The sequence below is a fragment of the Thermus caldifontis genome, assembly GCF_003336745.1.
Lineage (GTDB): Bacteria > Deinococcota > Deinococci > Deinococcales > Thermaceae > Thermus > Thermus caldifontis.
Genome location: NZ_KZ851834.1, coordinates 24,182 through 65,748, shown reverse-complemented (window position 1 = coordinate 65,748; position 41,567 = coordinate 24,182). Strand labels below are relative to the sequence as shown.

General features: G+C 65.0%; 39 protein-coding genes and 3 riboswitches. Of the genes, 23 read left to right on the top strand and 16 right to left on the bottom strand.

Annotated features, from left to right (window positions below; translation table 11 throughout):
• Positions 1-124: 124 nt before the first annotated feature.
• The 6 genes from DK874_RS00840 to DK874_RS00810 all read left to right on the top strand — a co-directional run bounded on the left by DK874_RS00840 (position 125) and on the right by DK874_RS00810 (position 7,244).
• Positions 125-1,111: a lipocalin-like domain-containing protein gene (locus DK874_RS00840; protein WP_114311840.1), complete on the top strand. Its 987-nt coding sequence runs from the start codon at positions 125-127 to the stop codon at positions 1,109-1,111.
• Positions 1,112-1,157: 46 nt separating this feature from the next.
• Positions 1,158-1,811: a flavodoxin family protein gene (locus DK874_RS00835; RefSeq protein ID WP_114311837.1), complete on the top strand. Its 654-nt coding sequence runs from the start codon at positions 1,158-1,160 to the stop codon at positions 1,809-1,811.
• A gap of 124 nt (positions 1,812-1,935) precedes the next feature.
• Positions 1,936-2,019: riboswitch (cyclic di-GMP riboswitch) on the top strand.
• Positions 2,020-2,081: 62 nt separating this feature from the next.
• Positions 2,082-2,167: riboswitch (cyclic di-GMP riboswitch) on the top strand.
• 476 nt (positions 2,168-2,643) lie between these two features.
• Positions 2,644-2,731, top strand: a riboswitch (cyclic di-GMP riboswitch).
• Positions 2,732-2,749: 18 nt separating this feature from the next.
• Positions 2,750-3,352 carry a hypothetical protein gene (locus tag DK874_RS00825; RefSeq protein WP_114311832.1) on the top strand — a complete coding sequence of 201 codons (603 nt, stop codon included), beginning with the start codon at positions 2,750-2,752 and terminating at the stop codon, positions 3,350-3,352.
• A 70-nt stretch (positions 3,353-3,422) separates the two neighbouring features.
• A complete protein-coding gene (locus DK874_RS00820) occupies positions 3,423-4,163 on the top strand; it encodes a COG1470 family protein (protein ID WP_114311829.1) in 741 nt (246 codons plus the stop codon).
• Positions 4,148-4,732 (top strand): hypothetical protein, encoded by a 585-nt coding sequence (locus DK874_RS00815; protein ID WP_114311826.1) that lies wholly within the window; start codon positions 4,148-4,150, stop codon positions 4,730-4,732. The genes DK874_RS00820 and DK874_RS00815 overlap by 16 nt, the downstream gene beginning before the upstream one ends.
• A 4-nt stretch (positions 4,733-4,736) precedes the next feature.
• On the top strand, positions 4,737-7,244 hold the full coding sequence (locus tag DK874_RS00810) for a hypothetical protein (protein WP_114311824.1): 2,508 nt from the start codon (positions 4,737-4,739) through the stop codon (positions 7,242-7,244).
• A gap of 130 nt (positions 7,245-7,374) precedes the next feature.
• Here the strand turns inward: DK874_RS00810 and tsaB are convergent, their stop codons facing one another.
• Positions 7,375-7,914: a tRNA (adenosine(37)-N6)-threonylcarbamoyltransferase complex dimerization subunit type 1 TsaB gene (gene tsaB, locus DK874_RS00805; protein WP_114311821.1), complete on the bottom strand. Its 540-nt coding sequence runs from the start codon at positions 7,912-7,914 to the stop codon at positions 7,375-7,377.
• Between the two features lie 28 nt (positions 7,915-7,942).
• Here tsaB and DK874_RS00800 point away from each other — a divergent pair, with 28 nt between their 5' ends.
• From DK874_RS00800 to DK874_RS00785, 4 genes are read left to right on the top strand one after another with little or no spacing between them, the layout of a single operon-like run.
• The gene (locus DK874_RS00800; protein WP_114311818.1) at positions 7,943-9,136 is read left to right on the top strand and encodes a carbohydrate ABC transporter permease; all 1,194 of its coding nucleotides are present in this window, start codon (positions 7,943-7,945) and stop codon (positions 9,134-9,136) included.
• Positions 9,126-10,319, top strand: a complete 1,194-nt coding sequence (locus tag DK874_RS00795; protein WP_162798683.1) for a carbohydrate ABC transporter permease — start codon at positions 9,126-9,128, stop codon at positions 10,317-10,319. Before DK874_RS00800 ends, DK874_RS00795 begins: the two co-directional genes overlap by 11 nt.
• 53 nt (positions 10,320-10,372) lie before the next feature.
• Positions 10,373-11,626, top strand: a complete 1,254-nt coding sequence (locus DK874_RS00790) for an ABC transporter substrate-binding protein (protein ID WP_114311816.1) — start codon at positions 10,373-10,375, stop codon at positions 11,624-11,626.
• 48 nt (positions 11,627-11,674) lie between these two features.
• Positions 11,675-13,537 (top strand): aldehyde ferredoxin oxidoreductase family protein, encoded by a 1,863-nt coding sequence (locus DK874_RS00785; protein ID WP_114311814.1) that lies wholly within the window; start codon positions 11,675-11,677, stop codon positions 13,535-13,537.
• Positions 13,538-13,635: 98 nt separating this feature from the next.
• On the opposite strand, the gene DK874_RS00780 is transcribed toward DK874_RS00785, so the two are convergent.
• The 6 genes from DK874_RS00780 to hisF all read right to left on the bottom strand — a co-directional run bounded on the left by DK874_RS00780 (position 13,636) and on the right by hisF (position 19,162).
• A complete protein-coding gene (locus DK874_RS00780; RefSeq protein WP_114311812.1) occupies positions 13,636-14,181 on the bottom strand; it encodes a hypothetical protein in 546 nt (181 codons plus the stop codon).
• Between the two features lie 101 nt (positions 14,182-14,282).
• Complete coding sequence (locus tag DK874_RS00775; protein WP_114311810.1) at positions 14,283-14,957, bottom strand: DUF58 domain-containing protein; 675 nt, start codon at positions 14,955-14,957, stop codon at positions 14,283-14,285.
• Positions 14,954-16,714, bottom strand: a complete 1,761-nt coding sequence (locus DK874_RS00770; protein WP_114311807.1) for an adenosylcobalamin-dependent ribonucleoside-diphosphate reductase — start codon at positions 16,712-16,714, stop codon at positions 14,954-14,956. Before DK874_RS00770 ends, DK874_RS00775 begins: the two co-directional genes overlap by 4 nt.
• A gap of 9 nt (positions 16,715-16,723) precedes the next feature.
• Positions 16,724-17,692: a class II fructose-bisphosphatase gene (gene glpX / locus DK874_RS00765; protein ID WP_114311852.1), complete on the bottom strand. Its 969-nt coding sequence runs from the start codon at positions 17,690-17,692 to the stop codon at positions 16,724-16,726.
• An 80-nt stretch (positions 17,693-17,772) separates the two neighbouring features.
• Entirely contained in the window at positions 17,773-18,408 is a 636-nt protein-coding gene (gene hisIE, locus DK874_RS00760; protein WP_114311805.1) for a bifunctional phosphoribosyl-AMP cyclohydrolase/phosphoribosyl-ATP diphosphatase HisIE, read from the bottom strand.
• Complete coding sequence (gene hisF, locus DK874_RS00755; protein ID WP_114311803.1) at positions 18,383-19,162, bottom strand: imidazole glycerol phosphate synthase subunit HisF; 780 nt, start codon at positions 19,160-19,162, stop codon at positions 18,383-18,385. Before hisF ends, hisIE begins: the two co-directional genes overlap by 26 nt.
• Before the next feature lie 97 nt (positions 19,163-19,259).
• On the opposite strand from hisF, the gene trmFO reads away from it, so the two are divergent.
• On the top strand, positions 19,260-20,573 hold the full coding sequence (gene trmFO / locus DK874_RS00750) for a methylenetetrahydrofolate--tRNA-(uracil(54)-C(5))-methyltransferase (FADH(2)-oxidizing) TrmFO (protein WP_114311800.1): 1,314 nt from the start codon (positions 19,260-19,262) through the stop codon (positions 20,571-20,573).
• On the opposite strand, the gene DK874_RS00745 is transcribed toward trmFO, so the two are convergent.
• From DK874_RS00745 to DK874_RS00725, 5 genes are read right to left on the bottom strand one after another with little or no spacing between them, the layout of a single operon-like run.
• The gene (locus DK874_RS00745; RefSeq protein WP_114311798.1) at positions 20,550-22,010 is read right to left on the bottom strand and encodes a Mur ligase family protein; all 1,461 of its coding nucleotides are present in this window, start codon (positions 22,008-22,010) and stop codon (positions 20,550-20,552) included. The two genes, trmFO and DK874_RS00745, sit on opposite strands and share 24 nt — an antisense overlap.
• Positions 22,007-22,615 (bottom strand): deoxynucleoside kinase, encoded by a 609-nt coding sequence (locus DK874_RS00740; protein ID WP_114311795.1) that lies wholly within the window; start codon positions 22,613-22,615, stop codon positions 22,007-22,009. Before DK874_RS00740 ends, DK874_RS00745 begins: the two co-directional genes overlap by 4 nt.
• A 4-nt stretch (positions 22,616-22,619) precedes the next feature.
• Positions 22,620-23,228, bottom strand: a complete 609-nt coding sequence (locus tag DK874_RS00735) for a deoxynucleoside kinase (RefSeq protein WP_114311793.1) — start codon at positions 23,226-23,228, stop codon at positions 22,620-22,622.
• A 20-nt stretch (positions 23,229-23,248) separates the two neighbouring features.
• On the bottom strand, positions 23,249-24,298 hold the full coding sequence (locus DK874_RS00730) for a S1C family serine protease (RefSeq protein ID WP_114311791.1): 1,050 nt from the start codon (positions 24,296-24,298) through the stop codon (positions 23,249-23,251).
• A gap of 4 nt (positions 24,299-24,302) precedes the next feature.
• On the bottom strand, positions 24,303-26,081 hold the full coding sequence (locus DK874_RS00725) for an arginine--tRNA ligase (protein ID WP_114311788.1): 1,779 nt from the start codon (positions 26,079-26,081) through the stop codon (positions 24,303-24,305).
• Positions 26,082-26,143: 62 nt separating this feature from the next.
• Between DK874_RS00725 and DK874_RS00720 the strand changes: the two genes are divergently transcribed.
• Positions 26,144-27,217 (top strand): RCC1 domain-containing protein, encoded by a 1,074-nt coding sequence (locus DK874_RS00720; RefSeq protein WP_114311786.1) that lies wholly within the window; start codon positions 26,144-26,146, stop codon positions 27,215-27,217.
• Here the strand turns inward: DK874_RS00720 and uvrC are convergent.
• Positions 27,204-28,988 (bottom strand): excinuclease ABC subunit UvrC, encoded by a 1,785-nt coding sequence (uvrC, locus tag DK874_RS00715; RefSeq protein WP_162798682.1) that lies wholly within the window; start codon positions 28,986-28,988, stop codon positions 27,204-27,206. The two genes, DK874_RS00720 and uvrC, sit on opposite strands and share 14 nt — an antisense overlap.
• 14 nt (positions 28,989-29,002) lie before the next feature.
• On the opposite strand from uvrC, the gene DK874_RS00710 reads away from it, so the two are divergent.
• The gene (locus tag DK874_RS00710) at positions 29,003-29,965 is read left to right on the top strand and encodes a dipeptidase (RefSeq protein WP_114311783.1); all 963 of its coding nucleotides are present in this window, start codon (positions 29,003-29,005) and stop codon (positions 29,963-29,965) included.
• Here the strand turns inward: DK874_RS00710 and DK874_RS00705 are convergent.
• Entirely contained in the window at positions 29,948-30,352 is a 405-nt protein-coding gene (locus DK874_RS00705) for a PaaI family thioesterase (RefSeq protein ID WP_114311781.1), read from the bottom strand. The two genes, DK874_RS00710 and DK874_RS00705, sit on opposite strands and share 18 nt — an antisense overlap.
• 21 nt (positions 30,353-30,373) lie before the next feature.
• Between DK874_RS00705 and DK874_RS00700 the strand changes: the two genes are divergently transcribed.
• The 3 genes from DK874_RS00700 to DK874_RS00690 are packed head-to-tail and all read left to right on the top strand — an operon-like array spanning position 30,374 to position 31,829.
• Positions 30,374-31,006, top strand: coding sequence for an alpha/beta fold hydrolase (locus DK874_RS00700; protein WP_162798681.1), 633 nt, complete (start codon positions 30,374-30,376; stop codon positions 31,004-31,006).
• Positions 31,003-31,368, top strand: a complete 366-nt coding sequence (locus DK874_RS00695; protein WP_114311779.1) for an alpha/beta fold hydrolase — start codon at positions 31,003-31,005, stop codon at positions 31,366-31,368. Before DK874_RS00700 ends, DK874_RS00695 begins: the two co-directional genes overlap by 4 nt.
• A gap of 20 nt (positions 31,369-31,388) precedes the next feature.
• A complete protein-coding gene (locus DK874_RS00690; RefSeq protein WP_114311776.1) occupies positions 31,389-31,829 on the top strand; it encodes a hypothetical protein in 441 nt (146 codons plus the stop codon).
• Between the two features lie 24 nt (positions 31,830-31,853).
• On the opposite strand, the gene truD is transcribed toward DK874_RS00690, so the two are convergent.
• Both truD and DK874_RS00680 read right to left on the bottom strand, forming a co-directional pair.
• The gene (truD, locus tag DK874_RS00685) at positions 31,854-32,909 is read right to left on the bottom strand and encodes a tRNA pseudouridine(13) synthase TruD (RefSeq protein ID WP_114311773.1); all 1,056 of its coding nucleotides are present in this window, start codon (positions 32,907-32,909) and stop codon (positions 31,854-31,856) included.
• Between the two features lie 14 nt (positions 32,910-32,923).
• Complete coding sequence (locus tag DK874_RS00680; protein ID WP_114311771.1) at positions 32,924-34,636, bottom strand: M3 family oligoendopeptidase; 1,713 nt, start codon at positions 34,634-34,636, stop codon at positions 32,924-32,926.
• Between the two features lie 413 nt (positions 34,637-35,049).
• Between DK874_RS00680 and DK874_RS00675 the strand changes: the two genes are divergently transcribed.
• The 7 genes from DK874_RS00675 to DK874_RS00645 all read left to right on the top strand — a co-directional run bounded on the left by DK874_RS00675 (position 35,050) and on the right by DK874_RS00645 (position 41,505).
• Entirely contained in the window at positions 35,050-36,084 is a 1,035-nt protein-coding gene (locus DK874_RS00675; protein WP_240307571.1) for a hypothetical protein, read from the top strand.
• A gap of 22 nt (positions 36,085-36,106) precedes the next feature.
• On the top strand, positions 36,107-36,967 hold the full coding sequence (locus DK874_RS00670; RefSeq protein WP_114311767.1) for a hypothetical protein: 861 nt from the start codon (positions 36,107-36,109) through the stop codon (positions 36,965-36,967).
• A gap of 3 nt (positions 36,968-36,970) precedes the next feature.
• The gene (locus tag DK874_RS00665) at positions 36,971-37,768 is read left to right on the top strand and encodes a hypothetical protein (RefSeq protein ID WP_162798680.1); all 798 of its coding nucleotides are present in this window, start codon (positions 36,971-36,973) and stop codon (positions 37,766-37,768) included.
• A gap of 2 nt (positions 37,769-37,770) precedes the next feature.
• On the top strand, positions 37,771-38,751 hold the full coding sequence (locus tag DK874_RS00660) for a hypothetical protein (RefSeq protein WP_114311762.1): 981 nt from the start codon (positions 37,771-37,773) through the stop codon (positions 38,749-38,751).
• 22 nt (positions 38,752-38,773) lie between these two features.
• A complete protein-coding gene (locus DK874_RS00655) occupies positions 38,774-39,031 on the top strand; it encodes a hypothetical protein (RefSeq protein ID WP_114311760.1) in 258 nt (85 codons plus the stop codon).
• Between the two features lie 281 nt (positions 39,032-39,312).
• Positions 39,313-39,702, top strand: coding sequence for a YbjN domain-containing protein (locus DK874_RS00650; protein WP_240307567.1), 390 nt, complete (start codon positions 39,313-39,315; stop codon positions 39,700-39,702).
• Between the two features lie 15 nt (positions 39,703-39,717).
• Complete coding sequence (locus DK874_RS00645) at positions 39,718-41,505, top strand: RNB domain-containing ribonuclease (RefSeq protein ID WP_114311756.1); 1,788 nt, start codon at positions 39,718-39,720, stop codon at positions 41,503-41,505.
• The last annotated feature ends 62 nt before the right edge of the window (positions 41,506-41,567 follow it).

Sequence of the window (41,567 nt, the reverse complement as noted above, 5' to 3'; positions counted from 1 at the left end):
GTTTGGTCAGCCCGTAGGGCTATCTTGCAAACCGGGGGATTATAGCTCCCCCACTCCCCCTCTTTTTTCTAACATGGGAAATGGCCCACATTGGGGGCAGGGTCCGTTTGGGTAGATTAAAGCCATGCGGCGGCTTTGGCCTTTGGTCCTCCTGCTTTCGGCTTGCGCTCCTGTTCTGGTGGGGGTGGACCCAAAGCGGCTTCCCGACCCCCAGGACTGGGACCCCAAGCCCGCCCAGATGGAGTGGTGGTACGCCTCCGGTTGGGTGGAGCCCTATGCCTTCCACTTCGCCTTCTTCAAGGCCTACGCCCCGCCCGCCTACCGCATCCTGGGCCTTCCGGGAAGCCTCTTTGGCCCCTTTCACGCCGCCCACCTGGCCCTGACCGATTTGCGCACCGGAAAGAGGGTGTTCTTGGAGGTTTCCGACCAGGACCTTTTTGCCCCAAGAGGCCGGGCGGAAGCGGGCCCTTACCTGGAGGTTTCCGGCTGGCGGTTTTACCGGGAGAATGGGGGTTTCCGCCTTTTGGCGGGCCCGGTGGACCTCCGCCTGCGCCCCCTTAAGCCCCCGGTGGTCCACCCCCCCGGCTATTCGGGCACGGAGGAGACGGGGCGGCTTTACTACCAGTCCTATACCCGCCTCGAGGCCTGGGGCCAGGTCCTAGGGGAAGAGGCTCGGGGGGAGGCCTGGGCCGACCACCAGTGGGGGGAGCAGTTTTCCGGCCTAAGCGCCACTTGGGACTGGCTTAGCCTCCACCTTTCCGATGGCTCGGAGCTCATGGCCTACCAGGTGAAAGGCGCCAAGGGCGAGGTGGTCCAGGTCCTGGGTAGCCGGGTGGACCCCTTGGGAAGGGTGGAGGGGGTGGAGCTCCGCTTCCTCCCCTTGGAGGCGTGGAAGAGCCCCTCTGGCCATACCTACACCCTGGCCTGGCGCCTGGTGGGGCCGGGGTTGGACCTGGAGGTGCGCCCCCGCTTCCTGGAAGGGGAGATCCTTTCCCGCACCACCCGGGTGGCCTACTGGGAGGGGCCGGTGGTGGGGGAGGGAGCCCTTAGGGGCTACCCGGTTCGGGCCCGGGGCATGGGGGAGTTCGTGGCTGGGCCTTGGCGGCCTTAGTATGCGTCTGTTATACTAAAGGAGGTTTAGTGCGCAGGTGATATTTATGAGCTTACACGTGCTCGGCGTCAACGCATCGGCACGCACGGATGGGTTTACGGCGGAGCTATTGGATGAGGTCCTCGAGGCAGCCAGGCTCCAAGGGGCCACCACGGAGCGCTTGGACCTGGTGCGGCATCCTTTCCCCTTGTGCGCGGGGAACTATTCCCAAGACCCCACCTCCTGCGGTCCGGAATCCTGCGTGCAAGGGCCCTGGGATGGCTTTGGTAAGGTGGCGGAGAGGATTTTGGCTGCCGACGCCGTGGTCTTCGCCACCCCCGTCTACTGGTTCAGCGTTTCCGCCCGGATGAAGGCCCTTTTGGAGCGCATGACCTCCATGGAGAACCAGGGCCTTTTGAACCTGGGCAAACCCATGGCCCTTTTGGCGGTGGCCGAGGAGGAGGGGGCCAGCCAGGCCCTTTCCCAGATGCTTCTTCCCCTTTCCTACATGGGCTTTGTCCTGGCCCCTTTGGGGTTGGTCTATGCCCATCGCCGGGGAGCCATTAGCCTGAAGGAGAACACCGAGCTCATGGAGGATGCCCGCATTGCCGGAGAGAACCTGGTGCTGATGGCGGAAAGGCTTAGGGGCACCTCTTTCCGGGAACCGCTTCCCAGCTATCAGTACCGCCTCCCCCAGGTGCCAGGAGTGGCAGCGGACTGAGGGGTTACGGGGGATAGGGGTGCAAAATCCCAAAGGGGGGTTTTCTTAAGGGCAAAGGAAGCCTTCAGGGGTTTCTCCCCTTGTTTTGTGCTATCCTAAGCATAGGGAGCGTAGGCTCCTCAAAAGGTACCTCGGAGGCGAAGAAGCCTGCCCTGTAGTTGGGCGCCTGGGGCAGGTGGAGCCAGTGGCGCAACCGGCCGAGGGTTAAAAGCTTTCCTTCGTAGCCAAACCCTTGCCGGCCAGGCGCCCAAGCCTGGCCCTAAGGTTTTTAGGGCGTTCGGAGGCGACGAACCGTGGAACCCAAGATGGGCGCCAAGGGACACGGGGAGCCAGTGGCGCAACCGGCCGAACGTCGATCTTCTGTCTTCTCGCGGCTCTTTGCGCCACCTCTCCCCCGGGTTAGCGGTGGGAGGTGGCTATGGGCAAGTGGGTGATAGGGCTGGTGTTGGTGGGAGTATTAGGGGTGCTCCAGCCTGGTTTTGCAGGGGATCCAACCGCACAGACCCAACATGGGGTAGGGATTCGGATTCCCGCTATCCTCCGCTTGGAGGTGGCGGAACTGGGTCTAAGGGTGGAGGCCTTGCCCGAGGGTAGGCTTACCTTGGAACCTGGTAGCTACAAACTCCGGATAGTTTCCAACACCCGGTGGCAGCTTTGGTTGGTGCCCCTTTCAGGGAATCCGCCCTCGGAAACGGGTGGAATTATCTTTGAGGGTAGGGGTCGCCAGGAGGTTCCCTTACAGGTCCCCCCGGGGGTTCGCTGGGAGGTCTGGGTGAGGGTGAGGGGAGGATAAACCCCCTTCACAAGATTTTCACACGGGCTGATAGTATGGGCTCTGAGGGGAGGCGAAGAACCCCTGATCTCCCAGATGGGCGCCATGGAGCAGGGGGGAGCCAGTGGCGCAACCGGCCCCTAAAACCTTTTAGGAGGTTTGGGATATGCGCAAGCTGGCAGCACTTATGGTCCTTCTGGCAGGCCTGGCCTTGGCCCAGGCCACGGATAACCACACGGTTACGGTGCAGATCCCGTCTATCCTTTCCCTTCAGCTGGACGCCACCGACTACCTGTTTGACTTCACGGACGCCAGCCTTAATGGGACGGAAACCGTGACCGTGGGCAACACGACCTACACCAAGGCGTCCCTGGCGGCCTACAACACCTTCATCGACACCGCCACCAGCACCCAGGACTTCGCCCCCACCAGCCTCACGGGAACCGGCGGACAGGACTACGGCACCCTAACCATCCGCACCAACCGGGCCCAGTGGACGGTGGCCCCTTCGGTTTCGGGTACCCTCACCCTGGGCAACAACCGGGTCAAGGTCTTCGCGGAAAAGGTGAGCGGCAAGGGATCATCCGGGACAACGGTCCCCACGTCGATTACCAGTGTGAGCACCCTCATCAGCGCGGGCTCGGGCGGCCAAGGCAAGTCCGTGTACAGGCTCTACTACCTCTTCACCATGGACATCAACGACGACATCCCCTTGAGTGGCATTAATAACGAGCAAATCACCATCACCTACACCCTCTCGTCCCCTTAAGGGACACCTGGTGCCGTGAAGCCCCTGGGACCCTAACAAACTCCCAGGGGCTTTATGCTGGTAGGGAGCCATGCGAACCTTACTGACCCTCTCTTTGCTGGCAAACCTAGCCTTCGCCCAAGGCGTTTTCCTTACCCTTTCCCCGGCCCGGATGGAGCTTTCCGCTTGGCCTGGCGAGGCCTTCTCCTTTGGGGTAACCTTGAAAAACGAAGGTCCCCGGGAGGAGGCCATTGCTGTGCGCCTTGCCCCTTTCCGCCTAGGGGAAGATGGTTCTTTAGAGGAGGTTCCCCTTTCCGGTGGGCTTTGTCCCGAGCTTCGGGTAATCCCTTCCGCTTTCCTCCTTCCCCCCGGGGGGGCCCTGGAGGTGCGGGTGGAGGGGAGGGCGCCCATGGGAGAGGGGACCTTGGCCTGCCTGGTGGTCTTTGGGGCTGGGGTTCGCCCTCTGGAAAGGGGAGGCGTACGCCTTCAGGTGAGGCCCGAGATCGGCTTGGCCCTGTACGTCACCTTGCGGGGTAAGGAGAAGCCGGCCTTAAGGGCTACGGTGGGGGGGGAAGGACCGGCCTTGCCCGTGGTCCTGGAGAATCCGGGCAACGTCCTTCAGCGCCTGAGCGGCCAGGCCCGGGTGTTTACCCCGGAGGGTCAGGAAGTGGCTCTTCTTGCCCTGGAGGAACTTCCCGTATGGCCTGGTGGGGTTAGGAGGGTCTTGCTGGAGCCTCTTACGCCCCTTCCTCCGGGGGAGTACCGGGTGATCCTCCTTTTGGAAGGCCCCTACGGCCGCTACGCCTCGGAGGGAAGATGGCGCGTGCCTTAGGTTTCCTCATCCTGCTACTGGCCCTTGGCCAGGCGCAAAACGCTGTTCAGTGTGACGCTACGGAGGTGGCCTTTGATTTCTCCGCTCCGGGTCCCCTAAGCATCCAAGGGGGTTACCCGGTGGCCAACCTGGCAGGGTACCTGCATCTCTTCGATGCGGGCCCGTCCCTTTTCCTTCCCACCCGGGTGGTGGGGGGGATGGGGCCTTACCGGGTGGAGTGCCTCCTTCGCACGGGTGGGGGCGGGGGTGGGGGTACCCTTTGTGGGGCCGGTACCACCCTTTGCTTCCGTCTCACTGGGGTGGCCGGTACCTTCCCCCCTCCCCTGGACCCCAATACCCGTCTTTACCTGATGGTCCAGGTGGTATCCGGCCCAGGGGTGATCAACCATGTGCCGAGTCCCACGCCTTTAGGGGCCATACCCGATAACCGGGGTCTTGCCAGCATTCCCCGAAACACCGAGGCCGTCCTTTGGCTTTACCTCTTCCTGCGGATGGACCCGGAGGATGCCTTCCCCCTTCTTCCCGCCTCCGGGACCCTGACCCTTAGCTACCGTCTGCGCAACAACTGAAGTCATGCGCCTGGGCATCCTGTTGGCCACAGTCCTTCTCCTTTCCCTGGCCTTGGGCAGAACCCTCGTAGCCCCAGGAGAGGCCTTTACCCTGGCCTTTTCTGGGGTGCGGGGAGGGATAACCTGGCGGGTGGAGCCCTTCCAACCCCTCCTCCTGCCCGAGGAGGGGGAGGGGTTGGTGCTGGCGGTGCTGGAAGCGCCCCCTTCCCTAACGCCCGGGGTGTACCCCGTTTGCCTAAGTGCGGGGGAGACAGCCCTTTGCCAGGAGGTGGAGGTACCCAAGGTGGAGCGCCTATGGGTCCAGGTGCCTCCTCGAGCTTTGGGGGTCTTGCCCCTTCGTCTGGCGAACCGGGGGAATGTGCCCCTGGGGGTGTCCGTGGCCTCTGCCCCCGAGAGCCAGGTCTTCCTCCCTCCCCTTGCGGTGGAGGTGGGGCCAGGGGAGGAAAGGGAGGTTTCCCTGCCCTTAGAGGAGGGAGGCGTGTTGCTTCTGGTGCTTTCCTACGGGGATCGGAAGGAGCGATACCTGGTTCAGGTGGAAAGCCCTGGAGGAGCTCCCCCTCCTTACCGCCTGGGGGGGAGCCTGGCCTTGGGGTATCCAGGTCCCTATGGTGCCCTGGCTTTGGAAGGTCCTTTGGCCCGTGGGGCTAGTTTTGCCCTGCGGATGCAGGGGGAGGGGATGCGCTTGGGGGGAAACCTGGGCCTAAGCCTGGGGCCTTGGGGGGTTTTCCTCAATACGGAGCCAGGCTTTGGGCTTTCGTACCAGGAGGGCCCTTTGCGCCTTGGCCTGGCCTATCCGTGGAGGGTGGAAGGGGAGTGGAAAGGGGGCGAGGGGGTATTCCGCCTGGAGGCCACCCCCGAACTCCTCCGCCTGGGCTACGCCCTGTGGGGGTTTTCCCTCCGAGGGCAGTGCACCCTTGAGGATGCTTGCCGAAACCCCTCCCTGCGTCTGGAAAGGATGGGGGAGCCGGCCTTTTTCCTGGCCTGGGAGGGAGGGTTGCTCCTTGGGGGAAGCGTCCCAGGATTCGGTTTGGAAGCGAGCCTGTACCCGCAACTGAGGCTACGGGGGAGCCACTTTGGAACCCTGGGGGAGGCCGCTTATCGGGTGGAGGGGGTGTATGACTCCCAAGGGGGGATGCTTTGGGGAAGGTATGCCTGGCCTTTGGACTCTTCCTTTCGCCTGGCCTTGGAGGCGGGGGTGGGCCAGGAGGCGAGGATAGGGGCAGGGCTTAGCTACCGGAGGGCGCAGGCCAGTTTCTCCTTGGAGGGAAGGCTACGCTTGGATTCCCCCCAAGGGAGCCTAGGAGGGGTATGGGAATGGGAGGAGGGGCCTTACGGGCTTCGCCTGGAGGGGTTTTGGAGCCCTCAGGGAACCCGCTTTGGTCTGGAGGGAAGGTACACCTTTAGCCTCAGCGTTCCTCCCGAGGTTACCCAGGCTTTCGGGGGGTATGACCGGCTACCCCTCGAGGGGGTGGTGGTCCTCGGAGGAAAACCCTTGGGTGGTGCCAGGATTGTGGTCCAAGAGGCCCTTGCCCCCTCCGACGCTGAGGGGCGGTTCCGCATCTTTCTGCCTCGCGCAGGGGGGAGGTTGCGGGTCTTTCCCCCTCCGGATACCCTCGCCCTTCCCCTGGAGGTGGAAGTGGGACAGGCCCCCTGGAACCCCCTTCGCCTTGAGCTTCCACCGGCTTCCCACTTCCGCCTGGTCTGCGCCGGTGAAGGGGGAAAGGGTGCCTATGTGGCTGGGCAGGTGGGCGCCTTTGTGGCTTGCGGCAGTGGGGCGGTTCTTCCCCCAGGTATCTATAGGGTGTGGCCGGAGGCTCTACCTGGGCATGAGGTGCAGGGAGCCGAGGTGCCCCAGGAGGTTCGGCTGGTCCCCCTCGAGGAGACCACCTTAAGCCTTCCCTTCCGTACCACGCCCTCGGAGGTGGTGGATAGGGCCCGACCCCTCTCCGTGCGCTCCTTCCCTTCCAGGCCCGCTCCCGGGGAGGAGGTTCGCTTGGAGGTGGAAGGAGCTACGGGTAAACTCCGGCTTCTCTTGCCGGGAAATAGGGAGGTGATTGGGGCTGGGCGCGGCGGGGGCTTGGATGGGCCGAGGGTATTGACCTTCCAGGTCCCTTGGGAGGCGAGAGGGGCGCTTCCCTTACGCCTGGAAGCGCAGGTTTTGTCCGAGGGTCGGGAAGTAAGGGTTTCCCAGGAACTGGTCCTTCCTTTGGATGAGGGGCGGAAGCTCCTGCAGGCGAGCCTTCTTCCTCCCAGGGCTTCTTTGGGGGAGGAGGTTGAGGTGAGCGCTGAGGTTCGGTTTCCCGCTGAGGAGGTTTTCCTCCATTTGCCCACGGGCAAGGTTTTGACCCTGGCGCCAGCTGGCCAAGGACGGTATGTGACCCGCTTTGTTCTGGATGAGGCCCTAGCCCAGCTGGCGGAACCGGTGGGACGGGTGCGGGGACTGAGCCTCCGCCTGGTGGCCCGGCAAGGAGAAAGGCAGGTGGAAGAGCGAATACGCTTACTTTTACGCTGAACCGTGGCGCTCCATCGCCCTCCTCATGCCACCCCCTCCTGGCTTCCGCCAAGGCGGGGGCCCCGGAAAATCCCTTCCCTAGGCTACGTTCTCGGGTCCATAGGGAGCCCAATGGAGGGAGAAATGGGGATCAAAGGTACAAAGGTTCCACCCCCTCCCGGGCAAAGGGCGAAAGCGCATAAAGGGCCCTGGGGTCGGGGGGCGGATCCAGAAGGAGGCCTTTTGGGGGTAACTCCGAGGCCTTCAGCTTGCGGGGAGGCAGGATCTCCACGGGCCTACCTTTCCGCTTGGCGTAGGTGGCCCCGTAGTAGAGCCCGTTTCTGGCGGTGAAAAGAGGGGTAAGGGGAGGTCCACCTTCCTCCAAGAAGGGCCAGCAGGCGGCGAGGAGGGAATGCACCCCGTACACCTTGGCCCCCTGGGCCAAGGCGATCCCCAGCCCCGCCGCCAAGGCGATCCGCAGGCCCGTGTAGGAGCCGGGGCCTTCCCCTAGGATCAGGGCCCCGATGGCCTCCCGGGGGATGCCCACCTCGCTTAAAAGTTCATCCAGCAGGCCGAAGAGGGCTTCCTCATGCCGGCGGCCCAGCCGCACCACCCGGCCCAAGCCTTTATCGCCCCGGAAAAGGCCCAGGGAAAGGTAAGGGGTGGCGGTGTCCAGGGTGAGGGTCCACACGCCTCCATCCTATATACTCCGGCACGGGATGCGGACCTTTCCCCTCCATGCGGTCTTGTCCTGGGGAGCCCTTTTGAGTCTAGGGGTCTATGCGGCCCGGTTGGGGTTTCTCCCCCAGGCTTGGGTGGTGGTGGGGCTTGGGCTGTATGCCCTTTTGGTCCTTTGGGGGGTTCGCTTTGGCTGGCGCCACGTTCTCTTGGCCCTTGGTCTTGTGGCCTACTGGTTCCCACCGGCGGCCTTCTTGGTGCCCTTGCTCTTCGCCCTTTTCTTTGGCCGGGGCTTGAGCGAGAAGGAGCAGGGCGCCTTGTATGGCTGGGCCTTGGTGTGGCCCGCCTTAGCCCTTCTTCTCATCTGGCATGTCTTTCCCACCTTTTACGCCTTCTACCTAAGCCTTTTTGAGCGGGTCAACTTCCTGCGCCCCGCTGCGTTTTCCGGGCTGGAAAACTACCGTATCCTTCTCCAGGACCCGCTTTTCTGGAGGGCTTTGGGGAACACCTTCTGGTACGTGGTGTTTACGGTGCCGGTGGGTCTTCTCCTGGCCACCGTGGTGGCCATTCTCCTGAATACCCAGGTGGCCTTTTTGGGCCTGTATCGCACCCTGTACTTTCTTCCCTACATCACGGCCCTCACGGCAGCGGCGGCGGTGTGGCGTTGGATCTACCACCCGGAGTTTGGTTTTCTTAACTGGCTTCTCCGTACCCCGGGCCTGGATTGGTTGAACACCCCGAAGGGGGTTTTCGCCCTTCTCCTCGAGCCCCTTGGGGTCCAGGTCCAGGGCTTTTGGGCGGGACCCAGCCTGGCCTTTGTGGCCATCATGGTCATGAGCGTGTGGCACTTTCTGGGTTACCAGGTGGTGATCCTTTTGGCTGGGCTCCAGGCCATCCCCAAGGAGTACTACGAGGCAGCGGAGCTGGATGGGGCGAGCTTCTGGCAGAAGCATAGGCTCATCACCTGGCCGCTTCTTTCCCCCACCACCTTCTTTCTCTTTACCTTGGGGCTCATCGGGGCCTTTCAGGTTTTCACCCAGGTCTATGTGCTCACGCCCACGGGGGGGGTGTTGCAGGATACCCTAACCTTGGCCTTTTACCTCTACAACAAAGGTTTCCGCGACTCGGACTTCTCCTACGCCAGCGCCATCGCCATGGTGACCTTCCTTCTGATCCTGGGGCTCACCTTGATCCAGAGGCGGATTTTGGAAAGGCGGGTGAACTATGAGATTTAAACCCACCTCCCTGTTGGTGCACCTGGTCCTCCTGGGGGGAGGGCTTATCATGGCCTTCCCCTTCTACTGGATGCTGGCCACCAGCCTAAAAAGCCCCCAGGAAGCCTTGCAGGCGAAGCCCATCTGGGTTCCCGAGCGGATGAAGCCCAGCAACTGGCTTAAAGCGGCCAGGTTGGGGGATAGCCCGCTTTGGGGAGGGCTGGCGCCTGGCCGAAGTGTGGAACTGGTTTTCCCAGGAGAAAAGGGGCGGCCGCCCAAGGCCTTCATACCCCGCGCCCCTGGGGCCTTCTTTGACCCCCGGGCGGATGGTACCCGGGTGGAGGTGGGGTATGGGGAAGGGGCTTGGCGGGTACGGCTCACCAACACCACAGGGGAGGCCTTTCGCTTTTTGCCCCTGGTGGTGCTTTGGCCCAAAGAGGCGCCCCTGAACCCTCCCCTCCCTCCCGATGCCATCCGCTCCCAGGGGGAGGACTGGCGGCTGGAGTGGGTGAATGCGGTGCCTGGGGCCTTGGGCTACCTTTTCCACAACTACCTCGAGGCCTGGTATGCGGCTCCGTGGGGTCGGTATTTCTTCAATAGCTTCTTCACCGCCCTCACCCAGGTGGCCGTGGGGCTCCTCCTGGCGGCTTTAGCGGCCTTTGCCTTGGCCCGCATTCCCTTTCCTGGCAAGGAGGCGGTGTTCGTGCTGATCCTAGCCACCATGATGGTGCCGGGGGAGGTGCTCCTCATTCCCAACTACGTGCTTCTGGCCAGGCTGGGCTGGCTGGATACCTACTTTGCCCTGATCGTGCCCTGGCTGGCCTCGGTGTTTGGCATCTTTCTCCTCAGGCAGTTTTACCTTTCCTTACCCCAAGACCTGTTTGATGCCGCCCGCATAGATGGGGCAGGGTACTTAACCCAGCTTTTCCGCATCGCCTTGCCCTTGAGCCTTCCTGGGCTGGTTTCCTACGGCATCTTCACCTTCCTGGGGGCCTACAACGCCCTGCTTTGGCCCCTCATCGTCACCCAGAGCCCAGAGATGCGCACGGTGCAGCTGGGCCTGCAGGCCTTTGTTTCCGAGGCAGGGTCGGACTACGGGGCCTTGATGGCGGCCAGCACCTTTGTGATCCTCCCCGTGATCCTGGGGTACTTCTTTGCCCAGCGCCAGTTCATCCAGGGCATCGCCCGTTCGGGCCTCAAATAGCTTGACCTTGTCTTGACGCCTGGAGGGATATACTCTCTTGGGAGGTTTTGGGTATGCGAAAAGCCCTTGTTTTGACGTTGGTTTTGGGTCTCGCCCTGGCCCAGCAGGCCAAGCCCGAGGAGGTTATCAAGGAGCAGTGCGCCAAGGCCAAGGTGGTGGCGGAGCTGTGGCATGGCTTCACCGGCGGAGCCCCCAAGGCCGCCTTGGAGAACCTGGTGGTGGAGTTCAACAAGACCCAGCAGGGCCGGTGCGTGCGCCCCGTGCCCCAAGGGGGGTACCGGGACCTTTCCACCAAGATCAAGGCGGCCTTCGCTGCGGGTAAGGTGCCGGCCATGGCCCAGGCCTACGAGAACAACATCGCCTTGTACCTCGAGGCCAAGGCCCTTTTGCCCATTGAGTCCTTGGGGGTAAGGCTCCAAGGCGTCAACCTACCCTTCCTGAACGCCGTGCGCTTCGGAGGGGTGGTCTATGGGGTGCCCTTCAACAAGAGCATCCAGGTTCTCTATTACAACAAGGACCTCCTGAAGAAGCACGGGGCCAGGGTGCCGGCGACCCTCGAGGAGTTTGTGGCCCTGAGCAAGAGGCTTTCCCAGGCGGAAGGGGGGCCCGTGTACTGGTTCCAGCCGGATGCCTCCACCTTCGCCTACTTCTTCTTCAACCTTGGGGGAAGCTACCTGAAAAACGGCAAGCTGGTCCTGAACTCCAAGGAGGCGGTGGAGGCCCTGACCCTTCTGCAAAACGGGGTAAAGGAGGGGTGGGCCAAGGCCATCACCTCGGGGTACATCAACCAGAACCTGGGCTCGGGTCCTTACGCCTTTAGCGTGGATACCTCTGCCGGCTACACCTACTACCGCCAAGGGGCCAAGTTTGACCTGGGGGTGGCCACCCTGCCAGGCCGCACCCCCGGCCAGCCGGGCTTCGGCTTGGTCCAGGGCACCAACCTGGTGGTCTTCCGCCAGGCGGGCAAGGAGGAGCAGGCGGTGGCCAAGGACTTCCTGCAGTTTGTCCTTTCCCCCAGGGCCCAGGCGGTGTTCGCCACCGCCACCGGGTACGTGCCGGTGACCGAGGCGGCCTTGAAGGACCCCGTGTACCAGACCTATGTGGCCGATAACCCTGATTTTGGTACCATCGTGCGCCAAAGCCGCTACGCCAAGTTTGAGCCGGCTTTGGCGGAGTGGGAGCAGATCCGCTTTGACATCCTAGGCCAGGCCATCAAGGAGGCCATCCTCAACAAGGTGGATCCCAAGGTGGCCCTGGACAAGGCCCAGAAACTGGCCGAAGACCTCTTGGCAGGAAAGACCCGCTAAGGATTCCCTTCCCCCTGAGGCCCAGGCCTCAGGGGGTAAACTTTGGCTATGCCTAAGGGCTATCACGACCGCGTGGCCTTCGTGGACCTCTCCACGGGGCGGATCTGGTATGAGAGCTACGGCGAGGCCTTCTGGCGGCGGTTCCTGGGGGGCAGGGCCCTTTCCGCCTACCTCCTCCTAAAGCACGTGCCCCCAGGGGCGGACCCCCTGGGCCCAGGAAATGCCCTTATCTTCGCCCCCGGCATCCTCACCGGCACCCCCATCTCCGGCTCAGGCCGCAACACCGTGGCCGCCAAAAGCCCCCTCACGGGAGGGTATGGGGATGCGGAGGCTGGGGGGTTCTTCGGCGCCGAGATGAAGAACGCCGGCCTGGACGCCTTGGTGGTCCTGGGGCAGGCGGAAAAGCCCGTGTACGTGCATGTGGAAGGGGGTGAGGTGAGCCTTCAGCCTGCCTCCCACCTTTGGGGCAAGGATCCCCTGGAGGTGGAAGCCCTCCTCAAGGAAGCCCATGGACCGGGCACCCGCATCGCCCAGATCGGGATCGCCGGGGAAAACCGGGTGCTCACCGCCAACATCATCCACGACCTGGCCCACTTCGCCGGCCGCGGGGGGCTGGGGGCGGTGATGGGGGCCAAGGGCCTGAAGGCGGTTTCCGCCAAGGGAAGAAGGGACACCCGGCCTTCCTACCACGACCCCGCCCTCCTTACCGCCTTGGCCCGGCGCATGGCAGGGGAGCGCATGGAAAGGGCGGCGGGCTTGGTCACCATGGGCACGGTGGGCACGGTGAAACCCTTTAACCTAAGGGGGGTGCTTCCCAGCCATAACTTCCTGGATGGCCACCTGGAAGGGGCGGAGGCCCTGGATGGCACCAGCCTGGACGCCCTCGGCATCCGCATCGGCCGAGACACCTGCTACGCCTGCGCCATCCGTTGCAAGCAGGTGGTGAGGATTGAGGGCACTGGCAAGTACGATGTGCGCCCGGAGTACGGGGGGCCGGAGTACGAGGGGCTTGGGGCCTTGGGCTCCACCTGCGGGGTCACGGACCCTTATGCGGTCACTAAGGCCAACACCCTTTGCAACCAGTATGGCCTGGACGTGATCGGGGTGGGCGTCACCATTGCCTGTGCCATGGAGGCGGTGGAGAAGGGGTATCTGGACGACGAGGGCCTGGGGCTACGCTTCGGCAACGGGGATGCCTTGATCGCCGCCATAGAGAAGCTGGCCCGCAAGGAGGGGCGGCTTGGGGAGCTTTTGGCCCTGGGCTCGAGGCGGCTGGCCGCGGCCATCGGCCATCCGGAGCTTTCCATGGAGGTGAAGGGGCAGGAGGTGCCCATGCACGACCCCCGGTTCAAGCGGGCCCTGGGGGTGGGGTATGCGGTGAGCCCCACGGGGGCCGACCATAACCACAACCTGCACGACACCGCCTTCGCCAAGGAGGGCAAGGCCTTAAAGGAGCTTCGCTTCTACGGGGAAGACTTCGCGCCCCTTCCCGTGGAAGACCTCTCCGAGGCCAAGATCCGCATGCTCTGGACCAAGACCCGGGAGCGGGGGTTTGTCAATAGCCTGGTCATGTGCGACTTCGTCCCCTGGACCCCGGAGGAGTGGCAGGAGGCCCTTTATGCCGCCACGGGCTGGCGGCTTACCCCAGGGGAGATGCTGGCGGTGGGGGAGAGGACCTTGCAACTCACCCGGCTCTTTAACCTGCGAGAGGGCATAAAGCCGGAGGAAGACCGCCTGCCCGAGCGCTTCTTCCAGCCCTTCCGCAAGGGCAACCCCGAGGCCCATCTTGACCCTGAGGCCTTCCATGAGGGGGTGCGCACCTACTGGCGGCTTGCCGGGTGGGAGGAGGGAGGCGTGGACCCGGAAAGGTTAAGGGCCTTGGGCCTCGAGGCCTTTGCACCCCCGGCCTGAAGACCCATGGTGGGCGCCTAGCTGGGGTGGCGTATCCCACCCCACCATGGTTTTAGGCGGGGTGAAACTCTGGCGAATCCCTCCTCCAGGTCAGCCTTTTACGGCCGGAAGGAGCCCGAAAGATGAATCTGGAAAAGCTCCAGCCGGTAGCCGATGGTGGCCTCCTGGTTGCTGGTGGCATCCCCCGAGATCTGGGCTCCCAGGTAGAAGGTACCGCTTTGAATGGCGGCCAGCTGGCCACTGGTTAGGGTGCCCTGCCCTTCTAGGCATACCTGGCCTTGGTTGAGTTGGGACACATCCCCGCTGCCTTGGGCTAGGCGGTTGGCCTCGCTGAAGAGGTCGCCGGCACTGCCGCCCAGATAGGCGGCGTAGCTCAAGGTGCCGGCGAAGGTGGCCCCTGGGGTTTGGGAGGTAAAGCAGACCTTATAGGCCAGGCTGGCCCCCGTGAGGCTCACCCGGGGGTCGGGATTCCAGGTTATCGCCACCGGCCCCAGGGTCTTGGGGTTGGGGTTAATCCCCCCTTGGCCCACCTGGAAGGTGCCTTCCTGCTCCAAGTAGGGTAGGGCGTCTACCGTGTGGCTGAAGGGGATGCTGCAGGCCGTAAGGGCTAGGGCCAAAAAGGCCAGGTTCCGCATCTTTCCCATACCTACCACCTCCAGGCCAGGGGTCTTGGGTTCCCCTGCCTATTCCCATCCTCGTCAGGGGGGCTTACAAATCCCTTAAAGGGGTGGGGTGGCTCCCGTGCCTAAAGGGGCTCCAGTACCCCTTGCCGAAGGAGGGCAGGTAAAGGGGCTTCCCCCACCTTGAGGAGGGCGTAACGACCCCTAAGGAGGGCCAGGAGGCGCAGGGCCTTCAGGTGGGCTTCCAGGGCCTGCCGGTAGCCCCTCACCTCCTCAGGTCCCACGGGGAGGGTTTGTCCGGTTTCCACATCCTGGAGAAGGGCCTCCTCGAGGGGCGGGGATAGTTCCACGGGGGCCAGGACCTGGACCAGGATCACCCGACGGGGGAGAAGGCGGGGCCAGGGAAGAGGGTCTAGGCCATCGGTGACGAGGACCAAAACCCCTGGCCCCCGGCGGAAGGCCTCGGGCCGGCCCCGATCCAGCCGGGCAGAGGCGTCCTCTTGCCGCGCCAGCTTGAGGAGAAGCCTCGCCACCTCCTCCCCGTAGGCCAGCTTCCCATGGAGGCGCATGCTTTCGCTTTCGTCCAGGTGGATGCGGAACCGGCTTCGCTCAGGAGCGGTTTCCAGGCGGGTGTAGAGCCTGCCCGTCTTGGCGTAGGCCCGCCAGTGGACCCTCCTTATCTCGTCCCCGGGGGCGTAGGGGCGAAGCTCAAAAAACTCGCCCCCTAGGCCCTTCCTGCGGGCCAGGCGCTCCCCAGGGTAGGGGAGGTAGGGCCTGGTGGCGATGCGGTAGCGCATCATGCCGTCTGGCAGAAGGTGCAAACCCCCACCGGGGGCAGGGGCTCGATCACCTCTTCCCGGCTTCCCTCCCGGAAGACGGTGATCCCCTTACACCCCTCCTTCCAGGCAGTGAGGAAAAGCCTTTCCACCGCCTCCTTGGGGGTTTCCTGGGGAAGGTTCACCGTGGAGGAGATGCTTTGGTCCACATGCCGTTGCAAGAGGGCCTGGAGGTGTACCCGCTGGAAAGGATCCACAGTGTGGGCCGTGGGCCAGTCGGGTATCTCCCCTCCCTTTTGCTTGCGGTAGCGGAGGAGAAGCGGATGCTCCGCCAGAAACACCTGTCCCCCGGCATGGCGCAGGTAGGTGAGGGCGAAGATGGGCTCTATGCCGCTGGTCACCCCCGCCAGGATGGAGATGGAGCCTGTGGGCGCGATGGAAAGGAGGGCGGCGTTCCTTAGGCCTCGTTCCACCTCCCGGATGAGCTCTTCGGGCAGGGCCTGGATGAAGGGGCTTTTGAGGTGCTCCCTGGCGTTAAAGGCTGGGAAGGAGCCTCGCTTCCTGGCCAGGCGGGCGCTTTCCCGGTAGGCAGCCTCCTTGATGCGGCGCATGACCTCCTCGGAAAGGGTGAGGCTTTTCGCCGAGCCATAGGGCAGGCCCAGCATGGCCAGCATGTCGGCAAGGCCCATCACCCCAAGGCCGATCCGCCGGCTCCTTAGGGAGGCTTCCCTTTGGGCCCTTAGGGGATGGCGGTTTTTCCCCAGGTCCACCACCGCATCCAAAAAGCGCACCGCCAAACGGGTGGCCTCCTCGAGGCCAGCCCAGTCCAGCCGGGCCCTTTCCCTGAAGGGTTCCTGCACGAAAGCGGCAAGGTTCAGGCTTCCCAGGTTGCAGGCCCCGTAGGGTTCCATGGGCACCTCCCCGCAGACGTTGACCCCCTCCACCTCCATTCCCCCGTACTGGGCCGTGGCCCAGGTGCGCACCCGGTCCCAGAAGAGGAGGCCGGGCTCGGCGCTTTGCCAGGCGGCTTCCACCAGGGTGTCCCAGGCTTCCTTGGCCCGGATGGTACGGGTGATCCGCTCCCGGGGGGTGGTGAAGGAAAGGGGCCAGGGTTCATCGGCCAAGGCCGCCTGCAAAAAGGCGTCCGTGGCCCTTAGGGAGATGTTGGCGTGGCGCACCCGGCTGCGCTCGGGATCGGTTTTGGCCTGGAGGAACTCCAGGAGATCGGGATGCCGGTCGGAGAAGGTGAGCATCAAGGCTCCCCGCCGGCCTCCGCTGGCCCCCATGACCCCGGCCAGGGTGGAGAAGAGCTCCATGAAGCTCACCGCTCCCGAGCTTTCTACCCCGGCGTTTCCCACCTTGGCCCCTTTGGGCCTTAGGACATCGGCGTTGGTGCCCACCCCACCCCCGTAGGCGAAGGTGCGGGCGGCCTCGTCCAGAAAGCGGGTAATGCCCTTTACCGAGTCTTCCCGGATGGGGATGTAGTAGCAGTTGAAGAGGGTGGAGCGGCGCCAGTTCCCCAGGCCAAAGAGGATCCGCCCCCCCGGGACGAAGCGAAAATCGGAAAAAAGCCAGAAAAACTCCCGCTTGGCTCCCTTTTCCACCCGGGTAGCCCCCCGGACGAGCCTCTGCCACATCTCCTCTGGGGTGGCTTCCAGGAGGCTACCTTCCGGGTCCCTTAGGGCATAGCGGTTCAGGAAAACCGAGGCCCTTAGCTCATCCCCCTGGAAGAAATCCAGGGCAAGCCTTAGGGCCTCCTCTTGGGTATACCTCCGGGGCACGCCCTTAGTCTAAACCCGAATGGTGACCCGGGCTCCGGTTTCAAAGAGGTGGATGGAGTCTATGAAGCGCACGGTGCGGGTGGTGTGCCCTAGGACGATGGAGTGGGTCCTGGCCCCGCCCCCGAAGAAGCGGACCCCCTGGAGGATGTCCCCATCGGTGATACCGGTGGCGGCGAAGACGATCTCCCTCCCCGGGGCCAGGTCCTCGGTGCGGTAGATGCGGTTTTCGTCCCCGCCCATGGCCCTTAGCCGGGCGCGCTCCTCCTCGTTTTGCGGGGTGAAGCGGGCCTGGATCTCCCCGCCCAGGCATTTAAGGGCGGCGGCGGCCAAGACCCCTTCTGGGGCCCCACCGATCCCCATCACCGCATGCACCCCCGTGCCCCGGATGGCGGCGGCCAGGGCGGCGATGACATCGCCATCGGAGATCAGCTTCACCCGGGCCCCTGCCTCGCGGATCTCGCGGATGAGGCGTTCGTGGCGGGGGCGGTCCAGGACCACCACCACCAGGTCCTCCACGGAGCGCTGGAGGGCCAGGGCCAAGGCCTTCAAGTTGGCGGAAACCGGCCAGGAGAGGTCCACCAGCCCGGCGGCGGGTGGGGGGACGATAAGCTTTTCCATGTACATATCGGGGGCGTGGAAGAGGCCGCCTTTTTCGCTGATGGCGATCACGGTCACGGCGTTGGGCAGGCCCTTGGCGGCGGTGGTGGTGCCCTCCACGGGGTCCACGGCGATGTCCACCTCCACACCGCCCTGCCCCAAAACCTCCCCGATGTAGAGCATGGGGGCCTCGTCCATCTCCCCTTCGCCGATGACCACCGTGCCCTTGATGGGAAGCTCGTTCAGGACCCGGCGCATGGCCTGGGTGCCCGCCTCGTCCACGGCGTCCTTGTCCCCCTTGCCCGCTAGGCGGCTTGCCGCCAGAGCGGCCTGCTCCGTAACCCGCACCACCTCGAGGACCAGCCGGCGTTCTATTTCCATGCTTCCATCATACTGGAAGGAAGGCTCTGGCTTAGCCCTAAAGCCCAAGGAAGGCGCTAGGGCCCGGGGGAAGGGGGCGCTCAACTGGGGGCAGGGCTCCCTTGGGGCCGGTGCCGCTCCCAGAGGGTCTGGGCCAGGTCCTCGAGGCTGACCCCCGTTTCCGCCAGCACCAGGAGGAGGTGGAAGAGGAGATCCGTAGCCTCCCAGCGCACCTCCTCAGGGTTTTGGTTCTTGGCGGCGAGGATCACTTCCCCAGCCTCCTCCCCAATCTTCTTCAGGATGCGGTCCAGGCCTGCCTGGTGGAGCTTGGCCACGTAGCTTCCCTCGGGGAGGGTTCTTAGGCGCTCCTGGATGGTGGCGTAGACCTGGGCCAGGACAAAGCCCAGGCTGGGCTTTCCCGGAAGGAGGGGGCGGTGGAAGCAACTCCTTTCCCCCGTGTGGCAGGCAGGGCCATGGGGGAGAACCCTATAGACCACCGCATCCCCGTCGCAGTCCAGGAGAACCTCCACCACCTCCTGGATGTTCCCCGAGGTCTCCCCCTTGCGCCAAAGGGCCTTGCGGCTACGGCTATAGAAGGTGCTTCGCCCGGTCCTCAGGGTCTCCTCCAAGGCCTCCCGGTTGGCGTAGGCCAGGGTCAGGACCTCCCCTGTTTTGGCGTCCTGCACCACCACGGGCACCAGGCCCTCTGGGTCAAACTTCACTTGGGATAGATCCATCTAAACGCACCTCCAAGCCCCGTTGGGCCAGGAACTCCTTAAGCTTGGGGATGGGGATTTCCCCGAAGTGGAAGACGCTGGCCGCCAAGGCGGCATCGGCCCCGGCCAGGAAGGCCTCCAGGAAATGCTCCATGTGTCCCGCCCCGCCGCTGGCGATCACCGGCACGTTCACCGCTTCGGCCACCAGGCGGGTAAGGGTTAGGTCGTAGCCCGCCTTGGTGCCGTCCTTGTCCATGCTGGTGAGGAGGATCTCCCCAGCGCCAAGCTCTGCTCCCCTTCCTGCCCATTCCACCGCATGAAGCCCCGTGGGGACCCGTCCCCCGGCGATGTGGACCTCGGGGAAGTCCCCGTTCCAGCGAGCGTCTATGGCCAGGACCACCGCTTGGGAGCCGAAGTGGTCGGCAAGCTCTTGGATGAGCTCAGGGCGCTTCACCGCGGCGGAGTTCACGCTCACCTTGTCGGCCCCGGCCAAAAGGAGCCTCCGGGCATCCTCCAAGGAGCGGACCCCTCCCCCCACGGTAAGGGGGATAAAGACCCTTTCCGCCACCTGGGCCACCACCTCCAGGAGGATGGCCCGTTCCTCGTGGGTGGCGGAGATGTCAAGAAAGACCAGCTCGTCGGCCCCGGCCTCATCGTAGGCCTGGGCGGCCTCTATGGGGTCACCGGCGTCCCGGAGGTTCACAAAGTTTACCCCCTTCACCACGCGTCCCGCGTGGACGTCCAGGCAGGGGATGATGCGCTTGGCTAGGCTCATAGGGGATGCACCTTGAACCGGTGCCGCACCGCCATAGGGCTATTCTACCCGCTAGCGGCCCTTTTCCCAAGGGCAGCTGGATGGTAGCATCTAAAGGATGGAACGGGTAACGGTGGTGGGCGGGGGCTTGGCGGGAAGCGAGGCCGCCTGGACCCTGGCGCGGCTTGGGGTGCCGGTGCGCCTCTATGAGATGCGCCCGAAAAAGATGACCCCAGCCCACGCCACGGGACACCTGGCGGAGATCGTCTGCTCCAACTCCCTGGGGGGCGAGGGGGCCACCAACGCCAAGGGTCTCCTCCAGGCGGAGATGCGCCAGGCGGGGAGCCTGGTGATGGAGGCGGCCTATAGGGCCCGGGTGCCGGCAGGTGGGGCCTTGGCCGTGGACCGGGAGGAGTTTAGCCAGTACATTACGGAAAAGCTTTCCCGGCACCCCTTGGTAGAGGTGGTGCGGGAGGAGGTGGCGGAAATCCCCAAGGGCCCGGCCATCCTGGCCACGGGACCCCTCACCTCCGATGCCCTTTCCCAGGCCATACGGCGCCGCTTCGGCGACCACTTCCTAAGCTACTTTGATGCGGCAAGCCCCATCGTCCTCTACGAGAGCATTGACCTGGAAAGGTGCTTTCGCGCCGGGCGCTACGGACAGGAGGCGGACTACCTCAACTGCCCCCTGACCGAGGAGGAGTACCGGCGGTTTTACCAAGCCCTCCTCGAGGCGGAGGCCCACACCCCTCATGAATGGGAAAAGCGGGAGTTCTTTGAGGCCTGCGTGCCCGTGGAGGAACTGGCCCGAAGGGGCTACCAGACCCTCCTCTTTGGCCCCATGAAGCCCGTGGGCCTTAAAGACCCAAGGACGGGCAAGGAGCCCTTTGCCGTGGTGCAGCTTCGCCAGGAGGACAAGGCGGGGCGGATGTGGAGCCTGGTGGGATTCCAGACGGGGCTTAAGTGGCCCGAGCAGAAGCGGCTCATCCAGATGATCCCGGGCTTGGAAAATGCCGAGATCGTGCGCTACGGGGTGATGCACCGCAACACCTATCTAAACGCCCCTCTTCTCTTGCGGGAGACCCTGGAGTTCAAGGAGGAGGAAGGCCTCTTCGCCGCCGGGGTGCTGGCGGGGGTGGAGGGTTACCTGGAAAGCGCCGCCACGGGGTTTCTGGCGGGGCTGAACGCCGCCAGGCGGGCGCTGGGGCTGAAGCCCGTGGTTCCGCCGGAGGAGAGCATGCTGGGAGGGCTGGTCCGTTTCCTGGCCACCGCCAACCCCCAGGGCTTCCAGCCCATGTACGCCAACTGGGGCCTGGTACCCCCGGTGGAGGGGAGGATGGGGAAGAGGGAGAAGCGGGAGGCCATGTACCGTCGGGGCCTTAGGGCTTTTGCGGAATGGCTGGCCTCCCTAGGGGTGGTGGCCTCCACCTAGGCCCAGGGCCCTAAGCCCTTCCAGGACCACCTCCTTCTCGTTCCAGGGGAGGGCCAGGGTGCCCCTTTCCAGGGTGCGCTCGTGCCCCTTGCCGGCGAGGAGCACGGTATCCCCCTCCCGGGCCTCGGAGAGGGCGCGGAAGATGGCCTCCTTGCGGTCGGGTATCACCTCAAAAAGGCCCCCTTCCTCCCGGGCGGCCTGGGCCATGGCCTCGAGGATGGCCAAGAGGTCCTCCGTGCGGTGGTCCTCCTCGGTGAAAAAGGTCTTGTGGGCCAGCCTCGCCGCCACCCGGCCGATGTCCTCCCGCCTCTTGGGATCCCGCTCCCCGGCAGCCCCCACCACCAAGAGAAGCCTTCCCCGGGTGGTCCGGGAGAGGGTGCTTAGGGCTTCCTCCAGGCTTTTGCCGGTGTGGGCAAAGTCTATGACCACCCGGAAGGGCTCCTTCTGCACCACCTCCATGCGTCCCGGCACCCCGGGGAAGGTGGCCAAGCCCTGAAGCACCCCCTCCAGGGGAAGCCCATAGGCCAAAGCGGCGGCGCTTGCCGCCAGGGCGTTATCCAGGTTGTAAGCGCCCAGCAGGGGGACGAAGGCCTCCCCAGAGCCCCAGGGGGTGCGAAGGGTGAAGCGCAGGCCCTCTTCTCCCTCCTTTAGAGCCTCCCCCCACACCTCCCCGCCGGGACCGAAAAGCAGGCGAGAGCGAAGGGGGAGGCGGTCTAGGTGGGGCAGGCGGGTGTTGAGGATGGCCAGGCGGGAGCGCTCCACCAACAGGGCCTTGGCGGCAAAGTAGGCCTCGGCGGTGCCGTGGAGGTCCAGGTGGTCGTCGGGGTAGAAGTTCACGAAGATCCCGATCCGGTAGGCAAGCCCCTCCACCCGCTTTAGGGCCAGGGCGTGGCTGGAAACCTCTAAAACCGCCGCCTGTAGTCCCTTGTCCGCGGCCTCCTGGAGAAACCCGTAGACCCCCGGGGCCTCAGGGGTGGTGAAGTGGCCGATGGGAGGCCTTTTGTCCTCCCCCAGCCTAAGCCCCACCGTGGAGAGGAGGGCGGCCGGTTCCCCGCCGGCTTGCAGGAGGTGGTGAAGGAGGCTTGCCGTGGTGCTCTTGCCCTTGGAGCCCGTAACCCCCAAAAGGGAAAGCCTCCGGTCGGGCTCCCCGTGGAAGCGCCGGGAGAGGTGGGCCAGGGCCAGGCGGGCGTCCTTCACCCTCAGGTAGGGGACGGGAAGGCTGAGCTCCCTTTCCCCCACCACGGCGATGGCCCCCCTTTCCAGGGCCTCGAGGATAAAGTCATGCCCGTCCAAGGGCCTGCGGTGGGGAAGGGGCACCCCGGGGATGGCCACGAAGACGAAGCCGGGGGCAACCCGCCTGGAATCCTGGGTCAGGCCCAGGACCTTCAGGGGCGGGGCCTTCAGGCCATAGGGGGCGAAGAGTTCCTCCAGGGTCATGGTTGGATCCAAGGGCGCAAAGCGGCCAGCAAAGCGGCGCGGTCCTCCTCCCTTTCCACAAAGTCTATCCGGTCCGCCTCCACCACGTAGACGGGGGAGAGGTTCCAGGAGGCGATGAGCTCCTCGTAAAGCTCGTTAAGCCGCAAGAGGTAGCGGTCAGGAAGGCCTTGCTCAAAGGGCCTGCCCCGCTTTCCTATCCGCCTTCTCAGGGTGGGGAGGCTGGCCCGGAGGTAGATGAGAAGGTCGGGCGTACGAAGGGCTGGGGCTACGCTCTGGAAAAGATCCATATAAGTCCGCCAGTCCCGCTCCCTTAAATAGCCTTCCCGGTGGAGATTCTTGGCGAAGACCCAAGCGTCCTCGTAGACGGTGCGGTCCTGGACCACCGCCTTGGCCCCGTTGATCTCCAAAAGGTGCTGGCGCACCCTCCTTGAGAGGAAGAAGATCTGGGAGTGAAAGGCGTAGGTCCCCATCTCCCGATAGAAGTCCTCCAGATAGGGGTTTTCGCTTACCGCCTCATAGACGGGCTTTAGGCCGAAGGCCTCCGCCAGAAGGGCGGTGAGGGTACTCTTGCCGCTACCGATGTTGCCGGCGATGGCCAGGTACATGGCTTTAGGGTTGGGCTTCCCCTTGGAGGAGATGGGCCTTTACCAGGGCCACCACCCGGTCCTGGTCGGGGCCGGGCTGGCTGTAGTCCAGCTGGTCCGCTTCCAGGACCAAAAGGGGATGGGCGTAGCGGGCAAAGTGGCGCTCGTAGGCCTGGGAGAGGGCCTCGAGGTAGGCGGGGTCCATCCCCTCCTCAAAGGGCCTGCCCCGTTTCCGGATGCGCTCCAACAGCACGGGCACCGGGGCCCTAAGGTAGACGGTGAGGTCAGGCGGGGGAAGCTTGGGGGAAAGCTCCCGGTAAAGGTCCAGGTACAAGTCCCACTCGGGGCCTTCCAGGTTGAGGCTAGCGAAGATGGCGTCCTTGTCAAAGAGGTAGTCGGCCACCACCCCGCCGAAAAGGGGCCTTTCCCGAAGGCGGGCAAGCTGCCGGTAACGGGAGAGGAGGAAGAAGACCTGGGTCTTGAAGGCGTAGCGCTTGGGGTCCTGGTAGAAAAGGGGCAGGAAAGGGTTTTCCTCCACCACCTCCAGGAGGGGCTCGGCCCCAAGCCTCCCCGCAAGAAGCCGGGCCAGGGTGGTTTTGCCTGCGCCGATAGGGCCTTCTATGGCGATGTACACGCTTACCTCCGCAAGGTAGCCTAGCGGCTTACGGGCCTGGCCACCATGGTGAGGGTGACCTCGAGCCTCCGCCCATCCCGCCAAAGGGTTAGCCGTACCCGGTCCCCGGGGCGGTAACGGGCGATGAGGCGGACCACCTCCGCCTTGTCCTTGACCGCCTTCCCGTTCACCGCCAGGATCACATCCCCTAAGGCGAGAAGCCTTCCCTGGGCGTCCCGCTGGGCTCCCCTTAGACCGGCCCGGGCTGCGGGGCTACCCGGTTCCACCCGGTCCACCATGGCCCCCTGGGTGGTGGTGAGGCCCACCGCCCGAAGGAGCACGGGCGGCAGCTCGTCCAGGCTCACCAGGCTGGCTCCCAGCCAGCCCCGTTGGGGGATGCCGAAGCGCTCCAGGTCCTGGACGCTTTGCGCCACCAACTCCGCAGGGATAGCCACCCCGATGCCTCCCACCCCTGAGGGCCCCCCCACCACGTCCGCCACCACCCCGATCACCTCCCCCTGCAGGCTTAGAAGAGGGCTTCCCGAGTTGCCCACGGTGAGGGGGGCATCGGTGAAGAGATATTCCCCCACCTCGGCCCCCAGGCTGGGGTCGGGGGTGGGGACCTCCAGTGGCCCCAACCCGGAAAGGATGCCGTAGGAGGCCAAAGGACCTTGGCCGAAGGGAAACCCCACCAGCACCACCCCCATCCCCAAAGGAAGGCTTGAGGCAGGGGTTTTGCTAAAGCTTAGCGTGCCCGGGGCTTGGAGTCCCCGCACCGTGAGGAGGGCGATGTCGATACCCGGGTCCACAGCGAAGCGCTCCGCCGGGAAGGTGCGCCCGTCCGCAAGGCGCACGGTAAGGTCGGTGAGGTCCTGGACCACGTGGTAGTTGGTAACCACGCGAAAAGGGCTTACGAAGAAGCCGGTGCCCACCACCTGGTTTTCCCCAGGGGCCGTGGGGGAACCCTGGACGCGGACCACTGCGGGCAGGGCCTTGCGGATCACCTGGCTTCGGGCCAGCTCCTCAGGGGAGACCAGGCGCTGGCCCAAGGCCAAAAGGGAAAGGAGGAGGACGGCGAGGACAAGGCGCATGCCCTTACATTACCTCAGGGGCGGGGATGCCCAGGAGGGAAAGCCCGGTCTGCAGGGTTTCTTGCAGGCTTTTCACCAGGCCAAGGCGAAGCTCCTTTAAGCCCGAAGGCGCCGTCAGCACCGGGGTGGCGGGCCGCCCGTCCTCCTTGGCGTTGTAGTAGGCGTTCCAGCTGGCTGCGAGGTCCAGGAGGTACTGGGCCAAGACATGGGGGGTTTTCTCCTCGGCGGCCTCGAGCACCGCCTCCTCAAAGTCCAGGAGGGCTAAGGCCAGTTCCCGCTCGTAGGAGGTGGCCTGGGCGAGGTCCGCCTCCCCCCACTCCCCGGCCTTGCGCAGAATGCTGTGGGCCCGGGCGTGGGCGTACTGCACGTAAGGCCCCGTGTCCCCTTCAAAGGAAAGGGCCTCGGCGTAGCGGAAATCTATCTGCTTCTTGGGCTCGGTCTTGACCATGGCGAAGCGAATGGCCCCCAGGGCCACCATCTTGGCGGCCTCCTCCTTGGCGGGGTGCTGGGGGTTCTTTTCCTCTATGACCCTAAGGGCCCGCCTTTGGGCCTCCTCCAGGACCTCGTCCACGCTCACCGCCAGGCCCTTGCGCCCGGACATCTGCTTGCCCTCTAGGAGCACGGTTTCATAGGCCAGGTGGAAGGCGCCTTCCGCAAGCTCGGGGTAGCCGGCCAGGGCCAAAGCGGCCCGCACCAGGGCCTGGGGGTGGCTTTGGCGCACGTCGATCACGTTTACCGTCTCCCGGGCCCTGGGGGTGTAGGCCTCCCCCTCGGGGGCGCTGGTCCTAAGCTGGGGGTAGTAGGGGTTCTCGTAAGGCTGGAAGCGGAGCCCTTCCAGAAGGCCCATCTTCCAGAACTGGAAGGCGATGTCCTTGGCGTAATAGGTGGCGGCGCCACCGGAGCGCACCAGGACGAAGTAGGGGTCTTCCAGCCCGGGGATGAAGGGGCTTGCGTCCATGACCAGGGCCCCTGCGTACTTGCCCTCCTCTGGGCGGAACACATGGGGGCTTTGTTCCAAAATGGTTAGGGCCTTTTCCAAAAGCCCCGCCCGGACGATGTCCGACTCCCACACCAGAAGGTGGTAATGGGCGTTTAGGGCCTTCATGGTGGCCATCTGGGCCAGGAGGATGCGGTTGACGTCTTCCCTAAGCTCCCCCCGCTCCAAGGCGTGGAGGATTTTCTCTATGCCCCCTTGCAGGTTGGGGTACTCGGGGTCCTGGTGGAGGCGCACGTAGGCCCTGCCGGCGAAGTGGTCGTACTTTTCCTTTCCGTCCCAGGTGAGGCCGTAGTGCCTTAGGGCGAAAAGGGTTTCCGCTGCCTGGCGGCCTGTGTCGTCAATGTAGTTAAGGACCAGGACCTCCCGCCCGGCATAGTCCAGGATGCGGGCCAGGCTGTCCCCTAAGGCGATGTTGCGCAGGTGGCCCACGTGGAGCTCCTTATTGGGGTTCACCGAGGTGTGCTCAATGAGCACCAGGCCTTCCCTCTTGGGGAAGGGGCCCTTGGGCCTAAGGGCTTCCTTCAGCAGATCCCGCGTGCGGATGCGGAAGTTCAGGTACCCGCCCACCGGGATGGCCTCCTCCACGAAGGGGGGCAGGTCCAGACGGGCCTTGAGCTCCTCGGCGATGGCCTGAGGGGGTTTTCGTAGCTCCTTGGCCAGGGCGAAGAGGGGAACCCCGTAGTCCCCAGGCTTATCCTGGGGGGCCTTGGCCACCTTCAGGCGGAGGTCCAGGCCCATCTCCTTGAGGGCCCAGTGGATGGCTTCTTCCAGGGCGCGGCGCACCATCAGGGGGTTATCTTACCCCAGGGTTTAAGGGGGTTTTAGGCGGCCGCCCTTAACCTGGGATTATGGGATGGCACCGGTGGTGTGGGTTGGGGTTTTGGCTCTTGGGGATGGCCCTTTCCCAGGGTATGCTGGCGGCGGGTTCTGGGCACAGCCTCTTCCTTAAGCAAGGCTTCGTCAAGCTGGGTGCCCTATGGGGATGGGGTTGGAACTACCATGGCCAGCTGGGGGACGGAACCTTCCTAAACCGCAACCGCCCGGTACTTTTGCTCCAGGGTGTGGTGGCCGTGGCGGCGGGCGAGGCCCATACCCTGGCCTTGGACCCGGAGGGAAGGGTGCTGGCCTTTGGCCGCAACGAGGAGGGCCAGCTGGGCCTGGGTTCCTGGGCCAGCCAGGGCCGGCCAGTGCGGGTGGAGGGGTTGCCCAGGATCCTGGGCGTGGCGGGAGGGCACCAGCACAGCCTTTTCCTGGCGGAGGGTGGGGCGGTGTACGCCTCGGGGGCTAACACCGAGGGCCAGCTGGGGGATGGCACCTTTGAGGGACGGAGGTCGCCCGTACGGGTTCTAGGGCTTCCGCCGGTGATGGCGGTGGCGGCGGGGTACTTCCACTCCCTGGCCATCACCCGTGAGGGGCGGCTTTACACCTGGGGGGCCAACCTTTCGGGCCAGCTGGGGGACGGTACGGTGGAGTCTCGTTCCAAGCCCTTGCCGGTGGAGGGTCTGTTCCGGGTGGTCCAGGCCGTGGGCGGGGGTAACTTCAGCGCGGCCCTTTTGGCGGATGGCTCCGTGTACCTTTTCGGCTTGGATTCCGCCACGCCGAGGCGGCTTGAAGGCCTGCCGCCAGTGGTGGCCTTGGCGGCGGGCCGGGAGCATCTCCTTTGCCTGACCAAGGAGGGGGAGGTGTGGGCCTTGGGGGCCAACGAGGCCGGCCAGTTGGGGGATGGAAGCCAGGAAGGGCGCCTCGAGGCCCGCCCGGTGGAAGGCCTAAGGGGGGTTGTGGCCCTCGCCGCCGGGGATGCCCATAGCCTGGCCCTAACCCGGGAAGGTGTCCTTTACGCCTGGGGCAGAAACGAGTACGGGCAACTGGGGGACGGGACCCGGGAAAACCGCCTCAGGCCGGTGGTGGTTAAGCTTCCTTAAGGGGAGCCTCCAAGGCTGCCTTGAGGGCTTCGGCGGCCTTGCGGTTCATGCCGGGCAGGCGGGCGAGCTCCTCCAAAGGGGCTTCCCTCAAGGCCTTAAGCCCCCCATAGCGCTCAAGGAGCAGGCGCCTTCTCGCCTCGCCGATTCCCGGGATGCCCTTTAGCACCTGGAATAGCTCCTGGCTTCTCCGCTTCTGGTGGTAGCGAAGCCCGTTTTGGTGGGTTTCGTCCCGCAGGTGGATGAGGAGCTGCAGGGCCGGATGGGTCAGGGGCAGGCGGATCTCCCGGCCCTCGGGGGTGAGGAGGACCTCCTCCCGCTTGGCCAGGCCCACCAGGGGAAGGTTCAGCCCTGCCCTTTCCAAGGCCCTGGCCGCAGCCCGCACCTGGCCCAGGCCGCCGTCAATGAGGAGGAGGTCAGGGAGGGGCAGGTCTTTAAGGCTTCCCGTGAAACGCCGGTAAACCCCCTCCTCCATGGCGGCATAGTCGTCGTTTCCCGCCCTTAGCCGCATCCTGCGGTACTCCGCCCGCTTGGGCCTTCCCCCCTCAAAGACCGCCAGGGAGAAGACCCGGGCCTGGCCCTGGAGGTGGCTTATGTCGTAGCCCTCGAGGCGGAAAGGCCTTTGGGCAAGCCCCAGGATCTCCTGGAGGGCCTTTAGGGCCGGGTGGTCCCCCCGCTTCTCCCGGTGCTTGAGCTCGGTTTCCAGGGCCAGGCGGGCGTTCCTTTCCGCCAGCTCCAGAAGCCTTAGCTTTTCCCCCTTCTTGGGCACCCTCAGCTCCACCTTCCGCCCGGCCCGGCGGCGGAGGAGGGTTTCCAGGCTCTCCAGGTCCTCCAGGGGGAAAGGAAGCAAGACCAAGGGCGGCAGGGGCGAGGCCTGCAGGTAGTAGTCCCTGAGGAAGGCCCAAAGGATTTCCTCGAGGCTCGTCTCCTCCTTCTCCACCACCCGGCTGATCCTTCCCAGGATGCGCCCCGAGCGCACCTGGTAAAGCTGCACCACCGCCAAGGGCCCCGCCTGGGCCAGGCCCAGGAAGTCCAGGTCCCCCATCCTTGGGTCAACGGCCTGCTGAGCGGTGGAGAAGAAGGCCTTTAGGGCCTCCCTTTGATCCCGGATCTCCGCCGCCCGCTCAAACTCCAGCCTTTGGGCGGCCTCCCGCATCTTGGCTTCCAGCTCCTTCAGGAGGTGGTCCACCTTCCCCTCCAGCACCGCCTCCACCTGGCGAACCGCCTCCTGGTAGGCCTTGGGGTCGGCCAGGCCCACGCAAGGGGCCAGGCAACGGCCCATGCTGTAGTTCAGGCAGGGGTAGCGCCGCCTTTTCATGGGGTAGCCGGAGTTTTTGCGCAAAGGGAAAATGCGGTCGATGAGGGTCTTGATGCGCCTTAAGGCGCCCGCCTCGGGAAAGGGGCCGTAGTACTTGGCCCCGTCCTCCTCCACCCGCCGCACCACCAAAAGGGTGGGAAAGGGTTCTTGGGTGAGCTTTAGGAAGGGGTAGTGCTTGTCGTCCTTGAGGAGGACGTTGTAGGGCGGGCGGTGGGCCTTGATGAGGTTGGCCTCGAGGAGGAGGGCTTCCACCTCGTCCCGGGTGGCGATGAAGTCCAAGGCGGTGGCCTCCTGGGCGATGCGGGCCGCCTTGCCTACCGCGTGGAAGTAGCTCCGCACCCGGGCCCTCAGGTTCTTGGCCTTGCCCACGTAGAGGACCTCTTCCCCTTGCTTCCACAAGTAGACCCCGGGGGCCTCGGGCAGGGGAGGAAGCTGGGAAAGCCGCACGTTTCCCATTGTAGAGTGCCCCTATGGAGCCCGTCATGGTGGACGCCCACCTGGACCTGGCCTATAACGCCCGGGCCCTGGGCCGGGACCTTTCCCTTCCCTTGGACCGTCTGCGGGAAGGGGACCCCCATCCCGATACCCCCCTGGTTAGCCTCCCCAGCCTTCGGGAGGCCAGGGTGGCCGTGGCCTTCGCCACCTTGTTCGTGGACCCCCGGGAGGGGGGGCAGGCCGACTGGCAGGACGAGGTGTACGCCCAGCTGGCCCTGTACGAAACCTGGGAGGCCCAGGGCTGGGTGCGGATACTGCGGGAGGGTAAGGACCTCGAGGCGCACCTGGCCCGCTATCCCCAGGACCTTGTCCCAGGGCTGGTGCTCCTCCTGGAGGGGGCCCACGCCCTCGCCTCCCCCAAGGAGCTGGCCCCGTTGCGCCAAAAGGGCCTTAGGCTCCTTTCCCTCACCTGGACCACCCGGAACGCCTACGCCGGGGGCAACGCCGAGGAAGCCCCCCTTACCGAGGCGGGAAAGACCCTGTTACGGGAGATGGAGGCCTTGGGGATGGCCCTGGACCTCTCCCACCTGGCGGAGGAGGCCGCCTTTCAGGCCCTGGAGGCCTTTTCCGGCCCGGTCTGCGCCACCCATGCCAACGCCCGGGCCCTGGTGCCCTCCCCCCGCCATCTCTCCGACCGGCTTATGGAGGCCCTGAGGGAGCGGGATGGGGTGTTGGGCCTGGTGCCCTTCAACGCCTTCTTGGATCTCAACTGGAGGCGGGGGGATCCCCGGCTTCCCCTCGAGGCCTTTTCCCGCCACAAGGCCCATGCCGAAGCCATCCTGGGCCCCCAGGGGGTAGGCCTGGGCACGGACTGGGATGGGGGGTTTGGCCTCGAGGCGGTTCCCTCGGGCCTGGACCGGCACCGGGACCTCTGGGCCTTGGGGGACGAGGCCTTCCTGGGGGAAAACTGGCTTCGCTGGCTACGCACCTGGTTCTAGGGGCACCACCGCCAGGGTGCACCGGCTTGCCGCCACCAGCTTGTCCTCCTCGTCGTAAACCTTCACCTCCCACACCTGGGTGGTGCGGCCCAGGTGGAGGGGTCTACCCACGGCCCGGATGGTGCCCTGGCTTTTCCTGCGGATGTGGTTGCAGTTGATCTCCAGGCCGAAGGCGGCATGCCCCGGTGGGCAGTTGAGGAACCCCCCCACGCTGGCCACGCTTTCCGCCAGGGCCACCGTGGCTCCCCCGTGGAGGAAGCCAAAGGGCTGGTGCACCTTGGGGGTTACCGCCAGCTCGGCCACCACCTCGTCCTTTTCCAGCTTCAGGTAACGCACGCCCAGGGTGGTATCCAGGGTCTCCCGCTGGGGAATGGTTTTTCCCTCCATGCCCTGGAGTATAAAGGGGGCGTGGGTGAGATCCGCCTTTTCCCCGGCCTCCTGGCACCCCCTGCAGGCCTGGACTTCTTCCTGGACCTCCCTTCCGAGGAGGGGCTTCACCTCATCGCCTTTGGGGAAGGGGCCCTTGCCGCCTTGAAGGTGGCCTTTCAGGAGGGGGCGAAAAGCCTGGTGCTCCTTTCCCCCATCCTGAGGCGGGATGCCCTGCTCTCCGCCAAGTTGGCGGCCTTAAGGCTGGGCCTAGAGGCGTTAGGGCTGGAGGGATTCGCCCGGGTGGGCCGGGCCCTTTTCTTCGGCCCCCGGAGCGTGGGTAGCGAGGAGATCGTGCGCCTCTGGAAGGAGGGGTTGTCCGAGGAGGGGGTGAGGGCTTGGCTGGCCTTGCTGGAGGGGCTTTCCGACGAGCGCCGTTGGCTTAGGGGCACGGAGGCCCGGGTCCTGGTGGTCCAGGGAGCCTGGGATGCCTTTACCCCTCCTTTCTACGGCAAGGAGGTGGCGGATTTCGCCAGGGGGGAGGCCTTGCGCTTCACCCTGGAGGAGGCCGGCCACCTGGTGCCTTGGGAGGCCTGGGAAGAGGTTTTGGACCTGGTGGGGGATTTCCTCCTGGGGGAGGCCTTCCGCCCCTTGCCCGGAGGCCTTGCCCTATGAGGCGGAGTGGGTACCTTCACCTCTACGGCCTAAACCTGGTCTTTGACCGGGTGGGGAGGGGACCGGCGGTGGTCCTTCTGGCGGAGGAGGCGGGCGCTTGGCCCGAGCCTCTTCCCGAAGGCTTCACCTTTTACCTCCTGGACCTTCCCGGCCACGGCCGCACGGGAGGGCCCAGGATGGCCCCGGAGGAGCTGGCCGAGTACGTGGCGGGCTTTTTGGTCATGCTGAACCTGGGCTCACCCCCCATCCTGGTCCGGGGGGTGGGGGAGGCGGTGGGGGCTGTGCTTAGGGAGAGGGGGTATCGGGTGTTCCCTGGAGATTTCCTAGGGGAGACCTTGCACCAAGCCTTGAATATGGGGTAACATGCTTACAGGAGGTAGGTATGCGAAGGATTCTCGGTGTTTTGGCGGTGGTTTTGGGCTTAAGCCTGGCGCAGTTTTCCGTGGAGAACCTGAAGCCCTCCTTGGCGGTAATAGGGGGTACCCAGGGCTTTGGCCTCGAGGCCTCCTGGCACTGCCAGCTCTTCCAACCCCCGGTGGGAGAGGTACGGCCGGCCTTGGACCTGGCCTATGACGTGAACGGCAACTGGAACGGGGCCTTCCTCTTCCGCTACCTCTACCCCTTTGCCGAGGGCCTGAGGGCGGGGGTGGGACTTGGGGTGGTGGTCCCTGGCTTCCAGTTTGCCAGCACCAGCCTCTACTTCCGGGCCGATGCCGAGTATGACCTTAAGGCTACCTTGGGGGCGCCCCTTTTCCTGGGTGGGGACCTGGGGGTGGCGGCCGGTAAGCTGGCAGGCCAGCTGAAGGTGGGCTACCGCTTCTAAGGCTATCCGAGACTGGGGGAGGGTTTAGCCCTCCCCCAGGGTTTCTTCCTCCTCCGGGGCGTCCACCTCCGCCTTCATCACCTCCCTGAGGAGGCTGGTGGCGTAGCTCCCCTTGGGCAGAAAGAAGCTGAGCCATAGGCCTTCTGGGGTTTCCTCCAGGGTCCACTCCATGAGGGGGATACGGATGGGCCTCCTTGCCCCCCGGCGGGCGCGAAACTCCTCCCGCATAAGCCCATAGCGGGCCAGGATTTCGTCCTCCAGGGCCCTGGCCGCGCCCTGGGCCTCCGGGTACTTCTTGCCAAAGAGGGGCCCGGTGGCGCTGATCTCCAGCCTCAAGGCCCGTTCCGCCTCCTCTTCCCGCTCCACCAGAAACTCCCCTCCCGTGGCGTGCTTTTTGGCCCAGTCCCCGGGGATCACCCGGTCGTAGAGCCCCCTTTCCATCCTTAGGGCCACCCAGTCGTTGAAGAGGAGGCTCTGGAGGCTTCCAACCAGGAAGCGCTTAAGCCAGGGATTCCCCCTCCCCTTGCCCCCTTTCACCAGGGCATAACCCTTGACGGGATTCTGCCCCCCAAGGCCAAAGCGCTGGGGGCCGTAGTAGTTGGGGATGCCCTTGGCCTTTAGGACCTCCAGGATGGCCCGGGCCTTCTCCCCATCCTGGGCTTTGCGAATGAGGATGCGGAAGCGGTTTCCCTTAAGGTGGCCCGTGCGGAGCTTGTTGGTGTGCAGGCTGGCTTGCAAAAGCCGGGTACCCCTAAGGTTTTCCAGCAGACAGAGGACGTCTTCGTACTTGCGGGGGATGGAGAACCACTGCCGGGTCCTGGCGTGCTTGTCCTTGAGCCCCGCCACCCCGATCTCCTTTTCCGGAACCCCCACCTCGTCCCGCAAAAACTCCACCACCTGGCGGGTGGTGAGGCCTTCCTTCTCCAGGAGGAAGTAGAGGTGTTCCCCTTCCCCGCTGGGCAGGTAGGCGGGCACCTCCTCCACCTGGAAGTCCTGGGGAAGAAGGCGGATGCTCCCTCCCACACCGGGAAGGTCCTGGGTGAGGTAGGGGTAGCGCCCGGGGCGAAAGACCAGGTCCATCCCCCTATTCTGCCTTAGGGAAGGGCCTTGAGCCAAGACTCCAACACCCCGAAGCCATAGCGGAAGAAGGCCTCGGAGGCCAGGTCCACGCCGGCTTTGGCCAGGATTTCCTGGGGGCTTTGGCCTTCCCCCGCCTCGAGGATCCCCAGGTACTTGGGCACGAAGGCCCTTCCCTCCTCCTGATATTTGCCGTAGAGGGCCAGCACCACCAGGTACCCCAGGGCGTAGCTGTAGGTGTAGAAGCGGTAGTGGACGAAGTGGGGGATACCCGCCCAGGCGGCTTGGTCCAGCTCTGTCCAGGCCACGGCATCCCCGTAGAGCCTTGCCTGCTCCTCCTGCCAGATCCCGTGGAAGGCCTCAGGGGAAAGGGCCGCTTCCTGGCGGGCCTCGAGGCTCCGCCGCTCAAAGAGGGTGTACATCACCTGACGGAAGAGGGTGTTGATGGCATCTTCCACCCTTTCCGCCAGGAGCAAGGTGCGCTCCTCCCCGGAAAGCCTCTCCAACAGGAGGTCGTCCAGGAGGATTTCCGCAAAGACGCTGGCGGTTTCCGCCAAGGGGGTGGAGGCCCCGAAGTTGAGAAGGCGCTGCTTCCTCGCCAGGTAGAAGTGGACTCCATGCCCCAGCTCATGGGCCAGGGTGTGGGCGGCGTCCAGGTCGTCGGTGTGGTTGAGGAGGACATAGGGGTGGGTGGAGGGAAGCCCCCCGGAGCAGAAGGCCCCACCCCGCTTTCCGGGCCTAGGGTAGACGTCAATCCAGCGCTTGGCAAAAAACTCCTGGGCAATGCCGGCCACCTCGGGGGAGAAGCGGCGGAAGGCGGTGAGGACCAGGTCCTTGGCCTCCGCAAAGGGGATCTTGGGCTTTTCGCCCAAGGGGGCCAGGAGGTCAGGGCTTGGCACCTTCTCCTGCCCCAGACGCCGAGCCTTCCAGCGGTAGTAGGCCTCCACCAGGGGGTAGTGGGCCTGGGTGGCCTCGAGGAGGGCCTCTATATCCTTCACCCCCACCTCGTCCCGGAGGGCCACGGGCTCGAGGGGATGGGCAAAGTTCCTGAGGCGAAGGTCCTGGATATAGTCCAGGTAGACCGCATTGAAGACGGCGCTTAGGGTGGGGGCCTCGGCCAGGAGTTTCCCGTAAAGTTCCCGGTGGGCCTCCCGCCGTACCCCGGGGTCGGGGTCCCGCCTGAGGGCCCGTACCTCCATCTCGGTAAGCTCCCTTTCCCCCACCCGGAAGCGGAAGCGGCCCGTGTACTCCGTGTAGAACTGGCTCCAGGCGCTCCTACCCACCAGGCCCTTAAGGTTCAAAAGCTCCTCCTCCCGCTCGGAGAGGGTATGGGGGGCGTAGGCCCGTTGCCTTTGCAGGAAGTGGCGAAGGTCGGCAAGGCCAGGGTGGTTCAGGAGGGCCTGGAAGGCCTCCTCGGAAAGCCGGCGCAGGGCCACCTCCAGGGGCAGAAGGCGGTTTCGCACCTCGGTGTAGCGGTTCCTGACCCGGTCCAAAAGGGCCTTGGCGGAAGGGTCCTGGGTGCGGGTGGCGAAGTAGAGGGAGGCGTAGTTCAAGGGCTTGTAGGCCTTTTCCAGGGCCATTTCGTAGCGGCGGAAGAGGCTTTCCGCCCCTTGTGAGTCCAGGAGGCCTTCCGGGTTGAGGTCCGAAGCGAGGCGAAAGGCTTCGGCGAGGTCGGCCTCGAGGGCCGGGTCCTCAGGGCCCGCATAGAGGTCGGAGAGGTCCCACTCCATCCCGCCCACTATACCGTCCTCCCGTTTAAGGGATATGTAAGGTCGGCTGGCTAGGGTGGGAATGGGGGTGAGAGGTTGCGGAAAAGAGACAGGGGGTCTGCCAAGGGCAGAGGGCCTAGGACCGCGCCTTGGAGGGGAGGATGGCAAAGGGCCTTGCTGGATTTGCCCCTTGCGGAGGCTAGGCACGAGGAAGGCGTGGCCGGAGGAGAGGTTATAGGGCTTTTGGATGAGGCAAAGGGGAGTGCAGGGAGGGGGAAGACATGAAAAGGGTCATGTGGAAGGCGGTAGGGTTTTTGCTGGCCCTAGGATGGGCTTGGGCCCAGATGGGTTTACCAGGGTTCCCCCAGGCGCCTGGCGGGGGTCCGGGGGTGCCCCGGGCAGGCGCACAGGTGTACCAGAACCCGGCTTTGGGGATGGCGTTTCCCATCCCACAGGGTTTCCAGTTGGTACAGGAGGTGCCTTTTGGGGAGGGCCTGACCGTGATGTTCTTCAACCCAGTTGGTGCGGAGCTTTACGCCACTTCCATGGACTTGGGCCAGCCCATGGACCCCCAAAGCTTTCACCAGCTCAACCTCCAACGTTTGGCTCAGCAGGACCAGGCCTTGCGCCAGCAGGGCATCCAGGTGCAGCGGCAGCCCCTTTCAGGCCTGACCTTGGGGGGCAGGCCTGCGTTGGGTGTGGTGAGCCAGGTGGTCTTTCAGGGGCAAAACTACGTGGACCTATCCGTTTACACGGTGGAGGGTAGCCGGGCTTACGGCCTGCAGCTCACTGCGCCCGCACAGGTGTTCCCCCAGGTACAACCCCTATTCCAGCAACTTCTGGCCCAGGTGCAGTTTTTGGGGGGAGGGGGGATGCCCGGGGTAGCCCCTCCTGGTCTACCTGAGGTGCCTGGGTACCCGTCTCCGGGGATGCCGGGGCCGGTGCCTCCTGGCCCTGGTCTGCCCTCTCAGCCCCCTACCTCCCCAGGGGCATCCCAGCTTCCCTCGCCAAGCCCGAGCTCGGCCAAGCCGGCTTTTACTCCGCCCGCTAACCGGACTGTCCAGCTTAGCTACGGCAAGGAGGTGGGGGATGGCAAACAGTTCGCTGTGGTGCTGGGAGGGCTCTACTACCGCATAGAGCCTGTGGGCGGCGGCCGCTGGCGGGTTACGGAAGTGGTGGAGGACGCCGAAGGTCGTAGCGAGGAAACCTACCTCCTGGACGGTTTTGGCCTACAGGAGGGCAAGGAGGTGTTATTGCCACCCGTGTGGCATACGGGTAGGACGGAGATTGGCGGCGACCGGCTTAGCCGTACCCTTCAAGGCAACCTGGTTCTCTACCGTTTTCAGGATGATCAGATCCGTCTGGAAATCGCGTACCGCCAGGATGGCTGGCTGGCCTATTTTGTGTACTGCGATCTGAAAAAGGCCCGTAATCCCTGCACCCGCTACACCCTAAAGGAGGTCCGCTGAAAGGAAAAGGGGTGTTGAGACCATGAAGCGCTTTCCATGGAGGGGTTTTGGGTGGGGGCTGGGCCTTCTTTTGGTCTGGGCCCTGGCCCAGCAGGTGGTCTATCCGCCGAGCTTTGGGCCTTACGAGGAGCTCCGCCGCCAGGCCCATGCCCAGTGCCAGGGCTATCTGGCCCAAGGGGGTAAGGCCTACGTGGCCTGCTTGCAGCAGATGGCCGTCGCCATGTGCATGGGGCCCTACGCCCCGCGGATGGACCCCATGACCGGCATGGCGTGCACCGCTGCGGGGTCCGCCGGTTACCCCGCCCCCGGGAAACCCGTTCTCACCCGGCCCTCCTACCGGGTGGAGATAGCCGGGGGAGTGGAGCGGGAGCGGGATGTGCGCACGGGGCAGGTAATCCGGCAGAGGTCCCTCCCAGCTCGCCTTCTTTTCACCCTGGAACGGACGCCGCAAGGGATCTACCGGGGGACGGAATTTGGCCCCCAAGGCCAGCCCCAGGTGGTCTACCTGGTGAGCCCCGCTTGCGAGCTTTTGGACCAAGGTGGGCAACCTGTCACGGACGGCTGGGCCTGCCCCGTGTACCCGGATAAGCCCTTTTTGCACCGCCTCGTCCCCTCCCCCATAGCCGGCATGCCCCCTAACGCCCAGTTTTACGCCTCGGGTCGCCTTGCTGACGACTTTGATGGGGATGGGGTTGTAGAGATCGGGTACATGGCCACGGGGGGCTCGGCTGGGCGCACCTTCGCCTCAGGTTGGGCCTTTGCCCTTGGGTACGATCCCCGTACCCGGGTGTTGAAATACGAGTACCGAATGGGGGCACGGGAGTCGGAAAGCGCCCACACCAGCTACGCCCTCGAGGCCTTGATCCTTTATCGGGTTAGGTGAGGCATGGAGGTTTTAGCCTACGCACCTTGGCAGATGCAGGCCGCTTTGGGCCGCCTTGCCCTAGGGCTTCTGATCCTGGGGTTCCTCCTTTGGCTGGGCGTGGTCTTGGCGGCGGAGGGGGAGTGGGTCTGGGGCTTGGGCCTGGGGTTGGTCGCCCTCTTGCTAGGGCTTTTCCTTTACCCTTCCGCCGTGGGGCCCCTTCTGCGCCGGGGGTTCCAGGTGGTTTTGGAGCCTGAGGGGATTCGGGTGGGCGGAAGGCTTTACCCGAGGGACCGCTTTTCGGGGTTGGAGGGGCCCTTTTGTGGGGAGGGCACCGAGGCCCAGTGGCTGAGGTTGATGGAAGCGGGTCGCCTGTCCCCAGGACCCCTTTTCCATCTGGCCTTTGGGGAAGAAAGGGTGCCCCTTTGGCTGGACCTGCCCGGCTGGGACCGCATGCTGGCCCACCTGGGAATTGATTGGAAGGAGGTGCCTGACCTAAGGCGCTACCTGCTCTCGGTGCGGGGGATAGGCTGGCTCAACGGGCTTCTCTATCCCCCCTCGGAGGCTCTGGAGGATTGGCGGAGGGCTAGGGAACGTTACCGGCGGCTTTTTGTCTGGCTCTGGTTGGGAGCGGGCCTGATGCTGGCGGGCTACGTGCTCGGCGATGGGGCCGAGGGCGTGAGTCTCGTCCCCTTCTTGGTGGGCTTGGCCTTCACCGCCTACGCCTTCTTTGCCCTTTTTGGGGGCAAGTCCCCATGGGACGGCTGGGCGGAAACCTACACCCCTTTTCGCGAGGTAAAGGGGGAAGGAGTGAGGAGGTAGGTATGGAGACCGAGGGACACGTCATGGAGGAAAGGCCTAAGGTGAAGCTCCTTTGGCCCCGGACCAGGCGGGACTGGTTCCTCCTTTTGTTGGCAGCCATTTTGCTTTTGGGGATCGTGGGGAACCTGCTTCCGGATGGGCCTAAGGAGGTTAAGGTGGGCCAGGTGCGCCTTAAAGTGCCCGAGGGGTGGGAGGCCAAGGAGGTGCAGGGGGGCTGGGCCCTCCTTAGCCCCCTTGAGGGCCCTAAGGACACCTTCCGGGAAAACCTGACCCTTCTGGTGGAGCCTCTCCCGCAGCCCATGAACGCCTTCCAGTACGCCCAGGTGGTGGCCTGGCGTAACGCCCAAGGGGTGGAGGGGTTTACCCCGGGGCCGGTCCAGATGGCCTCCTTGGGTGGGGTGCAAGCGATGGCCTTTGCCGGGCGTGGACGGCATGGGGGAAGGGCCTTGGAGTTTTGGATCTGGGCCTTTGTGGTGGGGCAGGAGGGGTACCAGCTTACCCTCACCGGGGAGCCGGGCAAGCTGGCCCAGATTCGGCCCCAGGTGGAAACGGTCTTGGCCTCCTTGGAGGTGCAGGGGGTAGGTAGCTCGCCGGCCTGGCCGGGCCCAGGGGCTGGCCAGGGGTACGGGGCGCCGGCTCCTGGGTCCCCTCTGATGCCTGGCGCCCCTCAAAGCGGAGAGGTCCCTACCTTTCCGGCGCCAGGCGACGGAGGCATTTCTGGGCCCCATGGGTATGGGTTTGGCGAGATGCCGGAAGGGTATTCCCCAGACCTTCCCGGTGGCCCCTGGGACTTTACCGGAGGCTCAGGCCTGGAGGAGAGTCTCCAGGAGCATCGGGACTTCAACACCTGGATGGCGGAGGAGTGGAGCCAGATGCTTTCCGGGGAAACCCCCGAGCCCACCTACCAGGACGAGGCGGGGAACCTTTACTGGGAAGGTCCCTCGGGCCTCCTCCACGAGTGGGGGGATTACGGCGGGGAGTGAGGTTCGCCAATCTGGGGAGGCCATGGAAATCCTGAACTATGGGCCTTGGCAGGTTAAGGCGGCATGGGGAGGGGTTTTTCTGGTGGGAGGTTCCGCCTTCTTTCTCCAGGGGGTGGTTTTCCTTTCCCTTCCCCTGGTTGCGTTGGCGGCCTTTTACCTTTACGCCGCCGTGGGTCCCCTTTTGCGGGCCTCCTTGCAGGTGGCCCTGGAGCCCGAGGGTATGAGGATGGGGGGCTTTGGGCCGTTGGGCCTTGCGGAACGGCCTCCTACATCTCCTTAAGAAGGCGTGGGAGCAGGCTAGAAACGCTATCGCTGGGTATCCGCCTGGGTGTGGGTGGGGGCAGGAGGTGTGGGTCTTAGCCTCCCGACTTTTGCCTATGGTTTTGGTCCCCGGGGTCCTGGCCCTTCTGGCCTACGTGTTTCCCACCGCCTTCACCCGGGTGGGCGGTGGCCTACAGTCCTTTCTATCCCCTCGAGGCGCCCGTGAGGTAACAGGGGGTGGTCATGGGGTTTCTTTGGGCTTTGGCAGTGCTGGGCTGGGGTCTGGCGTGGGGGCAGGGAGTGATCAAGGGGCTGACGCCGGGCGAGGTAAAGGGGTTGCTCAAGGAAATGGGGGTGGAATATAGACCTGCGGGAAAGGATCTTTTCCGCCTCGAGCTGAACAGCATGGGACCCGTTTGGCTGGAACTGGATGTATGTGAGGGGGGGCGGTGTAACCTGCTCATCCTTTCCGCCGGGTTCAGCCGCAAGGTGACCCTGGAGCGCATCAACCAGTGGAACCGGGACTACCGCCAAAGCCGGGCCTATTTGGACAGGGATGGAAATCCTTGGGTGGAGTGGGAGCTGGACCTCACGGAGGGCGTAACCCGGGATGCCGTCAAGCGGTTTCTCCGCCTGTTTCTCGAGGCGGTGTTGCCCCTTTTCATGGAGCATATTGCATCTAGGCCCTAGGGTATCCTTGAGGGCGTGGCGGCGCTGGTGATCTACAAGGGCAAGCCCGCCCTGGCGGAGGCAAAGGGGGACAAGCTGGAACTCACCCTGCCCGGGGGAGAGCGGGCCCGGGTGCGTTCCAAGGATGTCCTTTGGCTCCATCCGGGGCCGGCTTCCCTGGACTTAAGGGTGCCCGAAGGGGAGGAGGAAACCGCTTGGGAACTCTTACAGGGCCAGGTGATAAGCCTCCGGGAGTTGGCCGAGCTGGTCTTTGGGGCCTATACCCCGGAAGCCGTCTACGGCGCCTATCTCTTGGCCCAGAGGGGGGAGCGGTTTTACCTGGAAGGGGAGAGGGTCCGGGCCCGAACCCAGGGGGAGCTTAGGGCCCTTCTCCAGGCTAAACGGGAGCGGGAGGAAAGGGAGCGGCGTTTCCGGGAGGGGGTGGAACGGCTAAGGGAAGGGACGCTCGCCCCGGAGGACCGCCCCCTGGTGCAGGAGGCGGAGGCCATGGCCTTGGGGGAAAGAAGGGAAAGCCGGGTGCTTAGGGCCTTGGGCCTCCCCGAAACCCCCGAGGCGGCCCATGCCCTTCTCCTTAGCCTGGGGGTGTGGTGGCGGGAGAACCCGCACCCCAAGCGGCTTGGCCTGGACCTTTCTCCCCCAAACCTTCCCGTGCCCCCTTTGCCCGAGGAAAAGCGGGTGGACCTCACCCACCTCCCTGCCTACGCCATTGACGACGAGGAAAGCCAGGACCCGGATGACGCCGTCTTTGCCGAAAGGGTAGAGGAGGGGTTTCGCCTTTGGGTGCACGTGGCGGATGTGGCGGCTTTGGTGGCGCCCTTTAGCCCCTTGGACCAGGAGGCTTTGCGCCGGGGGGCTAACCTGTACCTGCCCGAGGGCACGGTGCCCATGCTTCCCCTTGGGGTCACCGAGGCCTTGGGCCTAGGGCTAAGGGAGGTTTCCCCAGCCCTCACCTTCGCCCTCACGGTTTCCCCCGAGGGGGAGATCCTTGCCGAGGAAGTCCTGTTGAGCTGGGTGCGGGTGAAGAGGCTCAGCTACCGGGAGGCCATGGAGGTGGCGGAGCTTGGGGCCTTGCGGGAACTGGCCCTCGCCTTCCGGCGAAAGCGCCTGGCCCAGGGGGGCCTCGAGCTCCGCCTTCCCGAGGCCAAGGTGCGCCTGGAAGGAGACGAGATCCGCATCCGCCCCCTGGAGGTCTACGAAAGCCGTATCTGGGTGCAGGAGGCCATGCACCTGGCGGGCTACGCCGCTGCCCACCTGGCCTATAGGGAAGGCCTTCCCTTTCCCTTCGCCACCCAGGAGGCTCCCTCTAAGCGGGTGGAAGGGGAGGGCCTAAGCGCCATGTGGGAGCAGCGAAAGGCCCTGAAACGGGCCCAGCTTAAGGCGGTGCCCGCCCCCCATAAGGGCCTTGGCCTTCCCCTCTACGCCCAGGTGACGAGCCCTCTGAGGCGCTATTTGGACCTGGTGGCCCACCAGCAGCTTAGGGCCTGGCTCAAGGGGGATAAGCCCCTTTCCCAGGAGGAGGTCCTGCAACGGGTGGGGGCGGCGGAGGCCATGGCCGATCTGGTGCGGGAGGGGGAAAGGAGGAGCAAGCTCCACTGGACCCTGGTGTACCTGATGGAAAAGGGGTACGAGGGGAGGGGGGTCTTGGTGGAGAAGAGGGGAGGGCAGGGGGTCTTCCTCCTGCCGGAGCTAGGCCTTAGCGCCCAGGTGGCCCTTCCTAGGCCCTTAGCCCTGGATACCGAGGCCACCCTCCGTTTCCTGGAGGCGGATCTTCCTCGCCTCGAGGCCCGCTTTGCCCTTCTCTAGCCGGGGGAGGAGGCAACCGGGTGGCCCACGGGGGCGGGCTTATATTTCGTTCTCTAAGCCCC

Bases quoted from the DNA above. Each gene is read 5' to 3' on its own strand.
- DK874_RS00840 (WP_114311840.1), top strand. From the start codon at position 125: ATGCGGCGGCTTTGGCCTTTGGTCCTCCTGCTTTCGGCTTGCGCTCCT.
- DK874_RS00835 (WP_114311837.1), top strand. From the start codon at position 1,158: ATGAGCTTACACGTGCTCGGCGTCAACGCATCGGCACGCACGGATGGG.
- DK874_RS00825 (WP_114311832.1), top strand. From the start codon at position 2,750: ATGCGCAAGCTGGCAGCACTTATGGTCCTTCTGGCAGGCCTGGCCTTG.
- DK874_RS00820 (WP_114311829.1), top strand. From the start codon at position 3,423: ATGCGAACCTTACTGACCCTCTCTTTGCTGGCAAACCTAGCCTTCGCC.
- DK874_RS00815 (WP_114311826.1), top strand. From the start codon at position 4,148: ATGGCGCGTGCCTTAGGTTTCCTCATCCTGCTACTGGCCCTTGGCCAG.
- DK874_RS00810 (WP_114311824.1), top strand. From the start codon at position 4,737: ATGCGCCTGGGCATCCTGTTGGCCACAGTCCTTCTCCTTTCCCTGGCC.
- DK874_RS00800 (WP_114311818.1), top strand. From the start codon at position 7,943: ATGCGGACCTTTCCCCTCCATGCGGTCTTGTCCTGGGGAGCCCTTTTG.
- DK874_RS00795 (WP_162798683.1), top strand. From the start codon at position 9,126: ATGAGATTTAAACCCACCTCCCTGTTGGTGCACCTGGTCCTCCTGGGG.
- DK874_RS00790 (WP_114311816.1), top strand. From the start codon at position 10,373: ATGCGAAAAGCCCTTGTTTTGACGTTGGTTTTGGGTCTCGCCCTGGCC.
- DK874_RS00785 (WP_114311814.1), top strand. From the start codon at position 11,675: ATGCCTAAGGGCTATCACGACCGCGTGGCCTTCGTGGACCTCTCCACG.
- DK874_RS00780 (WP_114311812.1), bottom strand. From the start codon at position 14,181: ATGGGAAAGATGCGGAACCTGGCCTTTTTGGCCCTAGCCCTTACGGCC.
- DK874_RS00775 (WP_114311810.1), bottom strand. From the start codon at position 14,957: ATGATGCGCTACCGCATCGCCACCAGGCCCTACCTCCCCTACCCTGGG.
- glpX (WP_114311852.1), bottom strand. From the start codon at position 17,692: ATGGAAATAGAACGCCGGCTGGTCCTCGAGGTGGTGCGGGTTACGGAG.
- hisIE (WP_114311805.1), bottom strand. From the start codon at position 18,408: ATGGATCTATCCCAAGTGAAGTTTGACCCAGAGGGCCTGGTGCCCGTG.
- hisF (WP_114311803.1), bottom strand. From the start codon at position 19,162: ATGAGCCTAGCCAAGCGCATCATCCCCTGCCTGGACGTCCACGCGGGA.
- trmFO (WP_114311800.1), top strand. From the start codon at position 19,260: ATGGAACGGGTAACGGTGGTGGGCGGGGGCTTGGCGGGAAGCGAGGCC.
- DK874_RS00745 (WP_114311798.1), bottom strand. From the start codon at position 22,010: ATGACCCTGGAGGAACTCTTCGCCCCCTATGGCCTGAAGGCCCCGCCC.
- DK874_RS00740 (WP_114311795.1), bottom strand. From the start codon at position 22,615: ATGTACCTGGCCATCGCCGGCAACATCGGTAGCGGCAAGAGTACCCTC.
- DK874_RS00730 (WP_114311791.1), bottom strand. From the start codon at position 24,298: ATGCGCCTTGTCCTCGCCGTCCTCCTCCTTTCCCTTTTGGCCTTGGGC.
- DK874_RS00725 (WP_114311788.1), bottom strand. From the start codon at position 26,081: ATGGTGCGCCGCGCCCTGGAAGAAGCCATCCACTGGGCCCTCAAGGAG.
- DK874_RS00720 (WP_114311786.1), top strand. From the start codon at position 26,144: ATGGGATGGCACCGGTGGTGTGGGTTGGGGTTTTGGCTCTTGGGGATG.
- uvrC (WP_162798682.1), bottom strand. From the start codon at position 28,988: ATGGGAAACGTGCGGCTTTCCCAGCTTCCTCCCCTGCCCGAGGCCCCC.
- DK874_RS00710 (WP_114311783.1), top strand. From the start codon at position 29,003: ATGGAGCCCGTCATGGTGGACGCCCACCTGGACCTGGCCTATAACGCC.
- DK874_RS00705 (WP_114311781.1), bottom strand. From the start codon at position 30,352: ATGGAGGGAAAAACCATTCCCCAGCGGGAGACCCTGGATACCACCCTG.
- DK874_RS00695 (WP_114311779.1), top strand. From the start codon at position 31,003: ATGAGGCGGAGTGGGTACCTTCACCTCTACGGCCTAAACCTGGTCTTT.
- DK874_RS00690 (WP_114311776.1), top strand. From the start codon at position 31,389: ATGCGAAGGATTCTCGGTGTTTTGGCGGTGGTTTTGGGCTTAAGCCTG.
- truD (WP_114311773.1), bottom strand. From the start codon at position 32,909: ATGGACCTGGTCTTTCGCCCCGGGCGCTACCCCTACCTCACCCAGGAC.
- DK874_RS00680 (WP_114311771.1), bottom strand. From the start codon at position 34,636: ATGGAGTGGGACCTCTCCGACCTCTATGCGGGCCCTGAGGACCCGGCC.
- DK874_RS00675 (WP_240307571.1), top strand. From the start codon at position 35,050: ATGGCGTTTCCCATCCCACAGGGTTTCCAGTTGGTACAGGAGGTGCCT.
- DK874_RS00670 (WP_114311767.1), top strand. From the start codon at position 36,107: ATGAAGCGCTTTCCATGGAGGGGTTTTGGGTGGGGGCTGGGCCTTCTT.
- DK874_RS00665 (WP_162798680.1), top strand. From the start codon at position 36,971: ATGGAGGTTTTAGCCTACGCACCTTGGCAGATGCAGGCCGCTTTGGGC.
- DK874_RS00660 (WP_114311762.1), top strand. From the start codon at position 37,771: ATGGAGACCGAGGGACACGTCATGGAGGAAAGGCCTAAGGTGAAGCTC.
- DK874_RS00655 (WP_114311760.1), top strand. From the start codon at position 38,774: ATGGAAATCCTGAACTATGGGCCTTGGCAGGTTAAGGCGGCATGGGGA.